Genomic DNA, 57,671 nt, shown 5'->3' with positions numbered 1-57,671 from the left:
GCCGCGGCGAAAACCACCGCTCAAGAACCCATTCGATTACTTGCTGCTCGTGATGATGTTTCCGCATCTGATTGCCGGTCCGATTCTGAGGTACCGCGACATGGCCGATCAATTGCTCGACCGCAAGGCCAACGAAAACATCAGCTACCGGCTCGAAGGGATGATCAGGTTTGCCGTCGGCCTTGGCCGCAAAGTCCTGATCGCCGATACACTTTCCGGACAGGTCAACAAGATTTTTGCCCTTCCGCATGCCCAATTGGACTTTTTGCTTTGTTGGATCGGCGCCATCGGATTTGCCTTTGTCGTTTACCATGACTTTGCAGGCTACAGCGACATGGCGATTGGCTTGGCGCGGATGATGGGCTTCCGCTTTCCGGAAAACTTCAAAACACCCTTTCGCTCCGCGAGCATCACCGAGTTTTGGCGGCGTTGGCATATCACCCTTGGCGAATGGATGCGCAACTACCTGTACATCCCGCTGGGCGGCAATCGGGAAGCCAAACCTTGGCGGACCTACCTCAATCTCTGGATCGTATTCTTCGCTGTCGGATTTTGGCACGGTGCCGGATGGACATTCATCCTCTTTGGTATCTGGCACGGGACTTGGGTGGTCTTGGAACGTATGTTCCTGCTCCGCAGGCTTGAGAAACTGCCCAAAGCGCTCACGATTCCTTGGACATTCTTCCTGTTTGTGCTGGGTTGTGTCTTCTTCAAGGCTCCGAATGTGGGTACCGCATGGGCATTCTTCAAGGAAATGTTCAAATTCCAGATTGCCAAAACACCTTGGGAGGACTTGAACCTGTACCTTGGCAACAAATTCTGGTTCATGTTGGCAATCGCAGCGGTATTTTCATTCCTCGCGGCCATTCCAGCCATCGGAAAATGGCAAGACAAGGGATTTTCCCTCCCCGAAAAGGGCTGGCAAACGGTGAGTTTGTCTGTCATTGCTTTGATTCTACTGGTTTTGAGCATCAGTGAGATCGCCACCATGGGATTTCGGCCATTTATCTACTACATGTTCTGACCATGAAAGCGAAAACCCTGCATACGATTTGTTTTTCGGTGATCCTGACGGTGCTTTTTTTGCCCTTGGTGCAGGAAAAGACCGAGATTTTCGATGAAAAGCCGCTGGCAGGGTCGAGGAAGTCGTGGATTCGATTCCGCTGAAGGACAGTACGTGGTTGAATGGGAATTTTCAGACGAATTACGTCGTGCGGATGTACAATTGGATGGGTTTGCGTGCAAGTATGGTGCGTCTGCGCAACCAAATCGACTATTCCGTCTTCAACGAGCCCTACCGTTCCGTCATGATCGGCAAGGACAACGAATTGTTCGGCCGCGGCTCCGTGGCGACGATTCAAGGGAAGGATTTCGCCGGATGGGACATGGTCAAGTACCATACGGAACATACCTTGATCCTACAAAATTGGCTTGCACAACGGCAGATTGCCTTACTCACAGTGCTCACGCCCAGCAAATTGCAGCTGATGCCGGAATATTTGCCGGACGAAAACCTGCAATTCCCCGGGAATTCCAATTACCCCGCCTATGCCAAATCGCTACAGGAGGCGAATGCCTACATGATCGACTTTGCCGGGCCATTGAAGGAATGGATGGCGACCAAAAAACCGCACCGCATTTATCCGCGTACGGGCACGCATTGGACGGATTACGGCGCCGCCTTGGCGGCTGATTCGATCATTCATACACTCGAACGCCTCCACGGCAAGTCTTTTGTTCGACCACAAATCAAAGGCTTCAAGACCTCGCTGGAAATGCGGGATACCGATGCCGATGCCGGGGATCTCCTCAACTTGATATGGGACTTGGAACCGGCCCCGATCGACTATCCGGAATTGCAATATGCCACCGAAGGCCGTCTCCGGCCGCGGGTTTTGGTGATTGGCGACAGCTTTTGGTGGAAGGTCTACAACCAAGGCATTCACAAAAATTGCTTCGCATCCGGCTCCCAATACCGCTATTATAACTACGAAGTCTTCAGCGACCAATGGCAAGGCGCCCGTTTCATCGACCAATTTGACCTGCTGCAGACCATCACCAACGTCGACGCAGTCATCCTCACGGTCAACACGGACAACCTGCACCGCTACCCATTTAATTTTGTGGATCAAGCGCTTTCAGTTATAAGTGAAAAGTGATAAGTTATAAGTGAAAAGTCGGCGATTGTTTGACTTTGCGGCCTTTGCGGCTTTTCAACACAAAGAACATTCACTTCTCATCAATCACCCGCAAGTCCGCATCCTTTTTCCGGAGCTTCCAAATAAAGCCATCCACAATGTAATGCGTCACTTGCGGCAACGACAACAAAGGCACGATGATCGCAAGGGTGGCTGATTCGCTGACGAATGGCAAAATATCGGCCCAAGGAAACAGCGCAGCATGGTCACGCCAAACGAGCCCTTCCCACAGCCCCTCCTCCAAATAGGCCAAAACCAACAAAACGCCTAAAAAAGCTGGCAAAAATGCCAATCGGAAACCCCATTTCATCCAGACATTCGGGGCTTTGGCAGCTGCCTCGGGCGGATGCTTCTTGCGACCATAGATCCAAATCATTGCGATATAGGGCAAACCATGGGCGATGACGTTCGTTGCGGTGAAGGCCATGTCGCCATTGCGCAAGACGATTCCGCAATACCAACTCAAGCCCGTGCCCAAAACGATCAGGTTCTTCGGAAGGTTGAATCCCCGTTGAAGGCTCATTTTCAATTCCTTGCCGACATAGGCGAATGCGATCAACCCATACAGCCAGAATCCGACCTCGGCCAGCCATGGGGCATTCAAAGCCAAAAAATCGCCTTCGACAAACCAGCTGAAATTCCGTGGGAGGTGGGTATGCCAATAAAGAATCGGATACAACGTGAGTCCGTAAATTGTCGTTGCATCGATCCACCGCTCCCATTTTGGTCGGTTTTGCTGTCTTGCGTAGACCGACATAAGCCGTATTGCTGCCGCACAAAATGGAAAACAGCGAGGTAAGCCAATACTCTCCAAAAAACCATCGGCCCCATCGAATACAGCAAAATTCCGCCGACCCAAACTGCAATGGGCGTGTAGGTGAGCAAGTTGCGGTGACGGTCAAACTCCGTCGGATCCAAATAGGTGCGCCAAAGCGTGCTGTAAACATGGGCGACATCGACACCGACGATCAATAGCAGCCAAGCCAATGGTGGCATCGCCTCCGAATCTTCGAACCAACCCGGAAACAGCAAAACGACCAACGTCGCCAGAAACGCCGGCGCAACAATGAACAGCAGGTCTACCCAGGATTTGTAGATCCAGGGCTGCCTATGTTGCATTGAATTTGAACTTTGGGTCAAGGTATTTTTATTCTATTTCTTGCCACGAAGACACTAAGGCACGAAGAAAAAGCTGCTTTTGGACTTTGTGTCCTTTAGTTTGCTCCCATAACGTTTCTTCCAAGTGATACCGAAGATTCTTCTGTATCCTTGGTTTTATTCATCGTAGTCCAGGGGGGAGCTGCGGCTTCTTGTGCCAAAGGTATGACCTATACGAAGATTTAGACGCTCCCCCCAAACTGCGGAACGCTCCTGATAGAAACTTGGATCTTGCCGGATCCATTAAAGGACTTGGAGGTCGCCGTCAGTGCTGGACTACACAACAAAATAATTATGCAAGAGCAATTTACGCATTATGTGGGAATTGACGTCTCAAAACTGACGTTGAACATCGCGATCTGCGATTCCTCTCGCCAAATCCTTGAGGAGTATGAGATTGAAAATCTTGTACCGGCAATCAAGTCGATGTTGGTGAAACTGAAGAAAATCAAGGGGTTTGACGTGAAAAACACGATTTTCTGCTTGGAACATACCGGCAATTACTGCACCCCTTTCTTGGAAGCGAGTGATGCCAAAAGTCTCAATACTTGGATGGAAAACCCTACCGCCATAAAGCGGAGTTTGGGGATCGTCCGTGGGAAAAGCGACCAAGCTGACGCACGACAGATTGCGGTTTATGCTTGTCGTTTCATTGACAAGGCCAAGCTTTGGAAAAGGCCACCGCACGAAATCGCCGAGTTGCGGGCATTGTTTTCAGAACGCAACCGACTTGTCAAGGTCATCGGCATTTTGACCGTACCCATCAGGGAGGCGGCCCAGATGGGAAACAAGGTTGCCGCAGGAACAGGCAAATTTTCCGAAAAGGCGGTGAAGGAACTCGTTGCATCCAAGGTGAGTATCGAGGAGAGGATCGCAGAAATTGTAGCAGAGGTGCCTGAAATCCAGCAAAATATGGAGCTCCTGAAGTCCATTAAAGGGATCGGACGCGAGACAGCGGTAATGCTCATCGTTTTCACACAGAACTTCACCCTGTTTGCCAACGCCAAGCAATTTGCATGTTTCTGTGGCGTAGCACCATTTCCACACAGTTCGGGAACAAGTGTCAAGGGGAAGACCAAGATCTCAAGAATGGGCAACCGGATTGCAAAGGCACTCTTGACCACTGCCGCATGGTCAGCATCACGATTTGACCTTGAGTTGAAGACCTATCACCAACGAAGAGTAGCCGAAGGGGTCGAACCCATGGCTTCAATCAACATAATCAGGAATAAGCTGTTAGGCAGGGCATTTTCCGTCATTCGCAGGCAGGAGCGATTCCAGGTTGACTGGAATCCAGAATCAAAAAGAGCCTGATTACACCATAACAAACAAACCTCGGGGGAGGGGTTCAAAGATCCCATTGACCGCTGTGTTGGCACAGATGGATGGCGTAGCCGTGCGCTTTGAGCTGCAAGTCATAAATAAAACGAAAAAAGGTCCACCAAATAATCTTTTGCGTCTAAATTAGGATTTGATCATAGAAATCTTCGTGTCTTTGTGGCCAAATCACAACGCAATAACCGCATTTGCAGCCAAAACCCCTCGGTGAAAGGCCTCTTCAAAAATCGAAATGCCGCTGAGATCGCTGTGGGCGAAGTGGATGTTCCCGATCGGCAATCGTGCAGCTGCGATCGGCTTGCCGGTAAGCATTCCCGGAACGGGCCGCACCATGCCGTGGCCCCAGCGCCAGACATCGAGCTGCTTGACATCCGCGACCAAACCGGGGTGCATAAACTCCAAATCTGCCATCACATACGCCTGCCAATGGGCGTAGTCCTTTTCCAAAGCCTGCTTGCGGGCCGCAACGGGCGCCATTCCGGTCAGTGGTTCGTACCAAGTGAGCATCGCCTCCTCGGGAATATTGCCTTGCAGACCTTGCTGCCCGGCATAAACATATCCGAGCGACGGGCGGCCGTAGGCGACATTGTCCCAATGGATGTCGCTGAGCGCGGAATTTCCTCTGAGTTTCACACGTGCGTTGGCGACCATCCATGGCGCATACGTGAAGGCAGGATTCAGGCCCGAATGCCCGCGCACCACATGCGCTGCCACGTATTGCGGACCCGCGAACACGGCCGCGCGCGCTTGCACGCGTACACATTCGCCCGCGCGGTCGAGGTCGAGCGCCAAGGCTTCGACACCCTCCGGCATATTCTCCAAGGAGAAAACCATTTTCCGCTGCAATACCTGCTTTCCGTTCGAAAGTCCATCCCGCAAGCGTTCGGTCAGCCAACCGTTGCCTTGCGGCCACGTCAAAACCGCCCCGCTTTCTGCATTCGCTCCCCCACCTGTCCGCGCCGCGAAATAGTGCATTCCCGCCCATGCCGAACATTCGTCCACGCCCAAACCGAAGTCGTCGCGGCAACAATAGTCGACGTACCAGCGCAAATGCTCCGAATTCAGTCCCTTTTCCAGCAACCAAGCGGCCATCGTTTGGAGATCCAGTTGCAGGAAATCCGGATCCTGCGAACTCTCATCGGCGGGAATCGCAAAAGCGGGCTTACCATCGTTGCCGATGCGTTGCTTCCAAGCGTCTATTTCGGCAAAAAACCGCTGGATTTGCGCCTTTTCGGCATCGGGAACGCCAAGATTGGGAACGAGTCCCTTTTGCCAAGTGCCATGAATGAGCAGGCGCTCCTGCGGGGAATGGCAAAGGTACAATTCGTTGAAAATGGGACGATTTGCAAGATCAAAGCCTTTGACGACGGCGTTTTCCTGCAAAAACTGCATCAAAGGCAGGTTGTTGCCATCGGGAACGGGCAAATAATGCGCTCCCCAAGGGTGACGCAAGCTGTTTTGCGTTCCGCCACGGGAATTTCCGCCGCATTCGCCCTCCATTTCCAGCAAAACAAAATCGTGGATGCCCCTTTGGCGCAATTGCCAGGCAGCAGCGAGTCCGGCAACGCCGCCTCCGACGATCAGTATGTCCGTTTTAATCGTTTGGACGACCTTGGGACGGGCCATGGCCTCCCGCAAACGGTGTCCATTTTCAACATCCGGCCCCAAAAGGCTGCCGGGGATTGCATTCGCCTCGTTTTTGCAGGACCAAGCGCCTCCGCCCAAAGCCAAAATTCCCAAACCTGCCAATCCGGCGCGGGTCAGGAATTGCCTTCGGGAAAGCGGGTCATTCTTCATATTTCGCCCATTCCGACTCGAAATATTGCACGAGCGCCTGATTGTTGAGCCGGTTGACCTCCACGTTGGTGCGAATCATGTCGGTCGGGAAGTGCAGCATCTGCGCTACGGTTTCGGGATCGACAAAACGCAGACCCTCGGGGTACTTTTCTGGTATGGCCCAAGGACGGTGCATGGCCATGATATAGCCCCATTCGCCGAAAGAAGGCACATAAGCATGGTAAGGCACCGTGTAAAAAACCTGTCTCACGCAAGGTCCGGTCGACGCACCAATAACTCATCGGCGCGACATAGGGCGAAGTGCTTTGTATCGCGGCAATCGCCCCCTCCCCCATCACTTTGTCGAGTTCCTCATACAGGCTCAGCGAATAGAGTTTCCCGACGGAATAATTGACCGGATCGGGAAAATCGACGGTCACGAAGTCGAATTTGGTCTTGCAATCGCGCAGCCAAGTGAAGGCATCGGCATGAATGACCTCGACTTTGGGGTTGGAAAAAGCATGGCCATTCATCTCGGCGAGTTCGGGGCGGCTTTTGAACAGCACGGTCACCTCGGCGTCCAAATCCACCAGCGTGATGTGCTCGACGGATGGATATTTCAAGATTTCGCGGACAGCGAGGCCGTCGCCGCCACCGAGAACGAGCACATTTTTTGGGATTCTTGACGGCGGAAAGTCCGGGATGCACGAGGGCTTCGTGGTAGCGGTACTCGTCGCGGGAATCGAATTGCAGGTTTCCATTGAGGTACAGCCGGAAGTGGTCCCGGCCGCGGCTGAGCACAATCCGCTGATAGGGAGAGGATTTGGCATAAACGACCTTGCCGGGATAGGTTTGGCTCTCTGCGAAGGACAGGATGTTTTCCCCGTAGCCGAATCCGATTCCGAGGGCAAGCAAAACTGTCAATCCTGCGGCGCGGAGCGACCCCGGGGATTTGATTTTTTCGCGGAAAACATGCACCGACCAAAGTGCCACGACGACATTCAGGATGCCGAACAGCATGGCAGTGCGGATCAATCCGAGGTGAGGTACCAACACGATCGGAAACAAAATGGAGGCGAGCAAGGCGCCGATGTAGTCAAAGGTGAAAATGTGGCTGACGAGGTCCTTGAATTCGAATTCATCCTTGAGGATGCGCATCAGCAGCGGAATTTCAAGGCCCACCAAGATACCGGTGATGGCGACTTCTCCGTAAAGCAGCAACTTGAAGGCCGTGACGAATTCGAAGACGACAAAAAGAAAAGCCGCACTAAAGCCACCGACGAGGCCAATCAGGATTTCGACGCGGATGAATGTCGGAATGAGGTTGCGTTGAATGTACTTGGACAGGAAGGAGCCGATGCCCATCGAGAACAGGTAAGCCCCGATCACCGTCGAAAATTGCGTAATGCTGTCCCCCAGCAGGTAGCTCGCCAAGGCGCCTGCGACCAACTCATAGATGAGTCCGCAGGTGGCAATGACAAAGACCGAAAGCAGGAGCAATCTGGACATCCAGGGCTAGGTGAATGGTGTAGTGTTCTGTTTGTCAGCCCATCCCAGAATCAATCTGAAGGGCTGACAAACGGCAATTTTCGCTGGTAAGCAATCAACCATGCGCCGAAGCGACAATGATCGCCAAACCAAGGAATGCACCTGCCGTCACAATCGCTACGGCGATGTTTTTATTGTCCACGATCTCCTTCCAGAGTTTAAACGGGGTGACCCATTCAAAGATGAAAGCAGCAAGGATGAAAATGACGATGCCCACAGCCGAAAATACGGCTGCATTGGCGAGGACTTTGAAATCGATGAAATCCATATTCTTTTGCGATGAGATCTTATTTATGTTGATGCTTCCCGACCGGAATGGGCCTTCAATCCGCTGGAAAAGACATTGAGCAGGCGCATGCCGCGTGATTGCGTATAAGCGAGACTGCCCAGGGAAACCAAGGCGATGACGATATAAACCAATTGAATGCCATTGACGCGATTTTTCATGCTCCTTGTCTTTTATTCGTTGCGTTTCTTCTCAAATCCAGCGCTTTTGATGAACAACACCACCGGGAAAATCGTCAGCAGGATCAAAACGAAGATCCAATTGCTGTAGATCGGCACCCCCCGCCAAACTTTGATGTTGACCATGCCAGTGGTATCGGAAGCGACCGAACTGACCAATTCATACTTGCCTTCCGGTACTTGGTTGAGGACTACGCTTGCGGATTTGGAGCCTTCGGTCCAGTGTCCATCGTCGTTGCCTTCGTAGAACTCGACGGGAATGAGCAATTCGTAGTTTTGGTTGGTGGTGACATTGTGCAAAATGCCGCCAAACTCCAGCCAATGGTTGGAAAAGTCGTTGGATGCCGCCACTTCAATCTCCACATTGTCGATCCCACCGCCGATCAGGAATTCCTTGGAAAGGGTATCCTCGACAATCGGATAAGGATAGTTCAGCTCCAATGCCACCTGTTTCGGAGCACGCGCGGTAAAAACAGCCCCAAAGCTACCGTCAGCACCATGCTGAGGAGCCAAATGGGTGTAAGGCGCTTCAGATTTTGTTGATGACGATTGACCTGATTGGCCCCCACACCTGCGCGATTGGGCATTTGCGCGATGTCCAAACCCACTGCATCCGCGACAATTTTGGGCTCGACATATTGGCCGAGCGACCAGATGACGCCGCCGGATTCCGCCTCCATGGACAGCATGAAGGGTGGTGCAACAAAATCCGAGGTAAAGGCAACATCTCCCAAATGCACCTTCCAATAGAATTCGCCGAGGACAAACATCACCTCTGCTTTTCCCTGCGTCAAGGGCCGAAATGCATTTCCCTGATAATTGAAATGCGTCTTTTTGTACTCCGAAATCGGCAGATCGGTCACCATTTTGATCCATGACCAATGCCCATAGGCGCAAGCGAGGAATCGGAATCCGTAGTAGGGATTAAACAGCAGGTATTCTTCCCAATAGAAGTCAAATTCGCGGACCATGCGCAACATGTATCCGACAACTTGCCAATCTTTGCCTTCAAACTTGACCTTGGTGCCGATGTCGATGAGCGGCTTCCGTGTCATGGCATCCTTGTACTTGCTGATGACCTTGAAGTTGTCATCGGTCAAATCAGCAACCGCTCCACAATGGGTACAGACTGCGGAAAGTGTTTGTCCCGGCGCAAGCAGGTTTACCTGTCCGCCGCAGCTACGACAGTTGAAGGCCTTGACACCTCCCATCGGAGTCTTGGAAGTCGGTTCACCAGCCATCGAGCGTCCTCAAGTATTGAAAGTCAAAAGTATCGAATTCGACATATTCGCCGATAAAAAGGTGGCGGCCGTCTCCTTTGATGGTCATGGAGGCAAAAACGCCGTTTTCTGACCGCAAGTCCACGCTTGTCACTTGTTCCTTGGGTTTAAAAATTTGAGGAAGTTCGCCTTCGCTTGCTGCATAGGTCACTTCCTTGACATCCTCGACAAAAAACAAAGTCTGATCAATCTTGGCCTCGGCAAGCGGTTTGATGGCCCCTTCGAATTGGATGCGCGAGGCATCTGCCGCGTAGGTCATCATGTAATTGCCCTGCGCCTCGGCGAGCCAACCTTCGCGTCCGTCATCGAAATAGGCGTACCATTCGCTCCAAGTACCTTTGTCGTAAAGTACTTTGATCCGACCTACGAGCGTAAAATTCTGTCCTTTGTAGGTCCCGCGGGTGCCCACTTGGAAGGGCGACATGTCATCCAGCAATTCGGCCACCTGCCCGATCGTCTCGAGGTTCATGTCATGCCGCACGACCATCGACCGGCAAAACGCGCAGGTCGTATGTACCGAAACGGATGAATGAAACACAAGTGGAGCGCCGCAATTGGGGCAGTTGTACTGCTGCATTGGACCAAGTTAGCGAAAAGTGAAAAGTGAAAAACTAAAAGTTAAAAGTTGTTGTTTGCAAAAACGAAAATGAACAGTGAATGGCGCCCGGTTGGACACTTTTCACTGTTCACTTCTCACTGTTCACTTACTTCGCGTAGGCGATGGCGCGCTTTTCGCGAATCACAGCCACTTTGATTTGGCCGGGGTATTGCATTTCCTTCATGATCTTCTCGCTGATGTCGAAGGCAAGCAAATCTGCTTGCTCGTCGGTCACCTGCTCGCTTTCGACGATCACGCGCAGCTCGCGGCCGGCCTGGATGGCGTAGCTTTTGGAGACGCCGGGATAAGCCAAGGCAAGGTTTTCGAGGTCTTTGAGACGCTGAATGTAGCCCTCGACGATCTCGCGGCGAGCGCCGGGACGTGAACCGCTGATGGCGTCACAAGCCTGGATGATCGGCGCAATGTTGCAGGTCATCTCGATTTCGTCGTGGTGGGCGCCGATGGCGTTGAGGATATCGTCTTTTTCGCCGTATTTCTTGGCGATTTCCATGCCCAAGATTGCGTGTGGCAGTTCTGGGGCATCTTCCGGCACCTTGCCAATGTCATGCAAAAGTCCAGCGCGCTTGGCGGCTTTGGCATTCAGGCCAAGCTCCGAAGCCATGGTCGCGCAGAGGTTGGCGACCTCGCGGCTGTGCTGCAACAAGTTCTGACCGTAGCTGGAACGGTATTTCATGCGGCCGATCATGCGCACGAGTTCGGGGTGCAGACCGTGGATGCCCAAGTCGATCACGGTGCGTTCGCCGGTTTCGACGATTTCTTCGTTGATCTGCTTGGTGACTTTCTTCACGACTTCCTCGATACGGGCCGGGTGGATACGTCCGTCCTGCACGAGTTTGTGCAAGGAAAGGCGTGCGATTTCGCGGCGCACGGGGTCAAATCCGGAGAGGATGATGGCCTCAGGGGTATCGTCCACGATGACTTCGATGCCGGTTGCAGCTTCGAGTGCACGGATGTTACGGCCTTCGCGACCGATGATGCGGCCTTTGATGTCGTCGTTTTCAAGTTGGAACACGGAAACCGTGTTTTCGATGGCGTGCTCGGAAGCGGTGCGTTGGATCGTCTGGATGATGATCTTCTTGGCTTCCTTGTTGGCGCTGAGCTTGGCTTCCTCGATGATTTCCTTCATCTGTGCGCTTGCCATGGTGCGTGCTTCGTCGCGCACAGCTTCCATGAGCTTGTTGCGGGCGTCTTCGGCGCTCAGGTTGGCAACTTTTTCCAATTCGATCACTTGGGAATGGATCAAACGCTCGAGTTCTTCCTGACGGCCGTTGAGCACCTCGCGTTGGCGGGTGAGTTCGGTAGAAAGGCTGTCGACACGCTGCTGATCCTTTTTGATCTGCTCGGTTTTCTGGTTGAGCTGCGCCTCTTTTTGCTTGACTCTCTGCTCACCTTGATCCAATCGCTCGGACTTTTTCTTTTGCTCGATTTCGGCAGCATTGGTCATTTGATTGACCTTCTCGCGGGCCTGCATCATGCGGTCCTTGCTGAGATTGTCGGCTTTGAGTTCGGCCTCCTTCAAGATGCCTTCGGCACGAAGTTTGGCTTGGTTGATCGTGGATTCTGCCTTGACATTGGCAGACTCGATCTCTTTGGCGGTATTTGCGCTTTTGATCATGTAGCCGACTCCAAAGCCGGCTGCAAGCGCAATTACCCCTATGATCACTGCAACTATTGTACTAACCATGTGTTCATCTTCCTTTATGTGTTAACGCTTTATAGAAAGGAAGAGACAGACAAAATGCAAACTGACGGGTCGAAAAAACCTGGTATCAGGAGGGCTGCACCGTGGTGCTGACTTCCTCCAAATTCAATATCGCGCCATTGAGGGCTTCATCGATCAAGTCGATGCCTTCGTTGGCACTGCGCAGGCTGCCGCGTAGCCTCAAACCTTGGTTGAGGTTGTCGGTAGCGAGTTCAAGACAGCACATGATGACCAAATCCAGATCGTCCTGTACGGAAAAACGATCTTTATATGCTTTGATCCGGTCATTGATCAACTTGGCAGCGTTCCGAACCGCCTCTTCCTCGTCTGCTTTTACCAGCAGCGGGTAGGGACGATTCATTATATTGACTTTGATTGAATACTTTTCCAAAGCTCAGGTTCTTTTCTCTCCTATCCGGCTCATCAATCGCCAATCAGTTTGAGGCATTGATCTATCTCTCGAATATACTCATTAATCTTTTTCTTAAGTTCTTCCGTCGCGGCATCGTCTCTATGCTCCACAGACCGGGCCAATCGCACCAATTCCTGCTGCTCTGCCATGTCTTTCAGCTCATTCTGCTGTTGTGTGATCCTGCCTTCCAGATGCTGGATACGAATGCGAAGGGCTCGATTTTCCTCCACCAGAGCCTGAGACTTCTGATTGAGGTAGTCCGCCTTTTCGCCGATCTCGGCAAGCCTTGTGAGCAAATTCTCCACAAAAACCGCGTTTTTTACTAAAGAGACAAAGCTACGAAATTATCCAAGACCGCAAAAGAGTTTGAACGGGGCGGAAAAGTTTGGGTATGGGCACTCATTTCCGGTGTAGAAGGATGGACCCAACACGTACCCAAAAATGCCTTTTGTCAGCCCAGCGGAAAACTTCACCGAGGGCTGACAAACGGGCCACATCCAGACTTACTTCCTGATTTCCAATGCGAAATCCTTTTCCAGCTTCTCAAAAACCTTGGCCATGATCTTGTCGACCTGCGCGTCTTCGAGGGTTTTGGTGTCGTCGAGAATGGTAAGGTTGAGCAAATAGCTCTTTTTGCCTTGCCCGATGCTGTCGCCTTTGTACACATCACTGATTCCCACCGTTTTGATCAGCTTGGGATTGGTACTGCGAATGGCAGCTGCGATGGTCGCAAACCGCACATTTTCAGGAACAATCGCGCTGATGTCGCGGCTCACCGACGGAAACTTGGACAGCGGTTGATAGGCGACTTTTGCCTTTTTGTATTGGCGCAACAGCTGATCCCAATCGACTTCGGCATAGAATACGTCGCCCTTGATGTCGCGTCCTTTGAGCAAGTTGCCATGGAGCGCACCAAAACGGGCGATGACCTTCTCCCCTTTGACCATTTCGAGTCCGTAGTCAAAGGTTGGATGGCCTTCCAATTCGCGGAGGTCAGCTGCAAAGCCGAATGCCGATGCCAAACGCTCCATTTCACGGGTGATCGTGAAAAATCCTGCCCGCGGTTGCTTGCCCGACCAATGCGTGGGCGTTGCATTTCCCGTCAGGAAATAGGCGATCCATTCTTTCTCATGGTATTTGCCGCCACCATCGGCACCCTGATAACCGTAGGTTTTGCCAAATTCGAACAAGCGCAGGTCGGTATTTTTGCGGTTGTGGTTGTATTCAATCACATCCAAGCCGGTATAGACCATGCTGTCGCGCAGCAAGGCAAGGTCCTCGCTCAGGTTGTTGATCAAATTGGCCGTCGTCTCCAGGCGGTAGCGATTGGAAACCAATGGATTGGTCACCAATTCATTCCATCCGGAAGCTGCGAGGCCGTCGAAGTAACGCTGCCGCAAGGCAACGGGATCAATTTCCATTTTCAGGTTGAGCGCCATGCGGTTTTGCGCGGGGAACGGCACGTTGTTGTAGCCGTAAATGCGCAAAATCTCCTCCATGACGTCCTGCGGACGTGTGACATCGACACGGTAGAGCGGCACGGCCAATTGCAGCACCTCGCTCCCACCCGATTTGGCGACCAAAATGTCGAGCAAGCTCAGGATTTGAATCACTTCGTCGACAGAAAACGTTGTTCCCATCAAACGGTTGGCACGGGCAAGGTCGAATGTAATTTCCCGCGGCTGAAATTCTTGCGTGCCTTCGTCCTTCAAACGCGAAAGTTTGCCGCCAGCCACGTCCTGAATCAGGTAAGCTGCCCGCAAAGCTGCCAATTCGGTGATATTCGGGTCGATGCCCCGCTCGAAACGGAAGCTTGCATCCGTCTTCATGCCCAAGCGCGCACCCGTGCGACGGATGCCGGAGGGCTCGAAATAAGCCGATTCGAGGAAAATATTGGTGGTCGTGGCGCTGACTTCGGAGTTTTCTCCACCCATGATGCCGGCAATGGCCACCGGGCCGCTGCCGTCGCAGATCATCAAGTCCTGTCCGGCCAAAATCTTGCGTTCCTGACCGTCAAGGGTTTTGAAAGTGCTGTCCTCGGCCAAGGTGCGCACTGTGATAGCCTTTCCCGCAATTTTGTCAGCGTCAAAGGCATGCAAGGGTTGACAAAGTTCGTGGAGGACGTAGTTGGTGACGTCCACGACGTTGTTGATAGGACGCAAGCCAACGGCCTTGAGGCGATGTTGGAGCCATTCCGGACTTTCGCCGATGGTCACGCCTTCAATGTAGATGCCGACATACCGCGGACAACGGTCCTGTTCGGGCAAGGAAACGCTGATGGGATTGCTGATCAATTCGCTGGGAAGCGGCGAAATTTGGGGCATGCGGGCTTTTTTCCCGAGCAGCGCGGCAACGTCTCGGGCCACGCCATAATGCGAAGCGGCATCCACGCGGTTGGGTGTAAGCCCAATTTCAAGGGTATGGTCGCTTTCCAATTTGAAGACGCTTGCGGCGGGAAGTCCGACGGGCGTTGCATCGGGCAGAAGAATAATGCCGGCATGGCTATGTCCTAGGCCGATTTCATCTTCCGCGCAGATCATGCCCATGCTGTCGGCGCTGCGAATCTTTGCCTTTTTGATTTCGAAGGGTTCGCCTTCCACGGGGTACAATTTAGCACCGACCAAAGCGACGACCACCTTTTGTCCAGCAGCGACGTTGGGGGCCCCGCAAACGATGGGTAGAAGCTCAGCACCACCGACATCCACGGTTGTTATGTGCAACTTGTCGGCACCCGGATGTTTGATACAGGTGACAACTTCGCCCGTCACAACACCTTCCAATCCGCCGGGATGGAGGTCATAGCGCTCAATGCCCTCCACTTCGAGTCCGGCCATGGTGAGCTTGTTGCCCAATTCTTCGGGGGTCCATTCGAAGTCGATATACTGCCGAAGCCAGTTGTAAGAGATTTTCATTGAATCAAATTTGGCGCAAAACTACGCAATTGAGAATGGAAAATGGAGAATGGAGAATGGAAAATGCGAAACGTTCGCGCAAGCGATGGAGAATGGTGAAACCACGGCCGCTAAAGTTAACCGTTGCGTTTTGCCTCGGAGAGGCGCCGTCTTGGTAGCCCGAGGCAAATACCGCGTGTTTGTCCGTTTTCGGCTTTGCCGAAAACAGACAACGGAACAAAAAACGTTTCGCATGGATGCGCTACCGAGACGTTGGCCCCGCTGCGGCAAAAACCCCAACATACCGAAATTGAATGCAGAATTGAGCGAGTTGGAGGGCGAAAGTGTTTGTAAGGCAGGCAAGAATTCTACAATTTATGTATCCCTCCTAACTCCTGATTCTATGAACAAAAAAAACGCCCACCTTAAGACCGGGTGGGCGCAGAATCAATCAGCAGATATAGGATTGGAACTAGAAATCGTAGCCGGACCATCAACTTGACCCTGGTTTTATCAAGATCAATTTTGGTGTAGGTAATCGGATCGCAAACTGAACATAGACACCTGGTGCGGGTGTGTCAAATACCAAAGTCAATTGCTGATCCGGCTATATCGTTTGACGGCTTTGAGGCAATGCTGATTTCCTCAGAGACGCGTCTTCATTATCAAAGTACGAAGCTTTGTTTTCCATCTTCGAATTGCTTAACTTGGCGATTGCCTTTGTTAGACCATTCTCGGAAGCGGGCTTTCAAAGCGTTTCGGCCGGGGCCGTATTTCAACGTTCATTCAGGCTGCAAATGCATTGCTGCGCTTGCATGGTTTAAAGATGATATGTTTTTTTGGGCTCCGTCCACCCCAAATTCTTGACGTTTTTGGGTGCAGTTTTGTAAAATTTTGACTTAATCAATTGGCTTTCAGCTTGTAATAATAAAAGGTTCGTCACAAAAGAATGGCCCAGCCAGAAGCACTTTTTTTGCTGATCAAATCCCTGGACAACGGGGAGAAGGCGCTTTTGCGCTCAGCAGAAAAGGGATCAGCGGGCTACCTCGCACTGTTTGACATCCTTAGCCGACAAAAAGACTTCGACGAACGCAAGGCAAAAAAGAAGCTGATCTCACTTGGGTTTGACATCAACTTCGCCTACGCCAAGCATTATTTGACCAAACAGATCCTCCGCGTCATCCGAGAAAATGAGGTGACAGGGCCCAATGTCGGCAATCAGCTTGTGCATGAGATCGACATCCTGATGCGCCGCCGCGTATTTGATCTTGCCGAAAAGATGGTCGAGAAGGCAAGAGCCAAGACCCTCGGAGAAGAACGTTTCCATGAGTTTCTCCAGCTATCAGGCTTGCAGATGAGCCTGTTGCTCCGCAATGGCACGGACATGGCGGAAACCTTGGATCAGATCAATGCCTTGAATGCCGAACGCAGCACTGCCCGGGCAGCACTCAACAAACTCGGCGAATTCGAAGACCTGTATTATAGCTATCGCCCGATCGTCAAGCACAAACAAAGTGCCCGCAACGAATGGGATTTGGCATCGATTCAGGCATTCAGTGCGCATCCACTTTTGCAGGGGCAGGAGACCCTTGGTTCGGCAAGGCTTCAAAGAATGTATTTGCTCTGCAAGTCGATGATCCACGCCTTTTCGGGTTCCTACGCGCAGGCGCAGGACGATTTGCAAGCCTTGGTGGACCTCTATCGGTCGGTGGCCTTTTTGCGCGATGATTATCCCGAAGGCTATCTTAACGACTTGTGGCGCCTTGGCGGCATGAAGCTCCATTTCGGAGATTTTGCTGCCGTGGAAAATTTACTCAAGGAAATCAAGGACTTCAGCGAATTGAAGGGCATTCATGCCTCCGATATTTTTGAAAAGTACCAAAGATTGTTGTTGGGATATGCCCTGCAAACGCAAAACTATGCGTTGGTAAATGCTGAACTGCCTTCGATCAAGGCGGGTTTGGAAATTCATCGTGCTTCCATTCCATGGACTTCGCAAGCGATGCTGTTGCTTTGGTTGGCGCGTCTGCATTTTGAGCAGCGTCAATTCAAGGAAGCGAAAGCTTGGCTCAACGAAATCTTGGACCATCCACATCGCGGACAGCGTGAGGACATCCATTCGCTGGCGCGGATCATGCTGATTTTCATTTACTTCGAAACCGGCGAAGCCGACCTTACCGAATCTCAAACCAAGGCTACGCGCAAGTTCCTGCAACGCCGCGATGCCCTTTACCAATTCGAACGCTGCATCCTCCGGTTTTTGGAGAAACATTCGTTTTCCTTCAAAGATGCGCAACTACGTGATTCACTTCGTGGGCTGCGTGCCGAATTGGAGGTCATTTTCCAAGATCCGCTCGAAGCCAACATTCTTGCCTACTTTGATATCCTGAAATGGATCGACAGCGTGAGCAAGTAGTTTCGGTTGCTTCAGTGCTTGCATTCGATCTGTAATTTCTGGCTGTCCACATAATTTGTGGTTTTGAGTCCCTCCTTCCCCTTCGTTGTTGCTCAAAATTTTGAACCCCCGCAAAGGAGGGCGAATTCGCTGAATTCCTTCCAATTCAATCACTGGAGGGGCACGTCAATCATGATCGGTATTCCCCCATTTGCAATGGGAATGGCAATCAGCATTCCCTAGACCGGCCGGGCCCATAAAAACGTAAGAGCCACCTTGCGGATGGCTCTCAGATTTGAATTTTTGAGTATCACTTTTATTTTCGGGCGCCGAAACTATTCGTAGTCAACGGCGTGTTAATGCGGCAACCGTCGATGACGATTTGGATGCCGATTCCGCCGTACACAACCAAATAGGTTCCCGGGCCTATCTCGGTAATGGTAATGCAGCCGCAGGTATCATACATGAGCATGAATTCTGCTGCCGGAAACCCGAACTGTGGCGCAGCCAAAGTCAGAATTTCATTGATTACCTCATTTGGAATTCCAACGGAGGTTTGTCCTGGCAGTCCCAAAATGGCGGCCTTACTTCCCAAATTTTGCCCTACGACGAGGCTGGGAAGCGAAAGCAAAAGTGCCAAAGAAAGGAAAACGAGAAACTTTTTCATGCCGTTTAAGACGGAATTCTTCATTCAGGCTGTAAAGATGGGCAATTCTGCGTTGAAAAGCAAGGAAAATTCAAAGAAAGTGGTGTCAATACGACAGTTTCGGTATGGGAAACGCGTTGGAGGGGTTGGGAAGTTCATCACCCCACGCTTGGTCATTTTACGATGAGGCAAAGCCATTGGCATCACCAAGCCATAAATGTCAGCCTGTTTCCAATTCCCTTGGTGAATCTGGCCCCGTGCGCCCTCTCCCATTTGTTTGATACGGCCCATCGACCCAAATTTGCGGTATGGCATCAAAATTTCCTTCTTGGCTTCATTCTCATGTCCTTGACAAATGGAAGGCGACACGGTTTTATGAGCGTATCGGTGAATATGACCTGTTTTACATTGATTTGGCCAAAGGCATTTTCAGTACGCTGAGTACCTCGACGCTGATGCCGCTGATCGTTCCCGAGGCTTCCGAGCACGACCTTGCGGACTTTTCTGTATGGATTGCGGCTTGGTATGAGGACTTCATCAACGAAGCCGGACTCTGGAAGGCATTCACAGATCGGCATCAAGCAGTGAGTGGAAGGGCTTTGCCTTTTTGGGACCTCGATGATTATGACGCTGAATACTTGAATTGGCAGGACATGGCGATGTTGCTGTGGACTTGGGAGCGTAAAGTGAAGTCGAAGAAATTTTCTGATCCGATGTCGGCGGCAATTAGGTTGCAAGCAACTGTGTTGACTGCTATGCTGGAGTCGACGATCGACATAGCGCCCGCTTCCACGGACTGGGACGATTTCCTTCAATTGAAACCAACGGATGGCTTCAAGGAAATGCGTGGCAAGTTGATGTGGATCGGGTTGAAGTCGTATTTGTATGGCCAACTTGATTTCGTTGGCAGAGACGCCGAGATCCAACAAAAGCTCAGAAAGGAAGCCGTTGGCCAAAGCGAACCGTACCTCAAAAATGTTGGCTATGACATCAAGCTCGAGGTGCTGTTTAATTTTGTGACCCAGTTTGGTGGCGAAAGGCTCCCCGTCATGGCATCACGCATTCTTCGCGGCGAGCCTGAGGTGTTGGCAAGCGTCGCGGCGTGTTCAGAAAAGGTACTCGGCACGTTTTGGCTGGAAGGAAGTGATGCAGAATGTCATTATCTAAAGGAGAAGGAATCGGGTCGCACATTCAGGGTGGTTCGCGAATCTGCAAATTTGAAGGCGGAAAATGGCCGTATCGTGCAAACGAGCTTGATCAAATGGCGCGGCGATTTTTGGATCGGAGGGGTTTCTACACAAGATTTTGGAATCGCACCGAAATCCAAACCAGAGGCCTCGCTGCCGCTCACTTTGGGGACCGACGAAGAAGTCGCTGAGATACTGGAAATGCTGGAGGTTGAGTACCAATGCTTCATTTCTAAGTTCGGAGGGCCTTTGAAATTCTGCGCCTCCAGGTCCGAAGCGGAAGATGCCTTGCAGGAATTTTATTCGGAGCTCGAAGCCGTTTTGGCGCGCAAAAAGGGTCGGGAGCCCGAGGAAGTCAATCTACCCAAGCTCACGGACTACCCCGTCAATGAATCCATTGCAATTTTCTATTCGAAGGGAAGCGGCATTCTCATCAGTGCGGACGCCGGTTATGTGATCGATTTTCTAGGAAGGGAGCCGCAGGGTCCAAGCGAAATCAAGTCCGCATTCATGAGCCTTTTCCTGGAATGCAACTATCCGATGGTTCACACAATCGCCCAAAACTATTCGCTGACGCCATTACAGATACCGGGATTTCAGTTTGAGGTTGCACCCAACGTGCCTGCCCTTTGTTGGTTCATGAATCCCTCGGGCGCAGGTGCGCCAAAACCGAATATGGGGATTGCGGTGAATGGGGAGTGAAGGGTAAAAGCTGCCGCCACCAAGGTGGATGAAAAAGGAGAACTCCTCTGGGCAAAAAAGATTCCCAAAAGGCAGATTTGCAAGGATTTCAAATGGTACTGCTCATTCGGTGTAATGCGTAGCGAAAACCAAGTCATTTTGATTTTCAACGATGCCAAAGAAAATGTGGACAAGGGACTGGAGGAAGCAACCGGCAAGTATGAAATGGCCAATTCCAATGGTGTCGTCGTCCAAGCCACCATCGAAAATTCAAAGCAAATGCTGATGTATGCCAAGGAGTATGGAAAGTATTTTTATGGGATGGCTACCTTCTGATTTCCACAAATTTCCCGATTCACTCAAAAGAGCAGCATTGTACGATGCTGCTCGTTTGCATTCCTGGTTGCCAGGCATTAGACAAGGTAATTCGATTTTGAAGACAACTTCGATTTGCCGTGGATTCTGACAAAGAATTGGGAAGGTTGCCAGAAAAAATCGCGTTTCATTGGCTCAACGGTGCTGCTGAATAGGGCGAGGTTCCATCCATTTAGATTTGAAATCGTCTCTCTCATGCCGGTTTGGTACTCAGATTTGACCGACAGGCATCGCCTCCAATAAGTTGTGTTGGAAAATCCCGAATAGAACACTGAGGATTATTTTTGTTGCTTGGGGAAACAAGGCAAGATGGAGTTCCTTCTTCCCTCTAAAGCCAATTTCCTCCTCATCGATCACCAATTGGGGCCCTGTCAACGAACTTGTTCAGCGGACAAGATGCTGAGAATCGTCAAGGCTAGTCCTTAAACACAGCCCGCAACACCCCCACATCAAACGTCCTCGACACCGGAACTTGCTCCTCGAGATGCTTCATTTTCAGCCTGTAAGCTTGAGAATTACCCAAGACCTCAGAGACCATGCTGCCATTGACCAAAAAGGAGCGGTGGCAACGGTGGAAATCTGCAGCACCTTGCAAGGCCTCCTCGGCCTCCTTCATTTTCATGCGCAGCAGACGCGTTTTAGGCAAACCGTCTTTGAGGTAATAAAATTTGCAGTAATTGTCTGCGGCCTCGACCATCAAGAGATCCGCAAGCGGAATCTTGAATTGGGACTCCCCTGCGGAGGCTTCCACAGCGAACATCACCGGTGCAACCGATTGCGCGAGCGCAGAATTGTCGGATTGAAGGGATAGCTGCGGATCTGAATCGGGAGGTGATGTCCTCTCAACTGGTTGCGCGATCACAACCGCCTTGACGACTGCGGGCTGCGGAACAAGCACAAGCGCCACCTGTACCGGCAGCAGGCCCAGCAGGACCATGTTCCGGACAATCGAGGGCAGCAGAATGTCCGTGCGAAAATTCATCGGATCCCACATTCCGAAGTACAGGTAAATCAGAAATCCCGCGAGTAAAAAGGCCATACTTGGCAGCAAAAACCAGCGTACTAGCGGCGAATTAGGCAATTTAGCCGAGGGTGCACCAAATAAACTGAAGGCCAGGACGATCGACGTCGGCACCAAAATCATGGCCACCGCGAGGTAGTGAATGCCCGTAAATTCGTGCCATTTGCGGAAGGTCTCGAAATAGGCTAATCCGGCAGTGAAGTACAGCCCGAATGCCGCACCTCCTGCGAACAGCCACGTTTTGGGATATGGAGATTGCCTATTGGCCATCGTTTCTGGATCTCGCGCGGTAGAGGTTGAACAGGATCAAAGCCAAAGTCACAAACACACTGAACAGTAAATAGTTGCGCAGCTTGCGCTCATATTTCATTTCTGCATCCTGCAACTCCTCATTTTTGCGAAAAAGGGCGATTTCCTGTTCCTTTTTATCGAGTTCGTAGCGCATCTGCAATTCGCCGATACGGCTATTGACCTCGGTGCTGTTGACTTTTTCACGGAGGGCATAATATTGTTCCAATGTTTCGTTGGCGGCTGCAAGGTTGCCCTGCTGCTTTTGCATTTTGTAAATCGCGCCAAGCGACTGTATTTCAAGCCCTTGAAATTCGAATTTCCTAGCCTTAGCAAGGGCGCTGTCCAATGCGGCCTCTGCCTGCGCGAGCAGTCCTTGGGCAAGGAATAGTTCGCCGAATGCGATCTGCGTTTCACAAATTCCGGGATTGTTACCCAGGCGCTGCGCGTAGTCGAGGGCGCGGGTGAGTTCGGACTTGGCATTGACAAAATTGCCTTTGCGCGTGTCGACGCGCCCGATGCCGAGACGTGCATAAAACATGCCGTCCTCGTTTTTCAAATCCTCCTCGATGAGCAGCGAATTGTAGTAAAAAGCAGCGGCCTTGTCGAGGCTGTCGAGCTTGAAATAGGCGTCGCCGATGTTCACCAAGCGGATGGATTGCTGCCCCTTGTCCTTTCCAAGCTTGTTTTCGATGGCCAATGACCGCTGAAAGTAGCTCAGGGACTTGAGGAAATTGCCTTGCTCGTAGTAGACGGAACCGAGGTTGTTGAGACAGCCGGAGACGCGGAGTGAATCGCCGATACTTTCCGCGCGTTGCAAGGCCTGCAGGTAATGCTCCACGGAGAGGCCGTAGTAGCCACGGTCCTTGTTCAGAATTCCGAGGAGGATGTTGGCATTGATCAGCCCTTTGGCATAGTCACCAGCTTTCTGCGAACGGCTGATGGCCTCGCGGGCGTAAAATTCAGCGCTGTCGGGAGCGGTTTTGGTAAGGGTCCATGCGTGGTCATTGAGGAGGTCGATCTTTGCCGAATCGGGCAAATCGCGGGCATCGAGCCTATCATGGAAGCCGTTTTGGCTCCACAGGCCCAACGATGCCAGCATCCAACATCCGAATATGATCCACCGATAACGCATTACCAAGGATGAAGGTAAGGCAATTTCGGGACCAGGGCAAGAGGGGACGAATTTGGAATTGACGAGGTGAGGCCTTAATTCACCCCTTCCGAAACAACAACCCTAACACCCTAGGCACACCTTCGCCAGGGACATCAAAAAATTCCTGCAAATCCACCAACTGAAGGCCGTGCTTTTGGGCGGCGCTGACGAAGTCGCTCACATGATGGTTGAAGCATTGAACGATCACTTCGCCCGTTTCCCCTTCGAATTTGGCCTTGCTGCCGAGGTATTGTTTGAAGGGGTGCAATTCCCCTACGTACACATGCCCGCCCACCATCAGTGCGCGCGATGCCTCGGCAAAAATCGGATCCAAATGCTCGATGTGCTCCAACATCAGGCTGAAAGTCACGAGGTCAAAACAAGCTTCGCCAAATGTCCAGGGCTGCGTGACATCGGCTTGGGCAAATTCTGAGATGCACTCGGGATTACCGAGCGCGTCGATTTTTTCCTTGGCCTTGGCGAGCATTTCGGCACTGAGGTCAACTGCCAAAATGCGGTTGGCAAATCCGAGGTACCAAACGGTATTTTTTCCGGTGCCAGCGCCGATTTCGAGGACGTAGCGAAAGAGGACCGGTTCGAGCATCTTGCGCACAGCAACGGCCTCAAGGTCACGGGTTTTATTTTCGTTGGTGTCGTAGATGGACGACCATTGGTCGTACGCTTTTTGGGTGGACATGGGCTGAGATTTTCAGGAAAGATAAGTCAAATTCGCATTTGAAGCGGATTGAAATTATCGTTGAATCAGAACCTTGCCGCTGAGGACAGCGCCTGTGCGGGTAGTTGCTTGAACGACATACACACCCGCAGGCCATCGCGAGACGTCCAAATAACCGTCGATCATTACTGCCTCCACTGCTTGACCAAACAAATTGAAACAGCGGAAAGCCTTTACGGATTCCGGGGTCGACCAATACAGCCGTTCGCTTGTCGGATTTGGAAAAAGACGCAAATCGACGCTCGGAGAAATCGGCTCATTGGCTACCGTAATTTCGGAGATTGGACGTTTCCAAACGCCTTGCCCCCACGTGCCGACAAACAGTATCCCGTCTTTGAGTGCCATTCCGGAATAGGTGATATGGCCATTTAGCCCTGAAGGCAGCCCCTGCGAAACATCCACCCAATGAATCCCATCCACGGATGCCCAAACTTTGCGCCCGTTGCAGACATAATAGCGCTGCCCATCCCATTCCAGATCAAAAAAGGGACCGCTGTTATTGGGGATACCCGTTTGACTGGGAATCCAAACGCTGTCCCCACTTACAGCTTGATAAATTTCATCGGGAAAAGTGGCAAACAGCCTACCGCCTACACGTTCCATGTAACAAACGCGGTTTGAAGAAAGACCGTTGCTGACATCTGCCCAAGTAGTTCCGAGATCCTTGCTGCGCAATAAGCCAACATTGTCGCAGGAGGTGGCATAAATCGTGCTGTCGACAAGAATCAAGATGGGATCTGTTTGGCAATCAATGGGTGTTGGACGTTGTATTGCTGTAAACGTTGCGCCTGAATCGGAAACAAGCCAATAGTCAGTGAAATTAATGTTGAGAATTGCTTGATCCCCATCACAAGAAAGGAAGGTAAGTTCTGAACCCGATCCAATAATTGTGGTATCCAGCGTAGTTGCACAATCCCCGGAGGAAAAAAGTGCAAGTGGGGTGTTAAATCCAGTATACTTGGTCCCCCAAACAAGCTGATTGTTTAATTCTACGACCATCGGTGCCGGGCCTTGATTGTTTGGATTCTCAATCTTGCGCCAATGGTCTCCCAAGTCTGAAGAAACATAAGTGTCATCGCGTGTGGCAGCAGCGATACAATTGTCGGTCTTCGTCATCGAATAGATTCCTACACCACAACCATTGTATTCAACCAAAGTGGAACTCGCAACCCCCTTGAAAAGCCCTCCATAAGTGGCGCAGAAAAGCTCCCCTCCGATCCTTTCAAATCCTGTCACAGTCTCATTCTGAAGCGTCGCATTGACCATAGTCCAACTTACGCCATCATCTGTTGAGAACATCGCCCCTCTATGGAAAAGTGCGGCAAACAATGTATCTCCGACCTGCTGCAAACGTCTGCAATTTCTCTGAATGGGGGTTGGAACAAGGGTCCAAGAATTCCCTGAGTCTGTCGAGCGATAAAGGCTGCTGTCTACGCTGGCTACCATCATCGAATCTTCGCAATAAAGCGCATACACATCCTCGGTGGGCAAACCGTTATTCAGAGGAGTAAAGGTGAGTTGGCCCTTTGGAGCACGATAAACTCCTTTGCTCGTGCCGACGAATACCGACGTAGAATTCAACGCGACCGAAAACGCATACAACCGGATGATCATTCCACCGGGATAAAAAGTCGTGTCCCTTGGCAATCCGGTAGCGTGCAAGCTGAAATTATTGCCCGTTCCGCTCCACATCAACCCAGCTTCGTAGCCCACTGCATAAATCCCTGACGAATCCGCAGCCACGTCCTCTGGACTGCTCGGCATCTGCTGCAAGGTATCCAACGAAACGGCATTTCCATTGACAATTACGCGACGGTAATACCATCCAGAGCTAACATAGTGATTGCCCAGAAATTCAAAATTTCGCTCAAAGTCCGAGGGAGCACCGGACACACCTATCACTTTCCAAGAATCTCCTTGATCTGTGCTGTAAAATGGCGCACACTGTGAAGAGGCCATCAGAATTGGCCCCAAGGCAAAAATTTCGGTTGTCGGATGCGCCATACGGGGCCCATTCGTAGGGATCCATTGCGCAAATGTATTGGAGAACAGTAGGCAAAACCAGACAAAAATGGAATATCGTTTCATGTTGGTGATCGTTGGTTGAACGCAATACTTTGCAATATCGCGAGGAGGAAACTCGGAATCAACAGGTGTACAGCTATTTGCACTACGTCAATGTCGAACGCAAACCTTTTGGGTAAACTGCGTTCCCAAAGCCGTCGTCACCCGCATAAAATAAATCCCATTCGGCAGCCGTGAAACATCCAAATCATCTCCCATCTGCGGCGCATCGACGATTTGCCCCATGGCATTCAGGCACACCACACGTGCAACCGTTTCAGGATGGGTCCAATGGATCCGATCCGACGCTGGATTGGGGTAGAAAACAATGCTGGAGTTCAATTCGGGCTCGGATGCAAGCACATTCTCCCCACAGAAATAGACATTTACGCGGAGGTCAAACTGCCCGAATGTGCAGATTCCCGTTCCTGAGCTGCGTACCATCACGCCAAAACTCGGATCGCTCACCATCGCCCCGTTCAAGCCCGCATTTCCCCAGACATCCGCCAAATCCCCGAGCGTGTCCGTGGTCATGTTGGAGGTCGAATCCCGCTTCAAATTCCCGATGGGCAAGCCACCATAAGCGAGGGAAAGGGTGTCGATCACATACGAACCGGAATTGCAGCCCCCGCGGGAATGAATCACCTCGATGCCATTGATCGTTTGACCGCTTGGCACATTGAATCCGAAGTTGTGAAAATACAGCCAATCACTTTTGCAGTTCATCACACAATTGACGGTAACCGGAGGATTGGTGAATTGTGTTCCATTGTGTACCAAGGGATTGGTCACCGAATACGTGCCTGAGGATCCCGAAAAGGCCACATTGATGACACTGTCGGGGATGCCTTGATTGGGCGTACCAAACTCGCAGTAATATACTTTCAGGCGCAGATCAAATTGCCCGAAGGTGCAAATACCCGTTCCGGTACTGCGAATCATCACACCGAAATCAGGGTCAGTGACAAGCAAAGGTGGAACGAATCCAATTCCCCAATCATCGACACTTCCGCCGAGGGTATCGGTTTCTGTCGTGGAAGCGCTGTCCCGCTTTGGCGTTCCAAGAGGCGAACCATTGAGCGTCAATTGCAATGTATCGATGACAAATGAACCTTGATTGCAACCACCCCGGCTATGAATCACTTCGAATCCCAGAATCGTAGCGTTGGCAGGAATATTCAAGTCAAAATCGTGAAAATAGAGCCAATCACTTTTGCAATTCATAAAGCAATTGCCAGCGATCGGGGCGTTGGTAAAGGAAGTCCCGTTGTGATTCAGCGGATTGGAAATGGTGTAGGCACCGGTCGAACCGGGAAAAGCAACATTCTCCACGCTGTCGGGGATTCCGATTGCGAAATTTTGGGTTTTCCCATTGAAAAAAGCAAACAAGAGCAAACCAAGAAATAGAAAACGCTTCATTGTAGTACATTGACTCAATGCAACATACAAAATTTCCGCCGACCGTGGCAAACATTCTTGGGCAAAGAGACGGTAATCGAATCCACTGAAACTGGGCTATTGCCGCATTTCAGTTCGTCGAAAATTTCAAACCCATTCGTCCCGTTTTTATTCTATTCTCCCCTTGACCACTTTGTATTTCCAAGTTTTGTCTGCGCTGCGAATGCTGATGAAATACACCCCATCCACCTGCTGCGACAAATCGAATTGCTTGTAGCTTCCACCCCGTTCGCGTTGTCCTGTTGCCATCGTTTGACCCAAAACATTGGTCACCACAAATTCGAATTCAGGCAGATCATCGGGCAACATCACCTCCACAATACCCGTTGTCGGATTGGGGAAGGCCCTGCCCTCGTAATGCGCTGCCAAGCCTGGTCCATTCGCGACGCCCGTAATCACATCCGTCGGGTTCATGAGGCTGTCACTCTGATAATAAACCAGCAAGGCAGTCTCATTCGAAGGCGTCGAAGTTCCCCAGGCTGGGACGTTGGTCACGGGCAAATTGTTGCCATTGGGAACGCCATTCGTCGCCTTTTGTCGGCCTACGGCGATCACACCTTTGTCGGTTTTGTACACGCCAAACATCTCGGCATTGTCCCCGCCTTGCTGCGTCAGCGTGTCCCAAACCCCGACAATCAACGAACTGTATTTGGGGACCCCAAGGCTTTCGTCGTACATGCGTACGAAGCTGTTCCAGCAACCGACGCCGGTGGACCAAGGCGAAACATTGCGCTGATAGGCATTGACGGTGGTGATGGTCCTGCGGCCGACGCCGAGCACAATCAATTCGCCGGTCGAACTCACCTTCATATTGTTTTTAGTGATCCTTGTGGTGTTGACGTTGGGCCAACCGGTATTGGGGTCGGGCCAACCTGCGAGATTGGGATCGGGATGTTGCGTCCCAAGGCTTCCCGTGCCCTCAAACAGCTCGGCCATGTAGGTACTGTTGGTCAGGCTGCCATCCGCAAGGCGCAATTTGCCGATCCAACTTTCGTGGATATTGCCGTTTGTTCCGGTGAATTGATTTTGGAATCCCTTGGCATTGGGATTGCCCGCGATGGTATTTCCTTCCCAAAGGTTTTCGGTGTTGTTGCCGTGGGCGCGCGCACCGATCACGAGTTTGTCATTGGCATAGTCGATCGCCAAGGCATCGACATATTGATCGGGCAAGCTGTAGACGGTATCGCCGGCGGGCGTAATTTCATGGTAGAGGCGGCTCCACCAAACCATGTTTCCCGTTTCGTCAAAGCAAATCACAGCGGGCTCAAAGTCAGGGGAATTCGCCGGATTGGAATAACTCTTGAAGTTCATTCCCAGGTACATCCAATTGTTGCGTTTGTCGACGGCTACACACGTGGCACCCCAAACGGGGCAGCAACTTTCGGGGGAATAGCCATTGTAACCTCCGCCGTTGGCAGTCGGTGCATTGGGGTCGCAAGGTCCGCTGAAGAGGAAATCTGCGGGCCAGCTGCCTTTGCGCGTGCCGCCATTGCCATCGGGCTCAATGGCATCGAAATCTTGTTGCGTCCAGGAACGCAATTCGCAGCGGCCACCGATTTTGAAGGCGATGCCACTGTAATTGACAGCAGGCAGGCCACCCGGGGCCGCGCTCGCGGGCGTACCCTTCCATTCGGATCCGCTTGTGAGCCAGTGCGTGCGCCAGTTGGGGACGATTTTGCGTTGGCCATTGGCATCGAGGCAATACATCGCGCTCCAATCGTAGGCATGGTTTTGGCCGGTGACGTGGTAGACTTCACCGTCGCTTGTGACATCCCAAGGGTGATAATCTTTGGGGCCGGCCTCCGCCCAGGCGATCTTGAACCAGGAAAGTGCGGTCGGCACGCCGTTCACAAAGTTGTTGTCCAGTTTGGCGATGATATAGCCGCCGTCATTGGCGTAGGTGTCGGCAGTATTGGCCGAAATGTACAGGTCGCCGGTGCCTTGGTAGGGAAGCGTATTGGTTTTCATGAACCGGATGTCTTCTACTGCGCCTTGCGGAAAGTGCGCGACACTCAAGATCGTCTGCAAATCCTCCGAAAGCTGCAGGATAAATCCAAAACGGTTGGTCCCCAAGGAATTGGGAATATTGCCTGTGTAAGTCAACTGAGAAACCGGCACGCCGCCCGGAATCCAGCTCATGTCTTCGGCATAGCCGCACACCAACACGGAACCGCCCGTGATCTGCAGCACGTCATAGAAGGTTTCCTTGCCGGTGCTTCCCGCATAGGTGACGGTATTCACCTGTGAATAAATTGCTGCCCCGAACAGGAGCATGAGGATCAATGTAAACAGACCTTTCATACGCTATCTCGCCTTAAAAACACTGAAAACAGACGCCTTGTGGGAGGACCATGCCAAGATAAGGCGTCAAAGTCCAATTTTCAAATCGGCTTACTGCGCAAAAGGCGATACGATCAGAGAAGTGAACGGTGAAAAACGAAAAACACAAAACCGGGGTAAACCAGTTTTGTGCATTCTTGGCAAAATCATAGCAGAATTTTTGACCAAATATTCGTTTCAGGTGCCTTGGATCAATTCCTGCGGCCAGAAATTACTTGAAAGAGGACGGAGATGATGGCAATGACCAATAGGATGTGGATGAGGTTGGAGGTTCCGAATCCGATGTAGCCAACGGCCCAGGCAATCACTAAGATTACAGCGATGATGTAGAGCAAATTATTCATAGTCTTCTTGAATTAAAGGTGAATGGCAAGTCCAAAAAGCGAAATGCCAGTGGAGAGATCGAGGAAAAGTCCGAGATTTTGGCTTGCATGGTATTCAGCTCCAATGTGTCCATCGAGGTAGAGGCCGCTTGTGCCACGCTCGACCACCGGATCACCGTAATAGCCTGTTTCCCAGCGGGTCGTGCGTAGGGCAAATCCAAGGGAACCAGCCAGATAAAAGTCCCAGCGTGAGCCAGCATGGAGCAATCTGTCAAAATAATATGTGCCCTTGAGGCCCATCGGAACGACGGATTGGCGATAGGCATAATTGTACCCGTCCCAGCGCCTGTAATTACGATAGGTGATAAAGGTCACAAACGGAGCCAATGTGAAATTACGCGCAACATTGAACTCGTAATTTGCAGACAAGGCAGGCATAGCACGGCCGACGTAACCATAATAGCCAATCCCCACACCCAAATTCAGGGTGTTCCCAAAAGACTCGGAGGATGGGGCTGTTGTTTGTGCAGACACGTTCCCACAGGAGAACAGAAGGACAAACAAGATCGTGTAGAGAAATATTTTCATACGTTGAAGGGTTGAAATCTTAATGAATAAATGGGCCTACTCCGTTGGAGCTACCCACCCGCCTAAGCGGGTGGGTTCTGCTGCCGAGTTGCGGGTTCTAAGTGTAGGTTGATGCAAGCCATGGCTTCGCCTTTCGGTATTAAATCTTGACACCGGCGGTCAATTGGATCCACCGATTCTTGTATCTTGGGGTGGTCGACGTGCCATCGCCGTTGTTGTTCAGCAAATCGAATCCCATTCTTCCAGAGATGACGACGTGGGAAATATTCACATCCAGGCCACCAACTGCACCAAAGATGTTCTTGCGGATCTGATCGTTTTCATTGTCAAATTCTTGCACGACATTACTCTGACCCACGGTAAAAACGTTCTTCTGATGCATCAAAAAAGAATATTGAGGTCCAGCAACAATGGTGAGGAATTGAGCAGGCTTGATCTGAATTTGCAAAGGCACGTCAATGTAGGTGCTCGTGCGGGCAAAGGAATAATCAGTGCCCAACAAAGTGCCTGAGGCGCGAAAGCCTTTTTGCGAAAGCAAAACTTCGGGCTGGAAACCTAAGACTTTCCCAATCGGGATAGACCCAAACACACCGCCGGCAAAGCCTGCTTTTGGGTCAGCATCAAAGTCTTGACCTTCTGAGTCCCAAACATTGGCAATGTTGAGACCAGCTTTGACACCAGCAGAAAACTTCTCACGTGGATCGTCTTGTGCTTTGAGCGTAACGCCAATTGACAAAAACAATGCCGTGATGATTAAGTACTTTTTCATATTCTTCAATTTTCTTTGTGAATCATTTATCACAATACAAAGCTCGGATCTGCGGCATCGGGAAGTGTTACAAAGACAATGCAAAGAATTGCAAGACTTACAGATTGGTGGAAACCCTGTGGCAATTACTTCGAAAGGCCTTCTTTCAAGGTCTTCAATTCGGCTTCAATTTTTGAAAGCTCCTCCAGCGTCGTGGCCTTGTGGGTCTCCCAGCGCAATTTTACTTCCGCCAGATAGGCTGCCATTTCAAGGCGCAATGCCGCATTGTCCTTTTCCACCTGAGAGATCTTTTTGAGCAATTTGGCGTTGTCCGGGGTTCCTTTCAATTCCTTGATCAAAACTTCATTCGAATTGATCGTTGCTTCTGTTTCCTTTGCAAATCGGGCTTCCTCCGACAAAACGACATGCGTGATCGCTGGTTTTGCCTTCTGTTTGGGCAATTCGACATTGGAATCAGCGTAGGCAGTGCTGTCTCCTTTTGCCGTCATGCTGTCCCGGACTTGCTCAAACGCTTCTTCTGCCTTATTTTCATTGGATTCGCAAGCAACAAGCGTCGCAAACAAACCGAATACCAGCAAAAAATATCTGCTATAATTTTTCATTTTTATCATTCCCATTCTTAATTTGAATTTCAATCTTGTGACTATTTGAGTTGGATGGTTGTCCTGTCGTGCAGTTCTTTGGACCACTTTTCACTGGTAAAGATCTGCATGTAACTGTCGGGCTTCAACCCAAACACACCCGAGTAAGGATGATCCAAAACAACGATCACAAAAAGGAACATTCCGATAAAAGCGCCCAGCAACGCCGTCAAAATAAAGTGCATTCGGAGGCGCTCGATATCAAGGTACATTGCACAGAGCAAAGTAATCAAAGCCCCCAAGATGATCGGCATCCATAAAGGAGGTCTGATTTCGACGTCCATGGTCGTCATCCTTTGTCCACGGTCAGCAGCGAGAGTATTCAACTGTGTCATCATTTCGGCGACGAGCATGCTTTCCATGGGGGTTTTGGGATCCAACTGCGCCATGCGCACGAAGACCAAATCGAAACTTTCGGAGGTCCCACGTGCACGCTCCATACGTGCCATCTCTGGAAATTCGTCATCGACAACGTCAAAAACAAAATTCAAATAGGCGGTTTTAAGCGGCTTGCTCCGCACGGTATCGGGATAGTATTTGATATCGCGGTACAAGGTCATGGCAGTACTGCCTTCCTTGCTCACAATACCAATGGTCTCATTGAGCTGCTCCCAAACAACCAATACAATGAAGCTCAACAACAATGCATAAAAACTCGCAATTGCAAGAAACAAAAAGCCTGTCACCTCATTGTGCGAACGTTGCACCTTGATCTTCACAAGCTTCCGGAACAAAAGGGTTCCCAATCCAGCCACCAAGGCACATCCACCTACGATCAGCAGGAAAAACAGCACCGGGGAAATTTGCAACATGTAATAAGTAATCGCCATATATTGACTACGCTCAGGTGAATGAAAATGCAATAATTATTGTAGGAGGCAGATCAGGCTTTACCCTTCTTTTCCGCAAAGAGCACAATGAGCCCAGCGAAAAGGATCACCCCACCCAAAATTGGCGACCAAATCACGAGGTGATTCTTGTCTTTGGTAATTTGTACCGGGCCAACGTCCACGACCTTTTCGCGTGTGACAAAGGTAAATCCCGTGTAAGCCATCATAGCGCCGCCAACGACGATCATGGCGATTGCGATTGTCTTTCTCATTCCCATTTTGATTTGAAGTTATCTTGCATCCTTACCAAACAGGCTCTCCAACGAGTCCCTTAATACATCCATATCCCTGGAGAATTCGCGTTTGAAATCTCCCCATTCCGATTCGCTATCGGTTTTAAAGTCATCCATTTTCTTTTCCATGTCGCTGTTTTTGCGATCAAGGGCTTCGATTTTGGCGAGGTAATCAGCCTTGGCTTCGGATTTATCGGCAGCGATGCGCTCCTGGAATTCGGCCATGCTTTTTTTGTTGGCCGCAATACGCTCTGCATTTTTGGCGCGGTATTCGATCATTTCCAAGCGGTAAGCTGCATTGGCTTTGTCGAGGTTTTCGTTGGCGCGGATGACGTCTTCTTCGGCATTCTCCACCTTTTGGGCGGGAGTGTCACAGCTTTGCAAAGCAAAACCAAAGAGGGCAAGAACTAACATCGATTTGAGAAGGTGCTTTTTCATTTTAGAAACGATTGTGCATTGAAACGCCTTGCCCGACTAAACCACTTTTACATGGACTAATCTTGGCAGGGCATCCAATAGCGGGTGAGCTACGATTTACAATTCAGAAATGAGGGTATGCAGTTCTTCCTTGGTCTTGCCAAGCTTCTGCTGAAGGCGGCCATACAGCTCGTCTTCTTTGCCTTCCTGCAGCAATACATCGTCATCGGTCAGGATTGCAAACTTCTGCTTGAGTTTGCCTTTCAGCTCGGACCAATCGCCCTTCATCGTTGTCGTATTCATAATCTTGTCGTTTAATTGCGCCATGATTGGCACGTCACAAAGGTGAAAAAGAATGGCAGGGAGGGCATTACATTATGCCGAATGAGTGTTGCAAAATTCACGGATTGAGGTCCCAATCAAAATTCCCCATCATACAAAAGCCCCTGCCAAAAAGGCAAGGGCAATTGTAGTTCTCGGGGAATCGCGAACGATTATTCGAGCAGGATGACGGTGCAGCCTGATTCGACTGACACCACGTTTCCAGTCCAAGTACCGGTACCTGGGGAAGCTTCGCGTGCAGTATAGCTATGTGAGCCTGGGCACAGCGAAAAAGTCGCACAGCCTGAAGCATCACAAATCGGGGCATCTACCAACTCAACCGTGGTTGAGCTTTGTGCAGCGTTGATCGTGACATCAATGTCGTAATTGGAACCATTGGAATTGGTCCAAAACGTGACCTGACCTTTGTCGATGCAGGTACCGTCATCTTTTTTGGCATCAGGATCGTAGTTGCAGGCATTGACATTGACACAGCCGCTTTTTTTACAGCTTGACATCGCACCGACGCTCAGCAGCATCACAAACATCAAAAGATAAGTACTTGTTTTCATAATGAATTGATAAATTTCAGAGTAAATTAAATTTGGGAATGCGCTTTCCTTATTTGGAATTGTCTGACCCGACGCCTTTCAAAGACTCGCCGAGTTCATCCATTTCGCGGGTAAAGTCACGCTTGAACTCTTCCCAACTGCTATTGTATTTTTCGTAGTCGTCGATGCGGTTTTGCATCGCGGTATTCTTGTGCTCCAAATCGACAATCTGTTGGGCATAGACCGGATCCATGATATTGCCTTTTGCGGCCTTTTTATCCCTCAATGCGGTAATTTCTACCTTGTTGGCGGCAATGCGGTTGATGGAAGCCGTCTTAAAGGCTTGCCAATCCACTTCATGCATCGAATCGGCCTTGTGTTGCTCGAGGTTGGCTTGTGCTTGCACAAAATCTTCCCTGGCATCGGTGGCCTTTTCTTGAGGGCTGTTGCAGCTGGTCAAAATACCACCCAACACCAGGCTGAACATTGCGATTGTAAAAAGTCTTCTTTTCATTTGATTTTATATTGAATTATTTCCGATTTGCATTCCAAGGTCAGGCTCTCGATCGACTGCCAATTGACGATCCGCTCAGAACCCGATTCAATAGAGAACTGGGTGGGCAAGCTTGGTGACTGCTAGTGTTGAACCTGACCTTTTCCTGCGGTGATTGATCTCTTTAAAGCGACTCGATCAATTGATGAATCTCTGCTTTTGTCTTTCCAAGTTTGTTTTGGAGGCGGCCATAAAGTTCGTCTTGTTTGCCTTCCTGGAGCAGTACATCATCATCGGTAAGGATGGCAAATTTCTGCTTTAGGCGACCTTTCAGTTCGTTCCAATCGCCCTTCATTTCAGTTACGTTTTTCATATTCCCAGGTCTTAAGTGTGAAATCATTTTCACATGGTAAAGGTCGCTAGATTGCTTGCCCAAGGTCTTACACGTACCGCAATTAAAGTTGCATGAATCGCAGTTCCCGGAAATCAAAAGCGCACTCCCATTTTTGAATGAAAGTGCGCCTCAGTATCAGTGGGTGACTTAGTTTGCAGGATGCTCAGTGTGATCGCCTTTGGGGTAAGTAGGCGCAATGATGGAATGTTTGTGGGCCTGGGCAGCTTCGTCTTCAGCATGTTCCCTTGCGGTTTCGGCCTTTTCATTTGCGGCCAATTCCTTGCGTTTTTCACTTTCTTGGTGACGCTTGTCGGCTGCCGCTTGAAGTTGGGCAGCGTGGTCATTGGCGGCAATTTGCTCGGCAGTCAATGGCAATTTCTTTTCTGGAGTACTCATGGTAAATTTCCGTTTTTGGGATTTGCCGTGAATGAATTTTCACAACAACACAAACTTAACCCCGGATTTACCTTGCACCATTGCAGTTTCAAGCATTGAAATTGCAAGTATCACAGGTGCAGAATTACATGCGGTCCATGTACCACTTCAGCGCCTTCTCCATTTTTTTGTAGGTGAAAATCGTCGTGATGATTTTTTGCAGACGCATGAATGCGGTCTCACTTTTGACGACATAGTCAAATGCCCTGTGGTGCATGCAATTGACCGCAACTTCGATTTTGTCTTGCGAAGAGAGCATCACGACTGGAATATCCGGATTGAATGCTTTGATTTTGTCCAGGGCTTCGATCCCATTCATTGCAGTTTTGTCCAAGCCGTCAAGCTGATAATCCAAAATGATCACATCCGGATTGTTGGAGAGCTTGGCAATACACAATTCACCCGTCGCAAAGGTTTCAATTTCAAAATCCGCGTGATTTAAAAACTCGATCTCCAACGACTTCAAAAACAAGGCGTCGTCATCGACCAAAAATAGTTTTATTTTATCTTCCACTTTCATAAATTACTGCTCCTTAACTTCTTGTACTCCTCTTCCAGCTCCTCACATGCTTGCAAACAAACGCTTTCCAACTTCAAAACCAATTCCTGCATCACATCAACTTCTTCTTGTGCCTTGGCGAATTCCTGTACTTTTTTAGCCATGACTTCAAAGACGGCATCGATTCCCATGATGGAAAACGAAGGGATCATTTTGTGCACGGCAGAATGTAAGGTTTCCCAATCTTTGGATTGCATACTTTGTTTCATGGCTGAAATCAAAGGCGGGGTTTGCTGAAGGTAAAGCGTGATCATTTCCATCATCAAGTCCGGATTCGACTTTGTCCGGCGATTCAGGTAGGCCATGTCGATGCATTTCACAAGCCTTTCCTCACCTTCAACGGTATCGACTTGCGCCTTCACTTGAATTTTGGGTTTGCGCACGAGCCCAACAATTTTGCTGTACAACAAACGCTCATCCACGGGTTTTGCAATATAATCATTCATGCCGACGGCTCTGCATTTGGCGACATCGACAGTAGTGACATCCGCCGTCAAGGCAATGATCGGAATCTTGCTATTCATCGTCTTACGAATGTATTCGGTCGCTTCGAAACCATTCATTTCCGGCATTTGCAGGTCCATCAACACAATATCAAAGGACTGTGCCTGCAATTTTTCAATGGCAATTCTTCCGTTCCCCGCAATCTCGCGTTCAAAGCCAAAGTCATCCAGCAAGGTTTTCATCAGGAGCTGATTGAGTGGAATGTCTTCGACCACCAAGACCTTGATGTTTCGGTATTCCGCATTCACCTCCGTCACTTCCTCCAATACATCAGCAATGAGCGCCGTTTTTGCGAAGTAAAGTTCAAATACAAAGGATGCGCCAACACCTGCCTGACTTGTGACGGCAATGGTTCCGCCTTGTTGTTCCACCAATTGCTTGACAATCGCGAGTCCAAGGCCCGTGCCGCCATACAAGCGCGAGGTGCTACTTGTAGCCTGCTGAAAATTCTCGAAAATACTTTCAATTTTATCTTCTGAAATCCCAATACCCGTATCGGAGATTGCAAAAGATATTTTGACCATGGTGTCGTCGGCATCGACCAAACGTACCGAAACCTTGATTTTGCCTTCATTGGTAAACTTGACGGCGTTGCTCACAAGATTGAGTATAATCTGATGCAAACGCACGGGATCACCTTCCAATACCTCGGGAATACTGACGTCGTAGTCCAATTCAAGGTCTAAATTCTTCTCATGGATTTTGGTTTCAAACAGGTGCAACATCGCCGAAATGGATGCCGCCAGCCTAAATGGTGTTTTTTCAAAGGTCATTTTGCCCGCATCGACCTTGGCGAGGTCCAAAATATCATTGATGAGCACAATGAGGGCATCGCCGCTGAGTTTGATGGCATTCAAATATTCTCTCTGTCTCAAGGACAAATCGGTTTTCAATACCACTTTTGTAAACCCGATAATCGCATTCATCGGTGTGCGGATCTCGTGGCTCATGTTGGAAAGAAACTGCTGCTTTGCCTTCACTGCGTCATTGGCCTTGATGGTCGCAGTTTCGGCCTCTCCTTGCGCCTCTTCGGCAATCATCGCCGCCATTTCGGCGACGACCTTTGCCTCGAGCAATTCGGTTCCAATCTTCTTCTGATCCGTAATATCGCGTCCGACGACGACCGCGCCCACTACCCTTCCCGATTCGTCCCTGTAAATGGATCCGTTAAACAATACATCGGTGAAGCGGTGATCTTTGATGGTCAGCGGAAAATCAACCACAAAACCTTCGGAAAATACTTGCGCATACGCTTGGCGCGCCTGCGCGGCATCCGTGAAATAGTCAAAAAAGTCGCTTCCAATCAACAACTCGCGTTGCACACCGGTAAAGTCAACGGAGGCCTTGTTGACATCCGTGATTTTTCCCGCCGGACTGATCGTAAACAAGGGATCCAAAATCGCCTCGATCAAACTTCTCGAATAATTTGCAATGCTTAACTCCGCAACGCGTTTCTCGCGTTCCAAGTTTTGTACCGCAATTTCTTCGTTGGCCAGGGAAAGCTCAACGGCGCGCTTTTCTTTTTCGTCGTTTTGGAAGGCGAGTTCCATATTGGCGATGACCAATTCTGCAGCGCGATTTTCCTTGACTTGATTCTGAAAAGCCAATTCTTCATTGGCAATGACGAGCTCGGCGGCGCGGCGGCGCGCTTTTCCTTTTCGTCGTTTTGGAAGGCGAGTTCCGTGTTGGCGATGCTCAGCTCGGCGGCACGTTTTTCCTTTTCGTCGTTTTGGAAGGCGAGTTCCGTGTTGGCGATGCTCAGCTCGGCGGCGCGTTTTTCCTTTTCGTCGTTTTGGAAGGCGAGTTCCGTGTTGGCGATGCTCAGCTCGGCGGCGCGTTTTTCCTTTTCGTCGTTTTGGAAGGCGAGTTCCGTGTTGGCGATGCTCAGCTCGGCGGCACGCTTTTCCTTTTCGTCGTTTTGGAAGGCGAGCTCGGTATTGGCTGCGCGTAGGTCAATGGCCCAATTTTGCTCATTGAATTCACGTGCTGCTGCAAACACACCCAATACGCCACCTTCCGCATCTTTGTACACGGAGGCGTTGTACATGACGTGCGTAAGTCTCCCATCCAGGTGCTTGATGGTCAGCGGAAAATCAGCCACAAACCCTTCAAGAAAAACCTTTTGATAGCCTGCTTCGGCCTTTTCCGGTTCGGTAAAATAATTGGAAAAGTCCGTTCCAATCAATTTTTCCCGGGGTACGCCAGTCACTTTGACAGAGGCTTCGTTGACCTGCGTAATCTTTCCGAGCGCGCTGATGATCACCAACGGATCCAAGCTCGCTTCGAGGAGGCCACTGATATATTTTGCCGCTTTTGCACCTTCCCTTTCCATCATTTACTCATTTTCTGTGTTTGAATTCATTGCGGGAAGGGTTTTCCCTACATCCTCAATCGGACTGCGGCGGTGCTCTTTAAGTTGCTTAAAAGCCGACGGCGTAAGTCCTGTGACCTTTTTGAATTGATTGGAAAGGTGCGCTACGCTGCTGTAGTGCATTTTATAGGAAATTTCGGTGAGGTTCAGTTCTTCATACAGCAACAATTCCTTGACGCGCTCAATTTTGTGCAGGATGATGAATTGTTGAATGGTGATGCCTTTGACTTCGGAGAAGGTATTGCTGAGGTAGGTATAATCGTAACCGAGCTTTTCAGCAATGAAATCGGAATAATTGACCTTGGGCATTTCCTCCGAATGGTGGATCATCTCTGTGATGACATTGTTGATGCGTTCGATGAGCACCGCCCGTTTGTTGTCCATCAATTCCAAGCCGGAGCTACGCAATCCTTCATTGAGTTGATCGCGTTGCTCTTTTGTGAGCTCTTCCATGGTATCCACTTCGCCCAGCTCGACCAACACAAAGTGCAGGCCCAGCTTCTTCAACTCTTCCTTCACCGCCATTTTGCAGCGGTTGCTCACCATGTATTTGATGTATAATTTCAATCGGCGATAATTTTAGTTCCCCTCATTTCAAATCTATGCCCATTCCATGGTGGAGGGCTTATACTCCAAAAGCAGATTGTTGCATTATTCACAGATCGCAATGAGGCATGCCTCAAGCGTTTTCATCAAATGCAATATCCTCTACACTTTCAATTTTAAACTCCGGCTTGTCGATGGGTAACGTAAAGTAGAAGGAAGACCCCTCTCCTTCGATGCTTTCCACCCAGATTTCGCCCCCGTTTTTTTCCAGAAAGCCTTTTACCAACAACAATCCGATGCCTGCGCCTTTGTTTTCCTTTCTTGCTGCCGAAAGGGACTTAATCTGCGGGCTAAACAGCTTTTTCTGGATTTCACTGGACATTCCTATGCCCGTGTCTTTGATCCTTACAATGATCCGTCCGTCTTTTTCCAAGGCCGACACAGTGATCGATCCACCTTGTTTTGTATGCTTGATGGCATTGGAAACAATGTTTTGGATGATCGAAATCAACATTTTCCCGTCTGCAAAAACAGAAACATTTTCCTCCACTTCTTGGTGAAGATTGACGGCATTGATGGCTGCTGACTCGTTGAGCGTCTCAAATACGCGGTTGATATAACTCGTCAGTTTGATCTTGGTGGGCGAAAACGTATCGGTCGCATATTTGATCCGCGCCCATTCGACCAAATAATCCAGCATGTCCAATTCGTCTACCGAAGACTTGTACAGTAGCTCCAGCATCTCTTTGACGACCTCCGGATCCATCTTTTCAAAGTTGTCCTTCAGATACTTTGCCGTGCCGATGATGGCAGAGAGTGGCGAACGCAAATCGTGGGAAAGAATGGCCAACACGCTCTCCTTGTGCGTATTGAGGTCCTCCAGTTCCTTGACATACTTTTTGATCGCATCCTCAGACATTTTACGATCCGTCAAGTCCCGCAAAATTTTGACGTAGCCCAACAGCTCACCATCGATTCCCGTCAGTGGAAATACCAACCCGTAAGCATAAAACAGGCTGCGGTCCTTGGCGATGTGCCATCGGTTGTCGGTCGCACGACCGTCGCGCAAGGCTGTCTCTATTTCGCCCTGAGGAATCCCGCTTTGAATGTCTTCCTCGGTGAAGATCAAATTAAATGGCAAGCCGATCACCTCATCGGTTTCGTAGCCAAAGATTTTCACCGAGCCGCTGCTCCAACTGTTGATCGTATAATCCAAATCCAGCGTGAAGATCGAATAGTCCTGAAGGCTGTCGATAATTTGGCTGTAAAATTCGGCAGTCGGGATGTATCGCCTTCTGAGAATTTTAGATGGATCCTGCTCATTACTCATAAATTTCAATTCTCCTTCGATTAAACTATACCATCAAATCCAACGTCCGAAGAGATTGCCAACTGCTCCAGGATCCGCGAAAAATCACGATTTCTTCTAAAGGTCGACTATTCAAGCGTGGTATCCTAGCGAATGCCCTCCATTGGCCAAATGAGAGGATTTGCAGTGAAAATCAATGACTTCGGACGGGAGGGCCATGCGATGCCGATACAATTTGTGGTTCTGGGGTTCCCGAAATTTCCCGTTTCCTTCTCCTTTACTGGGGCCAAGCCAACCAACCCAACAATGTCCGACAACCCGTCAAGGTTACCGGACATCGTTAGGCAGGCCTGAAAAACCTATCGCGCGATCAGCTTTCCTGATTGCAGCAGGCGATCATTTTCCAAAACCTTGTAGAAGTAGATTCCCGCCGCGAGGTTTTGCGTGGCAATGGACTGCGTTCCTTGTGTCAATGTCTGATTCAGCACTTCGGCCCCCATGGCATTGTACATCCTGATGGAGGTTTGCCTTTGCGCAAGCTGCTCGACCATCAGGCTTTGGCCTACGACGAATGGATTGGGATAGACCAACACTTCGTCATCTGCATGCATCGCATCCGCAGGGATCCCGACCGGACCGCAATTTCCAGGTGTGATCACCGGATTGGCGTCAATTGCAGTCGTCGTCAAGGCGCCGGCTGTCGTGAGCACGCGGCCGTTGATCACTACACCTGTATTAAAGGCACCCAAAGCGCCATTGTTGCAGAGAATCGTGCCGTTGAAGATGGAATAGTTGTTGATGTCGGCTGCGCCTTCGACCAACCAATAGACATTTTTGGCATCCGCACCGTTGATCAGCAGCACCTTCGAATTGGCAGCTGCGGTAAACGCACCGTTGATCTTCATCACAAACACTGCATTGGGATTGCCCAGCGCATTCAAATAGACGCTGTCGGTCAAGGTCGTCGCAGCATCCAACAGGTAAGCATGCGGCGTCAAGACCAAATTGCGGCCAAACTGAATCGGATAGAGCAATTCGATGTCGGTGGCCATCAGGTTCATTTGTTGGTACATCAGCAACAAATCGGCAGCGCAAGCGGCTGTGGATCCGTCAGGTAGCGGATGGATTGTGCCATTCACAAGCAGGCTGTCAAAACCTGTCGTCGGTCCGGTATTGCAACCGACATCGCCCAACACGGTCGTGATTCCCGAATTCGTGACACTGCCGTCACCCGAGAAAATGGCATAACATTCGACGGTACCCAAGGTAGGCGCCGTCGGGCCGTTCAGCACGGGGCTACCGCAACCAATCGGCGTATAAACCAAGGCGCCGTCAATGGTCACCGCCCCTGCAGTAGAGAGTGCGCGACCTTCCAAGGTGTCGCCGGTGTTCAATTCGATCGCGGCATTGTTGGCGATGATCGTGCCACGCATCACCGATCCGGAGGCGACACTGACCAAACCTTCGACTTTCCAGAAAACATTGCAAGCCAATGCCCCATTGGTCAGCATCACACGTGTGCCTGCACCGGCAGACAACGAACCTTGAATTTGAAAGATGAAAACCGCATTCGGATTGTTCAGTCCATCCAAAGTTAATGTTCCTCCCAAAGTCGCTGCACCTGAGACGGCATAAACCCCGGCTGTCAAGGTGACACCGTTGCCCAACAATGGCGCAAGATTGCCTGTGGGGATGGTTCCGTTCAGTTGATTGTAAGCGATGAGCACGTCCGCAGCACACAGCGCCGAAACCCCATCCATGTCATGCATGCCGCCGTTGACATTGCCAAAGCCCGTACTCGAGCCGTTGTTGCTGCCAACATTGCCCGTCACCTGTGAGATGCCGGAGTTGGTCACCGCACCTGCGGTAGAAAAAAGCGCAAAGTCAGCCGCCGAACCCAAGGTTGGGGCCTGTGCAAGCGCAAGCATTGGCATCAGCAAAAAAGGCGCTGCCATTATCTTTTGTACAAATTTCATAATCATTTTCATTTATATTCAGATGGACCCGAAGGGGTCAAAAACATAAGCAGCCCAATAGAGCCACTCTCCCACTGCAAAGTTGGGGCATGCATCGCGATAGCGCGTTACACGCAGCGGGGGGGATTGTTACATAAATGCTTGATTGGGGGATCGACGTGCAGCCACAAAACGACCGCTGAATCAGGGGGATTGGGCTACTACAATAATGTAAATGCCTATCGGGAACTTGACCAGTAAAACCAGAATGGGGCAGGATTCTACCTTCCAAGCCCGAAGGGCTTGACCTGTGGATAGCCCCGGATGAAGTCCGGGGTTGGCGATCCTCCTTAATTGTCAACTCCGCCGCGGCGGATTGAAACTTTGGGGGATGCTCGCTACCCCCAGTTTCACTGTGGGCTATCCACAGATCAACCCCTTCGGGGTTGGTACCTCGAACAGCTTATATAGGTGACCCCTTGATTTTACTTAAAAAATTCACTGGTAAAGTTCCTGATAAGCACAATAATGTAAAATATACTTATCTGGAAGATTGCCACTAAGCCAAGTCGTTTGTCATTTCGACCGGAGTCTTTGGGTATTTGCAAGGCTCCGAAGGAGCCGCAGCAAATATCCAAAGACGAAGCGGAGAATTGCGAAGCACCCGTGAATTCCTTTGAAAGAAAGGCGCTGATGAGCAAATCTGGCGCCTCACGATACACCTCCGCATGACCGGATTGGTGATGAAGTACCGCTGAAATGTGCTACCTAACCGTCTTATGGTTAGACAGGAGGTGCTACAAGAGGCGCTAGATTTCTCCGCTGCGTGGTCGCGTCGCTTCGCTGCCTCGACCACTTCGGTCGAAATGACAAATGGTTTTTCCAAGCTGCTGGTAAAGTTCCCGATACGCATTTTATTTACTAAATTGGAACCATTCAATTTACTAGACATGAAACAACACAATGATTTTTCTACCCTTGGCAGGGTTTTCTCTTGGGCAATGAATGCCTCTGGCTTTGCTTTCACGCGGCTGAAATCGCGGCCTTGGCTCAAATCCCTGATGCTCCTTTGCTTGATTTTGCCATTCAGCGCGCTGGCAACGAATCCCCCGCAGCGGGAATCAATCCGCAGATGTCCTCCCCGACGATGCGCCTGATGGAAAACAAGGGGCAAGTGACCGATTTGGAGGGCAACCCGCGGCCGGACGTGCTCTTTTTGGGGCAAAATGGCGGCATGAAAGTCGCGGTGCGTCCTACAGGTATTTCCTTTCAGTTTGAAAAGCAGGAGGCTGCACCCGCGATGGACCCGGGGCGCCCTGCGGTCTTGAAGGATTTTGAGAAGCCCGAGCCGACGCTCAAGGAGACCTACCGCCTGGATCTTGATCTGGTCGGGAGCAATGCAACGCCGCAAATCATGCGAGGGACTGCCACGGGCTATTATGAAAACTACTACAATACCCCCGATGCGCCAGATGGAATTTTGGAGGTGCAGGCCTACAGTAAAATCACGCTGATGGATGTTTATCCCGGCATCGACTGGGTGATTTACAGCCATGAAGGCGGCTTGAAATACGACTTCATCGTACATCCCGGGGCTGATCCCCATCGCATTCGAATGCAATACAAAGGTGCAACAGCCAGCACGCTCCTGGAGGATGGCAAGCTCAAGTTGGCTACGCCGATGGGTGAAATCACGGAGGACGCACCTGTTTCGTTCTCAGCGGATGGCGCACCCGTGGGCACGCAATTCAAGCTCTTGGACGGGGAGCTGACCTTTGAGCTTGGGCCCTACGACAGCATGCAGACGCTGGTGATCGATCCCGCACTGGCTTGGGCGTCGTACTATGGCGGCGCAGCCGAGGAAAATGGTTATCGGATCACTTCATTTGGCAATTCCGTCCTCTACCTTGCTGGTATGACGTCGAGTACCAACGGCATTTCCATGGGAGGACATCAAAACACCATGGGAGGATATTGGGACGGCTTTGTTGCAAAATTTGACACGAATGGAAACCGAATCTGGGCAACCTATTATGGTGGGTTTGATTTCGAAAGCGGCAGTGGCGTGGCCACCGACCTGCTCGGCAATGTATATCTCTCCGGCATCTCAGGCAGCTCATTTGGCATTGCATCGGGGGGGCATCAAAATACGATGGCTGGCAACCATGACGCCTACTTGGTCAAATTCAATGCAGCTGGGATAAGGGTCTGGGGTACTTATTATGGCGGAACGGATCTGGATGGCGGTCAAGAGGTTGCAACGGATGCCCTTGGCAACGTGTATCTTTCCGGCGGCGGCAACAGCACGAGCGGGATCGCCGCTGGGGGCTATCAAAACACATTGGCGGGAGGAACCGATGCCTACCTCGTCAAATTCAATGCTGCAGGTGTACGAATCTGGGGCACTTATTTTGGCGGGTCGCAATATGATGGTATCACAAGGCTAGAATCCGATGCTGCCGGAAATATTTACGCTGCTGGCTTCACCGAAAGTGCGAGTGGTATTGCGACCGGTGGCCACCAAACCGTCTATGGCGGCAATACGGATCTCTTCGTAGCAAAATTCAATGACTTGGGCGCTTTGCTATGGTCCACATATTATGGCGACACCTCCCTTGAAGACTACCCCGATCTCGCCCTGGACCAAAATGCCAATGTCTATCTGGCAGGCCAAACCAGAAGCCCCACGAATATTGCATTCGGAGGCCATCAAAATCAAATCGGCGGACGATGGGATGCCATTTTGGTGAAGTTCAATTCGGCGGGGATCAGATTGTGGGGCACCTATTACGGTGATACGATGCGGGATTATGGTACCGCCGTCTGCACCGATGCCGCTTCCAATGTCTATTTGGGAGGCTTCACCCAATCTACCAGATTCATTGCCTCGGGCGGCTATCAAAATGTCCTCACGAATTATAGGGATTCCTACATCGTCAAATTTGATCCCGCAGGAAACAGGATTTGGGGAACCTATTTGGGGTTTCCCTACAATACCTACATTTACGGGTTGCATGCGATCAACAACTATTCCATCTTCATCCTCGGCAATACAACCATCGTTGGAGGGATGACGGGCCCGCATCAAACGGTCTTCGGGGGAGGCACATACGATGCATTCCTCGCCAAAATCACGCAAGGCGCGTGCACGCCACCGGCCCCGGCTACAGGCGCTGTCCATGCCAGTCATTGCGCTGGCACGCCCATCCCGCCGATATCTGTGGCCATTCCTGCGGTGGGTGACACCATCCTCTGGTACACAGCCGCTGTCGGCGGCAGCATCGCCACCGGCACCGTCCTGGGCACGCGTGGCAATTCCTTCCTGCCCAGCAACCCTGCTACATTTACCTATTATGCAGAAACCAACAGGACAAGCTTACCCTGTTCCACGGGTACGCGCCTTCCCGTCACCCTGACCCAGCTTACGAGCCCCACGGTGGTGGCCTCCTCCAACAGTCCCGTCTGCCAAGGGGGCACGCTCACCTTGGCTGCGACCCCCAACATTGCCTACAGTTGGTCGGGGCCGGCGGGCTTCACTTCCAACATTCAATTTCCATCGATCTCCAACTTTGCACCGACCCAAGCCGGCAATTATGCCGTCACGGTGACCAGTGTCAACGGATGCACCGCGACAAGCTCCGTCACGGTGGCTTTCTTGGCCACGCCCGCCACACCTTCGGCACCGGTCAATGCGAGCTATTGCGCGGGAACACCCATCCCCATCCTTGCCGTAAACGCTCCGCCTGTGGGGCAAATGATCTATTGGTTTACAGCGCCCACCGGCGGCGCGGTTGCGAGTGGCACGGTGTCAGGCATCAGGGGAAACAATTTCCGGCCGACGAGCGGCGCCACCGCCACCTATTATGCCGAAGCCTGGGTCACGAGTGCCGGCTGCATCAGCACCGCACGCACGCCGGTCACGCTCACATTGATGCCATCGCCGAGCGCCGCCGCGAGCAGCAATACGCCCGTATGCGAGGGCGACACCCTTTTTCTCATGGCGAATGGCGGCAATACCTACGCCTGGACCGGGCCGAATGGCTTCAGTTCGACACTGCAAAATCCCATCTTGGGCAACGTCGCTGCGGCGATGGCAGGCGCGTATATGGTCACGGTCACGAGTGGCAACGGTTGCAATGGCAGCACAACGATTACCGTCGCCACCTTGCCAACCGCGATCGCGAACTTCAACTTTGTGCAAAACCCCGGCAACGGCCTGGATTATACCTTTACCGATGTTTCCACGGGTACGCCCACGACTTGGGCATGGGATTTTGGGGATGGGAACACGAGCAACCTGCAAAACCCAACCCATACGTATGCGGCCTCCGGCAACTACGTCGTGCAGTTGATCGTCGCCAATTCTTGTGGCAGCGACACCATCGCACAGAGCATCGTCGTGGTCGGTTGGTCGGCGATGCTTGATCGGCATATTGCGCTCTTCCCGAATCCCAACCATGGCGATTTCCACCTGGAAGCAAGCGGCCTTTCGGGCTGGCAAGCATCCGTGGAAATCACAAATGTGCATGACCAAATCCTCGCGTTTTGGAGCCCCACCCTGGACGTGGGCAAATTGCGGCTCGACATTTCCCTCGATCCTGCCGCCACCGGCGTCTATTTTGTCAAGATCGCAGATGCCGAGGGGGTGGTTGTGAAAAAGCTGGTCATTCGGTGAGGGTCTTGGGCTGCGATCGCTTCTCAGGGGAATTGTGATTTTGGGGTTGTCCCGTTCCGTTGTTGGGGCTCAAAATTTTGAGCCCCAACAACGGAACGGGAAGCGAGAAGTCACGAAGATCGAATGGAGACAATACGGTCAATGTTTTTTAGGCATTGACAAGAGGGAAATAAAACGGGGAAGACGGAAACAGCTCGCACGTAAAAGATCCGCAAAGTCAAAAGAAACCAGACCTTGCGGCGCTTGGCGTTCTTGGCGGTTGGAACCGGGGGGCCATGCGGGTAAGTCGGAAGCCTTCCGTCCAACACCATCCTTCCGATTCAAGTCAATTGCTCGTTGTAAGAATTCCGGCCATTTGATTGGTTGATGAAAAGATTCTGGAATTACGTGTGCCAATTCTCAAGTAAATCGCTAACTTCGCAATCGATCATGCTCAAGAGATACACATCGTTGTTTTTTCTGCTGCTCGCCTATATGGTGATGCTAGGACACAACCTTGTGCCGCATTACCATCATGACGCGCAACTGGCGATTGCCCTGCAGGAACATGATGAACACGGGGATCACCACCACGACCATTATCATGCGGGTCAACAGGAAGATTCGAATCAGCATGCTGATCATCAGGGCGAATCCCAGACGGACTTTCCTGAACAATCCCATCATGATTTCGCTCACAACGTCCATGAATCCCAAGTTTATATCACCAGTGGTGACAATGCCGATCGCGATCCATTGCCGACGCTGGATGTATGCTGTTTGGCTCCAAGCCTTCAAACTTCGGACAGTAGTTTAGTTTTCGCATACGACAAGCCTCCTTCCGAACCGAAAACCTACCTTTCCCCGCATGCGCTGTGTTCAGGATTGCGTGCCCCACCGTATTTGATGGTTTGACCAATTTCCAATTCGGAAAATGGGTAACTGTTGCATCGCTGTGATGTGACAGACAATGCCCGTTTGTTCAATTTCAAACTTCAATACGATGAAAAAAATTCTATTGCCTTTGGCAATGATCGCGGCACTCTTGTTCGGTTGCAATACAGAACATGGTCATTCCCACGCGGAGGAGGAGCAAGGCTTGGAAGCATTGGCCTACACGCTTTATACAGACAAGACGGAGCTGTTTGTCGAATTCAAGCCGCTTGTGGTGGGAATGGAAAGCAAATTTGCAGCCCACTTTACGAAGCTGGGGCCCTTGTTTACCGCCTTTACCGAGGGTACGATTTCGCTTTCGCTGACTGTGAGCGGAAAAACATCCAGAGTAAAGGCCACCGAACCTTCCAATCCAGGGATTTTCAGACTTGCCTTGAAACCGGAAATCGCCGGGGTAGGCAGTCTCGTCTTTGACATTCAAACCAAGGAATTCACCGACAAGATCACGATCGACAGCGTCACGGTCTATCCCGACGAAAAGGCGGCGCTTGCCGTTCAGGCTTCGGAAGCGGGCGGCGGCGGCGGCGACATCAGCTACCTCAAGGAACAGGCTTGGAAGGTTGAGTTTGCCAACGAACCGGTCAAAAGGCAGCCCTTTACCAATGTGATCAAGACCAGCGGCCAAATTCTCTCAGCACCCGGCGACGAATCCCTCGTTACCGCGAAGGCAGGAGGTATCGTCCATTTCCTCGGTGCCAACGCCATCATTGGATCCGAAGTCGCGGCGGGCGCAGCGCTTTTCACGATCTCGGGCGGCGATCTTGCTGTTGGCAACCTCGATGCGAGCCACCGGGAGGCCAAAACCAATCTGGACAAGGCCAAGGTCGATTTGGACAGGGCTACAGACTTGGTGCAGGACAAACTCATTTCCCAGAAGGAGTTCCAAGACACGAAGCTCAAATACGACCTCGCCCTGATCGCCTTCAATACCCTTGGAAAGAATTATTCCGGATCCGGGCAAACGATCACGACGCAGATGGGAGGCTTTGTCAAGAACATACTTGTTACCGAAGGACAGCGGGTAGAGCCTGGCACCGCCTTGGCAACGATTTCCAAAAACAAGAAGCTGATCTTGCAAGCCAACCTTTCCCAGAAATATTTCCACCTGCTCAATTCGATCCGATCTGCCAACATCAAAGCGACGGAAGGAAATGCCATCAGCACCGACAGCCTGCATGCGCAATTGGTTTCGTATGGCAAAAGCACAACTGCCAATGCGCCGTTTGTACCGATTTCCTTTGAAATCGACAATACCGGCAACATCATTCCGGGTTCGGTGGTCGAAGTATTTCTCAAATCCGATCCGATTCCTGACGCGTTGGTGATTCCGGTTTCGGCTTTGGTCGAGGAACAAGGAGCCTTCTTTGTCTATGTCCAAACCGAAGGGGAGAGCTTTCAAAAACGTGAGGTGAAGCTGGGCGCCAATGACGGAATTCAGGTTCAGGTGCTTGGCGGCATCAGCGAGGGCGAACGCGTCGTGACCCAAGGTGCCTATCAGATCAAGTTGTCGCAAGCCTCGGGAACCTTGCCCGCGCATGGCCACGAGCATTGATTCTTCCCATTTTGATTCACGATTGATCCAAAAAGTATATGAAAAACGCAGTAAAACTTCTTTCGTTGATTTTCCTGATCGTATTCCTGGGCTCCTGCAAAAAGGAAGGAATTGGCGGTAATGCTACCCTTTCAGGGCATGTGATGCATCATGCGGTGAACATCCCCAATGCCACCGTTTATCTGAAATACGGGGCCAAAGAGTTCCCCGGAGCTAGCACCGATGTTTATGATGCCAGCACCATCGCAAGTGCAGGAGATGGCCATTTTGAATTTGAAGAATTGGTAGCGGGTGACTATTACCTATATGGGGTAGGCTATGACAGCGCCATTTCTCAAGCCGTTTTTGGCGGAATTCCAGTCAACTTGAAGAAAAACGCCACCTTGGAAGTGACCTTACCGGTGGTCGAATAAAAGCAATCCGCCCCGCATTGGCCTGGCAAAACCGGGAAAGCAGCATTGCGGTATGTCACTGTCGTGTAACCCTTGAATTAACGTCATGCTCAACAAGATCATCAATTTTTCGCTGCACAACCGATTGCTGCTCGTGGTCGCCTCCGTGCTGCTGCTGATATTCGGAACATTTGTGGCATCCCGGATGGAGGTGGATGTCTTTCCAGACCTCACAGCGCCGACCGTCGTCGTGCTTACCGAGGCGCATGGGATGGCACCGGAAGAGGTGGAAAAGCTCGTGACCTTCCCGATTGAAACGTCTGTGAACGGGGCAACCAATGTGCGCAGGGTGCGCTCCTCGTCCTCGGCGGGCATTTCCATCGTTTGGATCGAATTTGAATGGAACACCGACATCTTCAAGGCACGGCAAATTGTCAACGAAAAGATCAGCGCAGTCGCCGAAAAACTGCCTGCGGGCGTGGGCACGCCGACCATGGGGCCGCAGTCCTCAATCATGGGGGAGATCATGCTCATCGGCCTGACCGCCGACAGCACCTCCCAAATGGATTTGCGTACCATCGCCGATTGGACCTTGCGCCCGCGGTTGCTTGCCACCGGCGGCGTCTCCCAAGTCATTGTCATCGGCGGCGATTACAAACAATATCAGATCCTCGCCTCACCCCAAAAAATGAATTCCTTTGGCGTATCCCTTACCGAACTGCTCAAAGCAAGCACGGAAGCCAATGGCAACTCCTCCGGCGGATTCATGAATGAATATTCCAATGAATACATCGTCAAGGGAATCGGCAGGACGAGCGAAGTCAACGAAATCGGGAGTGCCTTTGTCAAGATGGTCGACGGGAAACCGGTCAGAATCGAGGATGTGGCCGAGGTCAAAATTGGCGCATCCCCCAAAATCGGGGACGGCTCCCTCAAAGGAAAGCCTGCCGTCATTTTGACCGTAATGAAGCAGCCCGCTACCAATACACTCGCCCTCACCGCCACAATCGACGACGCCATCACCGAATTGCAAGCGACCTTGCCCAAAGACGTCGAGATTAACACCAAAATTTTCAGACAAGCCGACTTCATCAACGCCTCCATCGGCAACATCAAAAAAACCCTGTTGGAAGGCAGCATTTTTGTGGTCATCATCCTCCTGCTGTTTCTGATGAATTGGCGGGCTACACTTATTTCATTGCTGGCCATTCCGATTTCCTTGATCGTAGCCATTCTCACCCTCAAGTGGCTCGGCTTCACGATCAATACCATGAGCCTTGGCGGAATGGCCATTGCGATCGGGGCCTTGGTCGACGATGCGATCATCGATGTCGAAAACGTATTTCGAAGGCTCAAGGAAGATGCCCTCAAACCCGTCGGGGAGCGGCGGGACAAACTCAAAGTAATCTTTGATGCCTCCGTCGAAATCCGGACCTCCATCATCAATGCGACCTTCATCATCATCGTCGCCTTTGTGCCGCTTTTTTTCCTGTCCGGCATGGAAGGGAAGTTGCTTGCGCCATTGGGGATCGCCTTCATTGTCTCGCTGTTTGCATCGCTGATTGTATCGATCACCCTGACACCCGTTTTGGGAAGCTACCTGCTCACGAATGAAAAGATGCTGCAACGCCAACACAAGGAAACCTGGCTCGTCGCGCGGTTGCAACGCGGCTATTCCTTGCTGCTCATCTTCGTGATGCGTTACCGCAAGACCGTCATCGGAACCTCTTCCTTGCTGCTCGCGGTTGCGCTTGCACTCGCGACGCAACTCGGCAGAAGCTTCTTGCCAGAATTTAACGAAGGTTCGCTCGTGATCAGTGCCGTAAGCCTTCCGGGCATTTCCCTCGAAGAAAGCAACAAAATCGGGACACGCGTCGAAATGGCATTGCTCTCCATCCCGGAAATCAAGATCACCACAAGACGTACCGGCCGGGCCGAACTTGACGAACATGCGCAAGGGGTGAATGCAGCGGAAATCGATGCGCCTTTCGTATTGACAGACCGGAGCCGCGAGGAATTTATGACGGAGCTACGGGAAAAGCTTGCGGGTGTATCGGGCGCCAACATTACGATCGGGCAGCCCATCGGGCACCGCATCGACCACATGCTCTCCGGAACGCGCGCCAATATTGCGGTGAAGATTTTCGGCACGGATTTGAACCGCCTGTTTACGCTATCCAACGAGATCAAAGACCAAATTCAAGGTATCGAAGGGCTCGTGGACCTCAGCGTCGAACAGCAGGTGGAAATTCCTCAGGTTCAGATCAGGGCAAAGCGCGCACTGCTCAATCATTATGGCATTACCATCGGGCAATTCAAGGAATTTGTGGATGTCGCCTTTGCCGGGGAAAAGGTCTCCGAAATTTATGAGGGCAACAAAACCTTTGACTTGATGCTGCGATTTGACGACGCCAACAAAGGCAAAATCGAAAACATCCGCAACGCGATGATCGATACCCACGATGGTCAAAAGATACCGCTTTATGCTGTCGCAGACGTGGTGAGCACCACGGGGCCGAATACCATCAACCGTGAAAAAGTTCAACGCAAAACGGTTGTCTCCGCCAACGTCGCTGGACGGGACCAAAAAAGCGTGGTGGAAGAGATTCAAAAGATCGTCAATGAAAAGATTGCGTTGCCCGAAGGGTACCATATTGAGTACGGAGGCCAATTCGAGGCGGAGGCGGAAGCCTCGAAGACCTTGCTTTTCACCTCCTTGCTGTCGTTGCTGATCATCTTCCTCCTGCTGTTTCAGGAATTCAAGGAAGTCAAAACGGCTTCGATCATCTTGATCAACCTGCCGCTCGCCCTGATCGGCGGGGTATTCAGCATCTACCTGACTTCCGGCATCATGAGCATCCCCGCGATCATCGGGTTCATCACGCTTTTTGGCGTGGCGACGCGCAACGGCATCCTGCTTGTCTCGCATTACAAAACGCTCAGTGCGGAGGGTCTCGGCTTGTATGAGACCATCATTCAAGGTTCGAAGGACCGGTTGAGTCCGATTCTCATGACGGCACTCACGGCCGGGTTGGCGCTGATTCCGCTTGCCATCGCAGGCGACCTTCCTGGCAACGAGATTCAAAGTCCAATGGCCAAGGTCATTCTGGGCGGGCTCCTCACCTCCACCCTCCTCAATATCTTCATTGTGCCCGTGGTTTATTATATGTCCAACGCAAAATCCGCATCCAAATGAAATACTGCCTCATCCTTCTTGCAATGGCCACGATCCTGGGCAAGACCGGCTTGCACGCGCAATCCAATTTGGACAACGTGCTCTCGACCGTCGCCACCAACAACAAGACCTTCAAAGCACAATCACAGTACTGGGAGGCACAAAAGGCGAGCTACAAGACGGGCCTGTCCCCCACCGATCCGGTCGTCGGTTTTGATTACATGATCGGCAGCCCCGCCACGGCGGGAAATCAGACAGACTTGACGGTGACGCAGCTCCTGGATTTCCCGACTGCCTATGCCAAAAAACAGCAATTGTCCGAAGCCCAAACCGGCCAAGCACAATGGCAAGTGCAGGCCGCCCGACGTGATTTGCTCTTGGAGACCAAAAAGGTTTGCCTCAACTTGGTGTACCACCGGCAATTGCAGACGGCATTGGCACGCAGATTGGCCCGTGCGGAACAATTGCGGGACGACTTTCAACGGAAAATGGACAAAGGCGACGGCAATGTCCTTGATTTGAACAAGGCACGCCTGCAATGGGTCGCCATCCAACAAGAAAGTCAGGAAAACCGGTTGGCGATCAGCGTGCTCGAAAGTCAACTTGTGGCACTTAACGGCGGAACTGCACTGGAATTCACCGATTCCATCTATCCCCTTGCGACCAACATCGGTTCGTTCGAGAGTCTTGAAAAGGAAATCGAATCCGCCGACCCGATGCGCAATCTTTTGGCGCAGGAGGTTACCATCGCCCAGAAGGAATTGGAGGTGAGCAAGGCATTGAAACTGCCACGCTTGGAGGTGGGTTATCACTACCAAGGAATCCTCGGGCAATCCTACAATGGAGTTCACACGGGAGTTTCCGTGCCGCTTTGGGAGCATCGCAATACCACCGAACTCCGTCAAGTCGAAATTGCCGTTGCCGGGTTGGAGTTGCAAGACCATCTGAACGCGCATTACTTCGAAATCAAAGAGTTGTATGGACGTTTCAAATCCATCGAATCAGCAATGGAAACCTATCGGGCCTTGCTGACCGACCTCAACAGCGAGACCCTGCTCACCAAAGCCCTTGCCCTCGGCCAAATTTCCGTCATCGAATATTTCATGGAGCTGAGCTATTACTACGACGCCCACAACACCCTGCTGTCAATGGAACGGGAATACCAACTCGTGTTGGCAGACCTGCTGAAGCATCGTTTGTGAGGATGGGATTTTGAGTTTCAGTTTCCGTTTGAGGAAGCACGTCGAGCAGCAAAGGGCCGCAAAGTCAAATGAACTACGACTTTGCGGCCCTTTGCGGTTGGATGGGCGAGGAACTGCTGCAGGAGTTTGATCTTGGTATTGAGCAGCTTGATCTTGTCGAGTTTGGAGAGGTAATCGCCCCTCAAACATTCCTCCGCAAAAACTGCAGTGCCAGAATGGTGCTTGGGACCATCAAGGCCGCCATGATCACGAAGATCGTCGTGGAGATGCCAAAGGCGCCGCTGGCGGTGGTGAGGAGGAGGAAAACGAGCAGGCTGAGGTGGCGGAGTTTCAGCATTTTGGGGGTGGGTAATTTGAGTTTGGGAGGTTTCCGACAATCTTCACTATGGTCGCATCATTTCCCTTTATCGTTCGCTATCCACGTTGAACCAAGGGCGGTAGTAGCCGATGGCCAGGTCTTCAAGGTAGAAACGCTCTGAGGCATCTGTACGAATATCTTGCAACACTTTTGGAAAGGAGAAAAAAGACAACGTCACGTTTTCAAGTTCCTTGATCAGTACCTTCTTTTGGGGATAGCCCAGAAGGTGTTCCAAGCCACTTCGGAATTGGCAAGAAGTAGAGTGCTTTCGCAGACGATGCTCATTGGGAAATATCTCGGTACGATTTACCTCGCCAACCTTTTTGGGCTTGTAAATCGGATCCTTCCAGTTCTTTGTAATGTGAAGGTGATCATGGATTCGATTTACAAAGGTTGTGGTTTTACCAATATAGAGAGGATACTTTGGCGGAGCATGGCACTCCTCTGGGAAGTCTGACTCTCGCCATTGTAACTTGATAGCCTCACCTCCAGGGGCGGTTACTTCAATTGAAGGAATGGGTTTCGATTTCTTCAGGGGACCATTCCACCAAAAAGCATAAATGCCCATTTCCCGTTCTTCTGAAAGTTTGAATTCAAATTTCATCCGATCCTTGCGAAACTTGTTTTCTTCCACAAAAGTAGTGAGTTGAACACCCTTGTCTTGCAGCATTGAAGCTACAAAAGCGAGATTTGGATTTTCTAGTTTCATCCTAGACTTTTCACTTTTAGTTTTTCACTTTTCACTTAAAGCTTCTCTCAAAACCTCCTGCAACAAAGCCCCATTCAAAGTCAGGCTCTCCTGTATCTGCGCCTCCAACGACGCACACAACCCTTGATAGGCCGCCAATAACGCTACGATGCGGTGTTGCGTTTGCAGCGGGGGAAGGGGAATTGGGAAACCTTTGATATTATCTTGCCATAATATTCGGTTGACCATTTAATTCCGGGAATCTTAGTCTCGAGATACCACTTATGGATTTGCATCTTCAAAAGTAAAATGAGGTATTCCAGTCACTTTGAATGAGTGTCAAAAACGTCTTTCGATAAATTAAAACTTGTAGTGTCAACACAAATTGAGGATCCCAACTGGTTTTGCCCAGCTATCGTGAGATATCAAAGTTCCGCTTTGCAACTTATGTTGTCACTAACCGCCTCTTTATACTTGGAGGAAACACAATTATTTTCATGTTCAAGAACCAGTCAATTCCTCAATCGCACTTTCTTTATCGGAATACTCCATTGATTACACCGCTTGCACATGTTGGCCATTGGGTTCCCCTCCATAATATACTCCTACCTCCCCCAGCCGCGCCCAAACCCAGCCCTCGGGCAACTCAAACGGCATCTCTTCCTCCGTGATCGGCGGCAAGGGTTTGTCGGCTTTGATTTTCTTTTCCTTGATGAGTTTGGCTTTTTCGGTGCGGATGTGGGCGAGGAGTTCTGCGCCGCTTGCATGCCAGAGTTTGCCGTATTGTTTTGCCAAGTCGGATTCGGCGGGGATCGGCTGATCCGTGGAGAGCTTTCCCTGCACTGCCTCCTGCAACAATTGTTGACGCAGTTGCTTGACTAGGGTTTGTTGGTGGGTGAGTTCGGTGGTGAGTTTCGCGAATGCCCCCTTTTTGACTTTCACCTCCTCGATAATACGCAACTGGTCTTTGACATCTGGAAGGTCAATTTCATAATTCAAGAAGAATGGGTATTTGATATTTCCTATGGTAATGCTGAACTTGCTCGATCACAGAGTCCTGCGAAACCGACAAGTCGGAACTGATTCGGCCTTTGATATTATTCTCACGCGTGGTCAACGTTGTAAGGCCGAAATTTCCTGTGATGATTCCCGTCAACTTCAATCGGTGCGATGCAATTATGCCCATAACGGGATCAATCTTTGGCAGAATGAATTACCAGGCTTCCTCAATATAAATTGCTTCTTAGTAGCCGACAATCAAGCCTTCGTTGAGTCTGCAGAGATAACGCCTCCATTGTGGTTGATTTCAGAGTGGGTCACACCACTTGTTATTCTGTGACTTTCGAACTTGATCCTCAAATGTCGATGGGAAACTTGGCCGCTTCAAAAGTCTCTGAACTTGATATCCAAGCTCATCTCACCGCCTCCTTCAAAGCATTCAACAATCCATTGCTCTTTTCGAAGCTTTTCGCCAGCATTTCCATCAGTTCCGCGCTTGAATGTTCGCGGGATTCTTCGGCTTTGTTGGGGTTTTTGATGTCGAGGTCGTAGCCCCGGTCGATGATGGTTTGGATGGGGACCCGCCACGCGACCTCGCTTTCGGCACGATTTCCCCACCATGCCTCGATCGGTGCAAATTCCTTGCGCTGAATGGTTTTGGTCT

The 57,671-nt window shown here is 50.8% G+C and carries 53 protein-coding genes and 2 pseudogenes (2 of these 55 cut by a window edge); 13 read left to right on the top strand and 42 right to left on the bottom strand.

All coding sequences use genetic code 11. The features are described 5' to 3' along the window. The 3 genes in view from IPN95_08750 to IPN95_08740 are tightly spaced (at most 2 nt apart) and all read left to right on the top strand, a layout consistent with a single transcriptional unit that may run on beyond the window. Positions 1–1,024, top strand: the 3' portion of a protein-coding gene (locus IPN95_08750) for an MBOAT family protein (GenBank protein MBK9449489.1). It extends 74 nt beyond the left edge of the window; the window shows 1,024 of its 1,098 coding nt (coding positions 75–1,098); the start codon falls outside the window, past its left edge; it ends in the stop codon at positions 1,022–1,024. A gap of 2 nt (positions 1,025–1,026) precedes the next feature. Continuing rightward, positions 1,027–1,167 carry a hypothetical protein gene (locus IPN95_08745; GenBank protein MBK9449488.1) on the top strand — a complete coding sequence of 47 codons (141 nt, stop codon included), beginning with the start codon at positions 1,027–1,029 and terminating at the stop codon, positions 1,165–1,167. Next, positions 1,149–2,159, top strand: coding sequence for a hypothetical protein (locus IPN95_08740; protein MBK9449487.1), 1,011 nt, complete (start codon positions 1,149–1,151; stop codon positions 2,157–2,159). Before IPN95_08745 ends, IPN95_08740 begins: the two co-directional genes overlap by 19 nt. Positions 2,160–2,229: 70 nt before the next feature. Here the strand turns inward: IPN95_08740 and IPN95_08735 are convergent, their stop codons facing one another. Next, positions 2,230–2,877 carry a hypothetical protein gene (locus tag IPN95_08735; protein MBK9449486.1) on the bottom strand — a complete coding sequence of 216 codons (648 nt, stop codon included), beginning with the start codon at positions 2,875–2,877 and terminating at the stop codon, positions 2,230–2,232. After that, positions 2,799–3,317, bottom strand: a complete 519-nt coding sequence (locus tag IPN95_08730; GenBank protein MBK9449485.1) for a hypothetical protein — start codon at positions 3,315–3,317, stop codon at positions 2,799–2,801. Before IPN95_08730 ends, IPN95_08735 begins: the two co-directional genes overlap by 79 nt. Positions 3,318–3,650: 333 nt before the next feature. On the opposite strand from IPN95_08730, the gene IPN95_08725 reads away from it, so the two are divergent. Continuing rightward, a complete protein-coding gene (locus IPN95_08725; GenBank protein ID MBK9449484.1) occupies positions 3,651–4,670 on the top strand; it encodes an IS110 family transposase in 1,020 nt (339 codons plus the stop codon). A gap of 192 nt (positions 4,671–4,862) precedes the next feature. Here the strand turns inward: IPN95_08725 and IPN95_08720 are convergent, their stop codons facing one another. The 11 genes and pseudogenes from IPN95_08720 to IPN95_08670 all read right to left on the bottom strand — a co-directional run bounded on the left by IPN95_08720 (position 4,863) and on the right by IPN95_08670 (position 15,408). Further along, positions 4,863–6,491 (bottom strand): FAD-dependent oxidoreductase, encoded by a 1,629-nt coding sequence (locus IPN95_08720; GenBank protein MBK9449483.1) that lies wholly within the window; start codon positions 6,489–6,491, stop codon positions 4,863–4,865. Then, positions 6,481–7,979 (bottom strand): annotated as a pseudogene (locus IPN95_08715) (polyamine aminopropyltransferase). The gene IPN95_08720 and the pseudogene IPN95_08715 overlap by 11 nt, the downstream one beginning before the upstream one ends. Positions 7,980–8,073: 94 nt before the next feature. Then, positions 8,074–8,286: a DUF350 domain-containing protein gene (locus tag IPN95_08710; GenBank protein ID MBK9449482.1), complete on the bottom strand. Its 213-nt coding sequence runs from the start codon at positions 8,284–8,286 to the stop codon at positions 8,074–8,076. 23 nt (positions 8,287–8,309) lie between these two features. After that, the gene (locus tag IPN95_08705) at positions 8,310–8,465 is read right to left on the bottom strand and encodes a hypothetical protein (protein ID MBK9449481.1); all 156 of its coding nucleotides are present in this window, start codon (positions 8,463–8,465) and stop codon (positions 8,310–8,312) included. A 12-nt stretch (positions 8,466–8,477) separates the two neighbouring features. Beyond that, entirely contained in the window at positions 8,478–8,924 is a 447-nt protein-coding gene (locus tag IPN95_08700; GenBank protein MBK9449480.1) for a hypothetical protein, read from the bottom strand. Further along, positions 8,915–9,724 carry a DUF4178 domain-containing protein gene (locus IPN95_08695; protein ID MBK9449479.1) on the bottom strand — a complete coding sequence of 270 codons (810 nt, stop codon included), beginning with the start codon at positions 9,722–9,724 and terminating at the stop codon, positions 8,915–8,917. Before IPN95_08695 ends, IPN95_08700 begins: the two co-directional genes overlap by 10 nt. Continuing rightward, entirely contained in the window at positions 9,714–10,340 is a 627-nt protein-coding gene (locus tag IPN95_08690; GenBank protein MBK9449478.1) for a DUF4178 domain-containing protein, read from the bottom strand. Before IPN95_08690 ends, IPN95_08695 begins: the two co-directional genes overlap by 11 nt. Before the next feature lie 127 nt (positions 10,341–10,467). Then, positions 10,468–12,066: a ribonuclease Y gene (rny, locus tag IPN95_08685; GenBank protein ID MBK9449477.1), complete on the bottom strand. Its 1,599-nt coding sequence runs from the start codon at positions 12,064–12,066 to the stop codon at positions 10,468–10,470. Positions 12,067–12,151: 85 nt separating this feature from the next. Next, on the bottom strand, positions 12,152–12,445 hold the full coding sequence (locus tag IPN95_08680) for a cell division protein ZapA (protein ID MBK9449476.1): 294 nt from the start codon (positions 12,443–12,445) through the stop codon (positions 12,152–12,154). Between the two features lie 62 nt (positions 12,446–12,507). Beyond that, complete coding sequence (locus IPN95_08675; GenBank protein MBK9449475.1) at positions 12,508–12,801, bottom strand: hypothetical protein; 294 nt, start codon at positions 12,799–12,801, stop codon at positions 12,508–12,510. 198 nt (positions 12,802–12,999) lie between these two features. Beyond that, on the bottom strand, positions 13,000–15,408 hold the full coding sequence (locus IPN95_08670; protein ID MBK9449474.1) for a phenylalanine--tRNA ligase subunit beta: 2,409 nt from the start codon (positions 15,406–15,408) through the stop codon (positions 13,000–13,002). Between the two features lie 928 nt (positions 15,409–16,336). Here IPN95_08670 and IPN95_08665 point away from each other — a divergent pair. Then, a complete protein-coding gene (locus IPN95_08665; protein ID MBK9449473.1) occupies positions 16,337–17,803 on the top strand; it encodes a hypothetical protein in 1,467 nt (488 codons plus the stop codon). 295 nt (positions 17,804–18,098) lie between these two features. Here IPN95_08665 and IPN95_08660 read toward each other — a convergent pair whose 3' ends face one another. Continuing rightward, on the bottom strand, positions 18,099–18,449 hold the full coding sequence (locus IPN95_08660) for a hypothetical protein (protein ID MBK9449472.1): 351 nt from the start codon (positions 18,447–18,449) through the stop codon (positions 18,099–18,101). A 287-nt stretch (positions 18,450–18,736) separates the two neighbouring features. Here IPN95_08660 and IPN95_08655 point away from each other — a divergent pair, with 287 nt between their 5' ends. Then, positions 18,737–20,317 (top strand): DUF3843 family protein, encoded by a 1,581-nt coding sequence (locus tag IPN95_08655; GenBank protein ID MBK9449471.1) that lies wholly within the window; start codon positions 18,737–18,739, stop codon positions 20,315–20,317. Between the two features lie 114 nt (positions 20,318–20,431). Continuing rightward, entirely contained in the window at positions 20,432–20,632 is a 201-nt protein-coding gene (locus IPN95_08650) for a hypothetical protein (protein MBK9449470.1), read from the top strand. Between the two features lie 454 nt (positions 20,633–21,086). Here IPN95_08650 and IPN95_08645 read toward each other — a convergent pair whose 3' ends face one another. The 23 genes and pseudogenes from IPN95_08645 to IPN95_08535 form a co-directional block, all read right to left on the bottom strand. Beyond that, complete coding sequence (locus tag IPN95_08645; protein ID MBK9449469.1) at positions 21,087–21,962, bottom strand: LytTR family transcriptional regulator; 876 nt, start codon at positions 21,960–21,962, stop codon at positions 21,087–21,089. Further along, a complete protein-coding gene (locus IPN95_08640; protein MBK9449468.1) occupies positions 21,952–23,082 on the bottom strand; it encodes a tetratricopeptide repeat protein in 1,131 nt (376 codons plus the stop codon). The genes IPN95_08645 and IPN95_08640 overlap by 11 nt, the downstream gene beginning before the upstream one ends. Positions 23,083–23,194: 112 nt before the next feature. After that, on the bottom strand, positions 23,195–23,833 hold the full coding sequence (locus IPN95_08635) for a class I SAM-dependent methyltransferase (GenBank protein MBK9449467.1): 639 nt from the start codon (positions 23,831–23,833) through the stop codon (positions 23,195–23,197). Between the two features lie 54 nt (positions 23,834–23,887). Further along, complete coding sequence (locus tag IPN95_08630; protein ID MBK9449466.1) at positions 23,888–25,960, bottom strand: T9SS type A sorting domain-containing protein; 2,073 nt, start codon at positions 25,958–25,960, stop codon at positions 23,888–23,890. Positions 25,961–26,047: 87 nt separating this feature from the next. Continuing rightward, entirely contained in the window at positions 26,048–27,355 is a 1,308-nt protein-coding gene (locus tag IPN95_08625; GenBank protein ID MBK9449465.1) for a T9SS type A sorting domain-containing protein, read from the bottom strand. Positions 27,356–27,502: 147 nt separating this feature from the next. Further along, on the bottom strand, positions 27,503–29,695 hold the full coding sequence (locus IPN95_08620) for a T9SS type A sorting domain-containing protein (protein MBK9449464.1): 2,193 nt from the start codon (positions 29,693–29,695) through the stop codon (positions 27,503–27,505). A 230-nt stretch (positions 29,696–29,925) separates the two neighbouring features. Then, complete coding sequence (locus IPN95_08615) at positions 29,926–30,078, bottom strand: lmo0937 family membrane protein (protein MBK9449463.1); 153 nt, start codon at positions 30,076–30,078, stop codon at positions 29,926–29,928. A gap of 12 nt (positions 30,079–30,090) precedes the next feature. Then, positions 30,091–30,645: a hypothetical protein gene (locus IPN95_08610; protein ID MBK9449462.1), complete on the bottom strand. Its 555-nt coding sequence runs from the start codon at positions 30,643–30,645 to the stop codon at positions 30,091–30,093. A gap of 139 nt (positions 30,646–30,784) precedes the next feature. Continuing rightward, positions 30,785–31,414 carry a PorT family protein gene (locus tag IPN95_08605; GenBank protein ID MBK9449461.1) on the bottom strand — a complete coding sequence of 210 codons (630 nt, stop codon included), beginning with the start codon at positions 31,412–31,414 and terminating at the stop codon, positions 30,785–30,787. Positions 31,415–31,539: 125 nt separating this feature from the next. Continuing rightward, the gene (locus IPN95_08600; GenBank protein MBK9449460.1) at positions 31,540–32,016 is read right to left on the bottom strand and encodes a hypothetical protein; all 477 of its coding nucleotides are present in this window, start codon (positions 32,014–32,016) and stop codon (positions 31,540–31,542) included. Between the two features lie 41 nt (positions 32,017–32,057). Next, positions 32,058–32,867: a DUF4239 domain-containing protein gene (locus IPN95_08595; GenBank protein ID MBK9449459.1), complete on the bottom strand. Its 810-nt coding sequence runs from the start codon at positions 32,865–32,867 to the stop codon at positions 32,058–32,060. Positions 32,868–32,938: 71 nt separating this feature from the next. Further along, positions 32,939–33,157 (bottom strand): hypothetical protein, encoded by a 219-nt coding sequence (locus IPN95_08590; GenBank protein ID MBK9449458.1) that lies wholly within the window; start codon positions 33,155–33,157, stop codon positions 32,939–32,941. A gap of 18 nt (positions 33,158–33,175) precedes the next feature. Further along, positions 33,176–33,616, bottom strand: coding sequence for a peptidase M23 (locus tag IPN95_08585; GenBank protein MBK9449457.1), 441 nt, complete (start codon positions 33,614–33,616; stop codon positions 33,176–33,178). A gap of 96 nt (positions 33,617–33,712) precedes the next feature. After that, positions 33,713–33,898 (bottom strand): CsbD family protein, encoded by a 186-nt coding sequence (locus tag IPN95_08580; protein ID MBK9449456.1) that lies wholly within the window; start codon positions 33,896–33,898, stop codon positions 33,713–33,715. Between the two features lie 191 nt (positions 33,899–34,089). Further along, positions 34,090–34,488 (bottom strand): hypothetical protein, encoded by a 399-nt coding sequence (locus IPN95_08575; GenBank protein ID MBK9449455.1) that lies wholly within the window; start codon positions 34,486–34,488, stop codon positions 34,090–34,092. A gap of 49 nt (positions 34,489–34,537) precedes the next feature. Then, on the bottom strand, positions 34,538–34,981 hold the full coding sequence (locus IPN95_08570; GenBank protein ID MBK9449454.1) for a hypothetical protein: 444 nt from the start codon (positions 34,979–34,981) through the stop codon (positions 34,538–34,540). Positions 34,982–35,144: 163 nt separating this feature from the next. Then, positions 35,145–35,333 (bottom strand): CsbD family protein, encoded by a 189-nt coding sequence (locus IPN95_08565; GenBank protein MBK9449453.1) that lies wholly within the window; start codon positions 35,331–35,333, stop codon positions 35,145–35,147. A gap of 168 nt (positions 35,334–35,501) precedes the next feature. Beyond that, positions 35,502–35,750 (bottom strand): hypothetical protein, encoded by a 249-nt coding sequence (locus tag IPN95_08560; protein MBK9449452.1) that lies wholly within the window; start codon positions 35,748–35,750, stop codon positions 35,502–35,504. Between the two features lie 124 nt (positions 35,751–35,874). Continuing rightward, positions 35,875–36,309 (bottom strand): response regulator, encoded by a 435-nt coding sequence (locus IPN95_08555; protein ID MBK9449451.1) that lies wholly within the window; start codon positions 36,307–36,309, stop codon positions 35,875–35,877. Next, positions 36,306–39,184 (bottom strand): annotated as a pseudogene (locus IPN95_08550) (response regulator). Before IPN95_08550 ends, IPN95_08555 begins: the two are co-directional and overlap by 4 nt. 3 nt (positions 39,185–39,187) lie before the next feature. Then, a complete protein-coding gene (locus IPN95_08545; protein ID MBK9449450.1) occupies positions 39,188–39,769 on the bottom strand; it encodes a helix-turn-helix transcriptional regulator in 582 nt (193 codons plus the stop codon). A 133-nt stretch (positions 39,770–39,902) separates the two neighbouring features. After that, on the bottom strand, positions 39,903–41,099 hold the full coding sequence (locus tag IPN95_08540) for a PAS domain S-box protein (GenBank protein ID MBK9449449.1): 1,197 nt from the start codon (positions 41,097–41,099) through the stop codon (positions 39,903–39,905). 338 nt (positions 41,100–41,437) lie between these two features. Further along, positions 41,438–43,033: a DUF3494 domain-containing protein gene (locus IPN95_08535; protein ID MBK9449448.1), complete on the bottom strand. Its 1,596-nt coding sequence runs from the start codon at positions 43,031–43,033 to the stop codon at positions 41,438–41,440. 1,045 nt (positions 43,034–44,078) lie between these two features. On the opposite strand from IPN95_08535, the gene IPN95_08530 reads away from it, so the two are divergent. From IPN95_08530 to IPN95_08505, 6 genes are all read left to right on the top strand, one after another. Next, on the top strand, positions 44,079–47,708 hold the full coding sequence (locus IPN95_08530; protein MBK9449447.1) for a PKD domain-containing protein: 3,630 nt from the start codon (positions 44,079–44,081) through the stop codon (positions 47,706–47,708). A gap of 366 nt (positions 47,709–48,074) precedes the next feature. Further along, complete coding sequence (locus tag IPN95_08525; protein ID MBK9449446.1) at positions 48,075–48,602, top strand: hypothetical protein; 528 nt, start codon at positions 48,075–48,077, stop codon at positions 48,600–48,602. Positions 48,603–48,690: 88 nt separating this feature from the next. Then, complete coding sequence (locus tag IPN95_08520) at positions 48,691–50,193, top strand: efflux RND transporter periplasmic adaptor subunit (GenBank protein MBK9449445.1); 1,503 nt, start codon at positions 48,691–48,693, stop codon at positions 50,191–50,193. Between the two features lie 38 nt (positions 50,194–50,231). After that, a complete protein-coding gene (locus tag IPN95_08515; GenBank protein ID MBK9449444.1) occupies positions 50,232–50,606 on the top strand; it encodes a carboxypeptidase regulatory-like domain-containing protein in 375 nt (124 codons plus the stop codon). 85 nt (positions 50,607–50,691) lie between these two features. Next, the gene (locus IPN95_08510; protein ID MBK9449443.1) at positions 50,692–53,781 is read left to right on the top strand and encodes an efflux RND transporter permease subunit; all 3,090 of its coding nucleotides are present in this window, start codon (positions 50,692–50,694) and stop codon (positions 53,779–53,781) included. A gap of 23 nt (positions 53,782–53,804) precedes the next feature. Next, positions 53,805–54,962 carry a TolC family protein gene (locus tag IPN95_08505; protein MBK9449442.1) on the top strand — a complete coding sequence of 386 codons (1,158 nt, stop codon included), beginning with the start codon at positions 53,805–53,807 and terminating at the stop codon, positions 54,960–54,962. A 181-nt stretch (positions 54,963–55,143) separates the two neighbouring features. Here IPN95_08505 and IPN95_08500 read toward each other — a convergent pair whose 3' ends face one another. From IPN95_08500 to IPN95_08480, 5 genes are all read right to left on the bottom strand, one after another. After that, positions 55,144–55,299, bottom strand: coding sequence for a hypothetical protein (locus tag IPN95_08500; GenBank protein MBK9449441.1), 156 nt, complete (start codon positions 55,297–55,299; stop codon positions 55,144–55,146). 67 nt (positions 55,300–55,366) lie between these two features. Next, positions 55,367–56,029 (bottom strand): hypothetical protein, encoded by a 663-nt coding sequence (locus IPN95_08495; protein ID MBK9449440.1) that lies wholly within the window; start codon positions 56,027–56,029, stop codon positions 55,367–55,369. Between the two features lie 24 nt (positions 56,030–56,053). Further along, positions 56,054–56,257, bottom strand: coding sequence for a restriction endonuclease subunit S (locus IPN95_08490; protein ID MBK9449439.1), 204 nt, complete (start codon positions 56,255–56,257; stop codon positions 56,054–56,056). Positions 56,258–56,563: 306 nt separating this feature from the next. Next, a complete protein-coding gene (locus IPN95_08485; GenBank protein ID MBK9449438.1) occupies positions 56,564–57,007 on the bottom strand; it encodes a hypothetical protein in 444 nt (147 codons plus the stop codon). 413 nt (positions 57,008–57,420) lie between these two features. Beyond that, positions 57,421–57,671, bottom strand: the final stretch of a protein-coding gene (locus tag IPN95_08480) for an N-6 DNA methylase (protein ID MBK9449437.1). 1,186 nt of this gene lie beyond the right edge of the window; 251 of the gene's 1,437 nt are visible here — the last part of the coding sequence; its start codon lies beyond the right edge, outside the window; its stop codon occupies positions 57,421–57,423.

The organism is Bacteroidota bacterium (genome assembly GCA_016718825.1).
GTDB lineage: Bacteria > Bacteroidota > Bacteroidia > J057 > JADKCL01 > JADKCL01.
The sequence above is the reverse complement of the archived record's forward strand: the minus strand, read 5'-3'. Positions and strand labels throughout refer to the sequence as shown.

Coding starts and splice junctions, on each gene's coding strand:
- IPN95_08745 (MBK9449488.1), top strand. CDS start 1,027: ATGAAAGCGAAAACCCTGCATACGATTTGTTTTTCGGTGATCCTGACG.
- IPN95_08730 (MBK9449485.1), bottom strand. CDS start 3,317: ATGCAACATAGGCAGCCCTGGATCTACAAATCCTGGGTAGACCTGCTG.
- IPN95_08725 (MBK9449484.1), top strand. CDS start 3,651: ATGCAAGAGCAATTTACGCATTATGTGGGAATTGACGTCTCAAAACTG.
- IPN95_08720 (MBK9449483.1), bottom strand. CDS start 6,491: ATGAAGAATGACCCGCTTTCCCGAAGGCAATTCCTGACCCGCGCCGGA.
- IPN95_08710 (MBK9449482.1), bottom strand. CDS start 8,286: ATGGATTTCATCGATTTCAAAGTCCTCGCCAATGCAGCCGTATTTTCG.
- IPN95_08705 (MBK9449481.1), bottom strand. CDS start 8,465: ATGAAAAATCGCGTCAATGGCATTCAATTGGTTTATATCGTCATCGCC.
- IPN95_08695 (MBK9449479.1), bottom strand. CDS start 9,724: ATGGCTGGTGAACCGACTTCCAAGACTCCGATGGGAGGTGTCAAGGCC.
- IPN95_08690 (MBK9449478.1), bottom strand. CDS start 10,340: ATGCAGCAGTACAACTGCCCCAATTGCGGCGCTCCACTTGTGTTTCAT.
- rny (MBK9449477.1), bottom strand. CDS start 12,066: ATGGTTAGTACAATAGTTGCAGTGATCATAGGGGTAATTGCGCTTGCA.
- IPN95_08680 (MBK9449476.1), bottom strand. CDS start 12,445: ATGAATCGTCCCTACCCGCTGCTGGTAAAAGCAGACGAGGAAGAGGCG.
- IPN95_08670 (MBK9449474.1), bottom strand. CDS start 15,408: ATGAAAATCTCTTACAACTGGCTTCGGCAGTATATCGACTTCGAATGG.
- IPN95_08665 (MBK9449473.1), top strand. CDS start 16,337: ATGGCCCAGCCAGAAGCACTTTTTTTGCTGATCAAATCCCTGGACAAC.
- IPN95_08660 (MBK9449472.1), bottom strand. CDS start 18,449: ATGAAAAAGTTTCTCGTTTTCCTTTCTTTGGCACTTTTGCTTTCGCTT.
- IPN95_08655 (MBK9449471.1), top strand. CDS start 18,737: ATGGCATCAAAATTTCCTTCTTGGCTTCATTCTCATGTCCTTGACAAA.
- IPN95_08650 (MBK9449470.1), top strand. CDS start 20,432: ATGCGTAGCGAAAACCAAGTCATTTTGATTTTCAACGATGCCAAAGAA.
- IPN95_08645 (MBK9449469.1), bottom strand. CDS start 21,962: ATGGCCAATAGGCAATCTCCATATCCCAAAACGTGGCTGTTCGCAGGA.
- IPN95_08640 (MBK9449468.1), bottom strand. CDS start 23,082: ATGCTGGCATCGTTGGGCCTGTGGAGCCAAAACGGCTTCCATGATAGG.
- IPN95_08635 (MBK9449467.1), bottom strand. CDS start 23,833: ATGTCCACCCAAAAAGCGTACGACCAATGGTCGTCCATCTACGACACC.
- IPN95_08630 (MBK9449466.1), bottom strand. CDS start 25,960: ATGAAACGATATTCCATTTTTGTCTGGTTTTGCCTACTGTTCTCCAAT.
- IPN95_08625 (MBK9449465.1), bottom strand. CDS start 27,355: ATGAAGCGTTTTCTATTTCTTGGTTTGCTCTTGTTTGCTTTTTTCAAT.
- IPN95_08620 (MBK9449464.1), bottom strand. CDS start 29,695: ATGAAAGGTCTGTTTACATTGATCCTCATGCTCCTGTTCGGGGCAGCA.
- IPN95_08615 (MBK9449463.1), bottom strand. CDS start 30,078: ATGAATAATTTGCTCTACATCATCGCTGTAATCTTAGTGATTGCCTGG.
- IPN95_08610 (MBK9449462.1), bottom strand. CDS start 30,645: ATGAAAATATTTCTCTACACGATCTTGTTTGTCCTTCTGTTCTCCTGT.
- IPN95_08605 (MBK9449461.1), bottom strand. CDS start 31,414: ATGAAAAAGTACTTAATCATCACGGCATTGTTTTTGTCAATTGGCGTT.
- IPN95_08600 (MBK9449460.1), bottom strand. CDS start 32,016: ATGAAAAATTATAGCAGATATTTTTTGCTGGTATTCGGTTTGTTTGCG.
- IPN95_08595 (MBK9449459.1), bottom strand. CDS start 32,867: ATGTTGCAAATTTCCCCGGTGCTGTTTTTCCTGCTGATCGTAGGTGGA.
- IPN95_08590 (MBK9449458.1), bottom strand. CDS start 33,157: ATGAGAAAGACAATCGCAATCGCCATGATCGTCGTTGGCGGCGCTATG.
- IPN95_08585 (MBK9449457.1), bottom strand. CDS start 33,616: ATGAAAAAGCACCTTCTCAAATCGATGTTAGTTCTTGCCCTCTTTGGT.
- IPN95_08580 (MBK9449456.1), bottom strand. CDS start 33,898: ATGAATACGACAACGATGAAGGGCGATTGGTCCGAGCTGAAAGGCAAA.
- IPN95_08575 (MBK9449455.1), bottom strand. CDS start 34,488: ATGAAAACAAGTACTTATCTTTTGATGTTTGTGATGCTGCTGAGCGTC.
- IPN95_08570 (MBK9449454.1), bottom strand. CDS start 34,981: ATGAAAAGAAGACTTTTTACAATCGCAATGTTCAGCCTGGTGTTGGGT.
- IPN95_08565 (MBK9449453.1), bottom strand. CDS start 35,333: ATGAAAAACGTAACTGAAATGAAGGGCGATTGGAACGAACTGAAAGGT.
- IPN95_08560 (MBK9449452.1), bottom strand. CDS start 35,750: ATGAGTACTCCAGAAAAGAAATTGCCATTGACTGCCGAGCAAATTGCC.
- IPN95_08555 (MBK9449451.1), bottom strand. CDS start 36,309: ATGAAAGTGGAAGATAAAATAAAACTATTTTTGGTCGATGACGACGCC.
- IPN95_08545 (MBK9449450.1), bottom strand. CDS start 39,769: ATGGTGAGCAACCGCTGCAAAATGGCGGTGAAGGAAGAGTTGAAGAAG.
- IPN95_08540 (MBK9449449.1), bottom strand. CDS start 41,099: ATGAGTAATGAGCAGGATCCATCTAAAATTCTCAGAAGGCGATACATC.
- IPN95_08535 (MBK9449448.1), bottom strand. CDS start 43,033: ATGGCAGCGCCTTTTTTGCTGATGCCAATGCTTGCGCTTGCACAGGCC.
- IPN95_08525 (MBK9449446.1), top strand. CDS start 48,075: ATGAAAAGATTCTGGAATTACGTGTGCCAATTCTCAAGTAAATCGCTA.
- IPN95_08520 (MBK9449445.1), top strand. CDS start 48,691: ATGAAAAAAATTCTATTGCCTTTGGCAATGATCGCGGCACTCTTGTTC.
- IPN95_08515 (MBK9449444.1), top strand. CDS start 50,232: ATGAAAAACGCAGTAAAACTTCTTTCGTTGATTTTCCTGATCGTATTC.
- IPN95_08510 (MBK9449443.1), top strand. CDS start 50,692: ATGCTCAACAAGATCATCAATTTTTCGCTGCACAACCGATTGCTGCTC.
- IPN95_08505 (MBK9449442.1), top strand. CDS start 53,805: ATGGCCACGATCCTGGGCAAGACCGGCTTGCACGCGCAATCCAATTTG.
- IPN95_08500 (MBK9449441.1), bottom strand. CDS start 55,299: ATGCTGAAACTCCGCCACCTCAGCCTGCTCGTTTTCCTCCTCCTCACC.
- IPN95_08495 (MBK9449440.1), bottom strand. CDS start 56,029: ATGAAACTAGAAAATCCAAATCTCGCTTTTGTAGCTTCAATGCTGCAA.
- IPN95_08490 (MBK9449439.1), bottom strand. CDS start 56,257: ATGGTCAACCGAATATTATGGCAAGATAATATCAAAGGTTTCCCAATT.